47 protein-coding genes (2 of these 47 cut by a window edge) are annotated in these 57671 nt (G+C 49.7%); 17 read left to right on the plus strand and 30 right to left on the minus strand.

Features of this window, described 5'->3' with window-relative positions:
* The 17 genes from NEV57_RS04690 to NEV57_RS04770 form a co-directional block, all read right to left on the minus strand.
* Positions 1-294 carry the 5' portion of an amidohydrolase family protein gene (locus NEV57_RS04690; protein ID WP_257657143.1) on the minus strand. It extends 1458 nt beyond the left edge of the window, so the window shows 294 of its 1752 coding nt (coding positions 1-294); its start codon is at positions 292-294; its stop codon lies off the left edge, out of view.
* 98 nt (positions 295-392) lie between these two features.
* On the minus strand, positions 393-1982 hold the full coding sequence (locus NEV57_RS04695; protein ID WP_257657144.1) for a SusD/RagB family nutrient-binding outer membrane lipoprotein: 1590 nt from the start codon (positions 1980-1982) through the stop codon (positions 393-395).
* 53 nt (positions 1983-2035) lie between these two features.
* Positions 2036-5191 (minus strand): SusC/RagA family TonB-linked outer membrane protein, encoded by a 3156-nt coding sequence (locus NEV57_RS04700; protein WP_257657145.1) that lies wholly within the window; start codon positions 5189-5191, stop codon positions 2036-2038.
* A 332-nt stretch (positions 5192-5523) separates the two neighbouring features.
* Complete coding sequence (locus NEV57_RS04705) at positions 5524-6879, minus strand: AGE family epimerase/isomerase (RefSeq protein ID WP_257657146.1); 1356 nt, start codon at positions 6877-6879, stop codon at positions 5524-5526.
* Positions 6880-6885: 6 nt separating this feature from the next.
* Positions 6886-8127 (minus strand): AGE family epimerase/isomerase, encoded by a 1242-nt coding sequence (locus NEV57_RS04710; protein WP_257657147.1) that lies wholly within the window; start codon positions 8125-8127, stop codon positions 6886-6888.
* Positions 8128-8136: 9 nt separating this feature from the next.
* Entirely contained in the window at positions 8137-9363 is a 1227-nt protein-coding gene (locus tag NEV57_RS04715) for a M28 family metallopeptidase (RefSeq protein WP_257657148.1), read from the minus strand.
* Between the two features lie 36 nt (positions 9364-9399).
* Positions 9400-11022 carry a SusD/RagB family nutrient-binding outer membrane lipoprotein gene (locus tag NEV57_RS04720; RefSeq protein ID WP_257657149.1) on the minus strand — a complete coding sequence of 541 codons (1623 nt, stop codon included), beginning with the start codon at positions 11020-11022 and terminating at the stop codon, positions 9400-9402.
* 42 nt (positions 11023-11064) lie between these two features.
* The gene (locus NEV57_RS04725; protein ID WP_257657150.1) at positions 11065-14259 is read right to left on the minus strand and encodes a SusC/RagA family TonB-linked outer membrane protein; all 3195 of its coding nucleotides are present in this window, start codon (positions 14257-14259) and stop codon (positions 11065-11067) included.
* Between the two features lie 474 nt (positions 14260-14733).
* The gene (locus tag NEV57_RS04730) at positions 14734-16992 is read right to left on the minus strand and encodes a transglutaminase-like domain-containing protein (protein WP_257657151.1); all 2259 of its coding nucleotides are present in this window, start codon (positions 16990-16992) and stop codon (positions 14734-14736) included.
* Between the two features lie 10 nt (positions 16993-17002).
* Positions 17003-18580, minus strand: a complete 1578-nt coding sequence (locus NEV57_RS04735; RefSeq protein WP_257657152.1) for a pectate lyase — start codon at positions 18578-18580, stop codon at positions 17003-17005.
* Positions 18581-18614: 34 nt separating this feature from the next.
* Positions 18615-20177, minus strand: coding sequence for a SusD/RagB family nutrient-binding outer membrane lipoprotein (locus NEV57_RS04740; protein ID WP_257657153.1), 1563 nt, complete (start codon positions 20175-20177; stop codon positions 18615-18617).
* Positions 20178-20209: 32 nt separating this feature from the next.
* Positions 20210-23509 carry a SusC/RagA family TonB-linked outer membrane protein gene (locus tag NEV57_RS04745; RefSeq protein ID WP_257657154.1) on the minus strand — a complete coding sequence of 1100 codons (3300 nt, stop codon included), beginning with the start codon at positions 23507-23509 and terminating at the stop codon, positions 20210-20212.
* Between the two features lie 246 nt (positions 23510-23755).
* Positions 23756-24946: a FecR family protein gene (locus tag NEV57_RS04750; RefSeq protein ID WP_257657155.1), complete on the minus strand. Its 1191-nt coding sequence runs from the start codon at positions 24944-24946 to the stop codon at positions 23756-23758.
* A 94-nt stretch (positions 24947-25040) separates the two neighbouring features.
* Positions 25041-25625 carry an RNA polymerase sigma factor gene (locus tag NEV57_RS04755; RefSeq protein ID WP_257657156.1) on the minus strand — a complete coding sequence of 195 codons (585 nt, stop codon included), beginning with the start codon at positions 25623-25625 and terminating at the stop codon, positions 25041-25043.
* A 146-nt stretch (positions 25626-25771) separates the two neighbouring features.
* A complete protein-coding gene (locus tag NEV57_RS04760; protein WP_257657157.1) occupies positions 25772-27115 on the minus strand; it encodes an AGE family epimerase/isomerase in 1344 nt (447 codons plus the stop codon).
* A gap of 38 nt (positions 27116-27153) precedes the next feature.
* Positions 27154-27372 carry a hypothetical protein gene (locus NEV57_RS04765; RefSeq protein WP_257657158.1) on the minus strand — a complete coding sequence of 73 codons (219 nt, stop codon included), beginning with the start codon at positions 27370-27372 and terminating at the stop codon, positions 27154-27156.
* A gap of 165 nt (positions 27373-27537) precedes the next feature.
* A complete protein-coding gene (locus NEV57_RS04770) occupies positions 27538-28119 on the minus strand; it encodes an RNA polymerase sigma factor (RefSeq protein WP_257657159.1) in 582 nt (193 codons plus the stop codon).
* A 675-nt stretch (positions 28120-28794) separates the two neighbouring features.
* Between NEV57_RS04770 and NEV57_RS04775 the strand changes: the two genes are divergently transcribed.
* A complete protein-coding gene (locus NEV57_RS04775) occupies positions 28795-29361 on the plus strand; it encodes a DUF937 domain-containing protein (RefSeq protein ID WP_257657160.1) in 567 nt (188 codons plus the stop codon).
* Positions 29362-29390: 29 nt separating this feature from the next.
* Here the strand turns inward: NEV57_RS04775 and NEV57_RS04780 are convergent, their stop codons facing one another.
* The gene (locus NEV57_RS04780) at positions 29391-30458 is read right to left on the minus strand and encodes a LacI family DNA-binding transcriptional regulator (RefSeq protein WP_257657161.1); all 1068 of its coding nucleotides are present in this window, start codon (positions 30456-30458) and stop codon (positions 29391-29393) included.
* Between the two features lie 230 nt (positions 30459-30688).
* Between NEV57_RS04780 and msrC the strand changes: the two genes are divergently transcribed.
* Positions 30689-31156: a free L-methionine (R)-S-oxide reductase MsrC gene (gene msrC, locus NEV57_RS04785; RefSeq protein WP_257657162.1), complete on the plus strand. Its 468-nt coding sequence runs from the start codon at positions 30689-30691 to the stop codon at positions 31154-31156.
* Here the strand turns inward: msrC and NEV57_RS04790 are convergent.
* The 11 genes from NEV57_RS04790 to NEV57_RS04840 all read right to left on the minus strand — a co-directional run bounded on the left by NEV57_RS04790 (position 31153) and on the right by NEV57_RS04840 (position 40550).
* On the minus strand, positions 31153-32076 hold the full coding sequence (locus NEV57_RS04790) for a WD40 repeat domain-containing protein (RefSeq protein WP_257657163.1): 924 nt from the start codon (positions 32074-32076) through the stop codon (positions 31153-31155). The two genes, msrC and NEV57_RS04790, sit on opposite strands and share 4 nt — an antisense overlap.
* Complete coding sequence (hisIE, locus tag NEV57_RS04795) at positions 32073-32657, minus strand: bifunctional phosphoribosyl-AMP cyclohydrolase/phosphoribosyl-ATP diphosphatase HisIE (protein WP_257657164.1); 585 nt, start codon at positions 32655-32657, stop codon at positions 32073-32075. Before hisIE ends, NEV57_RS04790 begins: the two co-directional genes overlap by 4 nt.
* Before the next feature lie 22 nt (positions 32658-32679).
* Entirely contained in the window at positions 32680-33432 is a 753-nt protein-coding gene (hisF, locus tag NEV57_RS04800; RefSeq protein WP_257657165.1) for an imidazole glycerol phosphate synthase subunit HisF, read from the minus strand.
* Between the two features lie 4 nt (positions 33433-33436).
* On the minus strand, positions 33437-34186 hold the full coding sequence (locus NEV57_RS04805; protein ID WP_257657166.1) for a 1-(5-phosphoribosyl)-5-[(5-phosphoribosylamino)methylideneamino]imidazole-4-carboxamide isomerase: 750 nt from the start codon (positions 34184-34186) through the stop codon (positions 33437-33439).
* A gap of 12 nt (positions 34187-34198) precedes the next feature.
* Positions 34199-34792 carry an imidazole glycerol phosphate synthase subunit HisH gene (gene hisH, locus NEV57_RS04810; RefSeq protein WP_257657167.1) on the minus strand — a complete coding sequence of 198 codons (594 nt, stop codon included), beginning with the start codon at positions 34790-34792 and terminating at the stop codon, positions 34199-34201.
* A 102-nt stretch (positions 34793-34894) separates the two neighbouring features.
* Positions 34895-36034, minus strand: coding sequence for a bifunctional histidinol-phosphatase/imidazoleglycerol-phosphate dehydratase HisB (gene hisB, locus NEV57_RS04815; RefSeq protein WP_257657168.1), 1140 nt, complete (start codon positions 36032-36034; stop codon positions 34895-34897).
* 32 nt (positions 36035-36066) lie between these two features.
* Positions 36067-37134: a histidinol-phosphate transaminase gene (gene hisC, locus NEV57_RS04820; RefSeq protein WP_257657169.1), complete on the minus strand. Its 1068-nt coding sequence runs from the start codon at positions 37132-37134 to the stop codon at positions 36067-36069.
* Between the two features lie 74 nt (positions 37135-37208).
* The gene (locus NEV57_RS04825) at positions 37209-38135 is read right to left on the minus strand and encodes a ribonuclease Z (protein ID WP_257657170.1); all 927 of its coding nucleotides are present in this window, start codon (positions 38133-38135) and stop codon (positions 37209-37211) included.
* A complete protein-coding gene (locus tag NEV57_RS04830) occupies positions 38132-38515 on the minus strand; it encodes an STAS domain-containing protein (RefSeq protein ID WP_257657171.1) in 384 nt (127 codons plus the stop codon). Before NEV57_RS04830 ends, NEV57_RS04825 begins: the two co-directional genes overlap by 4 nt.
* Before the next feature lie 18 nt (positions 38516-38533).
* Positions 38534-39484, minus strand: coding sequence for a phosphoribosylaminoimidazolesuccinocarboxamide synthase (locus NEV57_RS04835; protein ID WP_257657172.1), 951 nt, complete (start codon positions 39482-39484; stop codon positions 38534-38536).
* Between the two features lie 100 nt (positions 39485-39584).
* On the minus strand, positions 39585-40550 hold the full coding sequence (locus tag NEV57_RS04840; protein WP_257657173.1) for a PhoH family protein: 966 nt from the start codon (positions 40548-40550) through the stop codon (positions 39585-39587).
* A gap of 250 nt (positions 40551-40800) precedes the next feature.
* On the opposite strand from NEV57_RS04840, the gene NEV57_RS04845 reads away from it, so the two are divergent.
* The 8 genes from NEV57_RS04845 (at position 40801) to NEV57_RS04880 (ending at position 47718) form a co-directional block, all read left to right on the plus strand.
* Positions 40801-41586: an SAM hydrolase/SAM-dependent halogenase family protein gene (locus tag NEV57_RS04845; protein ID WP_257657174.1), complete on the plus strand. Its 786-nt coding sequence runs from the start codon at positions 40801-40803 to the stop codon at positions 41584-41586.
* Between the two features lie 15 nt (positions 41587-41601).
* The gene (locus NEV57_RS04850) at positions 41602-42171 is read left to right on the plus strand and encodes a hypothetical protein (protein ID WP_257657175.1); all 570 of its coding nucleotides are present in this window, start codon (positions 41602-41604) and stop codon (positions 42169-42171) included.
* A gap of 67 nt (positions 42172-42238) precedes the next feature.
* Positions 42239-44065: an ABC transporter ATP-binding protein gene (locus NEV57_RS04855; RefSeq protein ID WP_257657176.1), complete on the plus strand. Its 1827-nt coding sequence runs from the start codon at positions 42239-42241 to the stop codon at positions 44063-44065.
* Between the two features lie 99 nt (positions 44066-44164).
* The gene (locus tag NEV57_RS04860; RefSeq protein WP_257657177.1) at positions 44165-44506 is read left to right on the plus strand and encodes a hypothetical protein; all 342 of its coding nucleotides are present in this window, start codon (positions 44165-44167) and stop codon (positions 44504-44506) included.
* A gap of 59 nt (positions 44507-44565) precedes the next feature.
* Entirely contained in the window at positions 44566-45225 is a 660-nt protein-coding gene (locus NEV57_RS04865; protein WP_257657178.1) for a heme exporter protein CcmB, read from the plus strand.
* Between the two features lie 21 nt (positions 45226-45246).
* Complete coding sequence (gene ccsA / locus NEV57_RS04870; protein WP_257657179.1) at positions 45247-45915, plus strand: cytochrome c biogenesis protein CcsA; 669 nt, start codon at positions 45247-45249, stop codon at positions 45913-45915.
* Positions 45916-45981: 66 nt separating this feature from the next.
* On the plus strand, positions 45982-46200 hold the full coding sequence (locus tag NEV57_RS04875; protein ID WP_257657180.1) for a CcmD family protein: 219 nt from the start codon (positions 45982-45984) through the stop codon (positions 46198-46200).
* An 81-nt stretch (positions 46201-46281) separates the two neighbouring features.
* Positions 46282-47718: a Glu/Leu/Phe/Val family dehydrogenase gene (locus tag NEV57_RS04880; protein WP_257657181.1), complete on the plus strand. Its 1437-nt coding sequence runs from the start codon at positions 46282-46284 to the stop codon at positions 47716-47718.
* A gap of 51 nt (positions 47719-47769) precedes the next feature.
* Here the strand turns inward: NEV57_RS04880 and NEV57_RS04885 are convergent, their stop codons facing one another.
* Complete coding sequence (locus NEV57_RS04885) at positions 47770-50715, minus strand: FAD-binding and (Fe-S)-binding domain-containing protein (protein WP_257657182.1); 2946 nt, start codon at positions 50713-50715, stop codon at positions 47770-47772.
* A 221-nt stretch (positions 50716-50936) separates the two neighbouring features.
* On the opposite strand from NEV57_RS04885, the gene NEV57_RS04890 reads away from it, so the two are divergent.
* The 7 genes from NEV57_RS04890 to NEV57_RS04920 all read left to right on the plus strand — a co-directional run.
* On the plus strand, positions 50937-51794 hold the full coding sequence (locus tag NEV57_RS04890) for a UDP-2,3-diacylglucosamine diphosphatase (RefSeq protein ID WP_257657183.1): 858 nt from the start codon (positions 50937-50939) through the stop codon (positions 51792-51794).
* Positions 51795-51904: 110 nt separating this feature from the next.
* Entirely contained in the window at positions 51905-52885 is a 981-nt protein-coding gene (locus NEV57_RS04895; protein ID WP_257657184.1) for a DUF6427 family protein, read from the plus strand.
* Between the two features lie 181 nt (positions 52886-53066).
* Complete coding sequence (gene purQ, locus NEV57_RS04900) at positions 53067-53759, plus strand: phosphoribosylformylglycinamidine synthase subunit PurQ (RefSeq protein WP_257657185.1); 693 nt, start codon at positions 53067-53069, stop codon at positions 53757-53759.
* A 40-nt stretch (positions 53760-53799) separates the two neighbouring features.
* The gene (bamG, locus tag NEV57_RS04905) at positions 53800-55098 is read left to right on the plus strand and encodes a BamG family beta-barrel-assembly machinery protein (RefSeq protein ID WP_257657186.1); all 1299 of its coding nucleotides are present in this window, start codon (positions 53800-53802) and stop codon (positions 55096-55098) included.
* Entirely contained in the window at positions 55091-55726 is a 636-nt protein-coding gene (gene lptC, locus NEV57_RS04910) for an LPS export ABC transporter periplasmic protein LptC (RefSeq protein WP_257657187.1), read from the plus strand. Before bamG ends, lptC begins: the two co-directional genes overlap by 8 nt.
* A 135-nt stretch (positions 55727-55861) precedes the next feature.
* Positions 55862-56749, plus strand: coding sequence for a CE1 family esterase (locus NEV57_RS04915; RefSeq protein ID WP_257657188.1), 888 nt, complete (start codon positions 55862-55864; stop codon positions 56747-56749).
* Between the two features lie 164 nt (positions 56750-56913).
* A protein-coding gene (locus tag NEV57_RS04920; RefSeq protein ID WP_257657189.1) for a peptidylprolyl isomerase crosses the window boundary here: on the plus strand, positions 56914-57671 show its 5' end (the start). The gene runs 1345 nt beyond the window's last position; 758 of the gene's 2103 nt are visible here — the first part of the coding sequence; it begins with the start codon at positions 56914-56916; the stop codon falls past the right edge of the window.

Raw genomic sequence — 57671 nt, forward strand, 5'->3', positions numbered from 1 at the left:
GAGTTCGAGATTGGAATACATGGCATCATAAGCCACCGATAAGGTGTAGGCAACCAATGCACCCGAAATTGAACAGTGGTCAAGCTCGCGTAGCAAATCATCCAACCGCCACTGCTCAGCGGGGTGTTTATACCGGCGCGGCCCGATACGGGTAAACGCGTCAAAGAACAGCATGTCAGCTGCCGTATCGGAGGAAGTAAGCTGGCCCAGAAAAGATTCTGCAGGTAACATGGAAGCGCCCAAAAGCGCAATGGAATTCTGTTTAATAAAGTGGCGTCTGGAGTAATGAATCATTTGAGCATGTATCGGATTACAAATTGGGCAATGTAAGTGCCGGCCTGATCACAGGCCGGCACTTTACAATTACAAGCAATATAACCAATTATTTATCATTAATTTGTCGGTGTTGGGAATAAATCGAGCGGCTTTGCATCCCACCATACGCGCGTATAATTGGCATCGGGACCGTTTAGTAATTCCCGTGCAGCCTCCACAGCAACCGCGTTCGTGGAGATTTCCCCGGTGGTAAACATCAACCTGCGCATCATTCCGGTGGTTGGAATATCCGGATTCAGTGAATTGATAATGGCGTACCCACGCGGATAACCTGTCCGCCGGCGCTCGGCCCACGCTTCCTTTCCATCCGGATAAAGCGCGATCCACTTTTGCGTAATAATCTGCTCAAGCTGGGTTTCAAAGCCGGCCCCCGACTGATAAACCACAGGAATGTCCGTCATAGCCGGGCTATTCCATTGATCGGCCAGCGGCATCGGGGTGTTGGTACTGCTAAGGTAAGCGTCAACTTCCGTCGGCGTGGCTTCCGTCCATTGTTCCAATGAAAGCCGGACCCCCTCGTTATACAGATCCTGGGAGGTTCCACCCATATTCCAGCCCCGCAATGCGCCCTCGGCGCGGAGAAAATATACCTCGGCCACAGACATCACCACATTAGGCAGGTTGGCTCCGCCGTCAATAATCGGCAACCATTTCGTATCCACAAAAGAATGGGTGTCGTTGATGGTACCATCCGCTTTTTCAACCGCCGGCAACCCGTTGCGTAACCCCTTGTAGCCATCGGTTCCGCCTAATCTTCCTCCTGCTTCGTTAAAATAGGCATCTAACCGTGGATCATTGTATCCGGCAAGCACGCTGTTCATGGCGGCGCTCATCCGGAATTCATTGATATAGGTCCACGTCGCAAGGCCGTTAATGGAATTAATCGTAGAAAGCACACCGGCATTGTCCTCGTTGGTCATCATAACGCCGGCGGCAATCGCTTTCTCCGCCTCGCTCTGCGCCAGCGCCGGATCTGCATAAACAATCCGCATAGCCAGCCGCAGCCGTAGGGAGTTGGCAAACGTAAGCCACTTACCTGCATTCCCGCCATACATCTGATCGTGGTTACCGAATGCCTGTGCTGTCTGGTTCTGCTCAAGTACGGCGACAGCTTCATCCAACGTAACAAAAAAGTCCTTGTACACCGCCTCCTGTGAATCGTAAGCCACGCTGGTTTCGCTGTTGCCAAACTGGCTATACATAATCGGTCCAAAATAATCAGTTACCCGGTGGTACATCTCTACCCGCCATATTTTCGCTATTGCGTTTTCTACCGGCATGGCTTGCTGTTCCGTAAACTGCTCCACCTGATACAGCTGGGGTGCAGTGGATGCGTAGAAATAATTAAATGCGATGTTCGTCCATGCGGCGGTTTCGGAAAACTGGTCGGAATTAAAGTTCCGGTGCGTCGTCGCAAAATATTGCGCATAAATGTCAGCATACAAATTCTGCCCTACCTGATACTGCCCGCACATGGCCGTATACTGTGCCTGTGCGAAAGCCTGTCCCAATAACGATTCATCCATGATGAGTACATCTTTGGGCGTATTGATATCTTCAAAATTCTTGGTACAGGCACTTAACCCAATCCCGACGGATAGCATCAGGTATATCGGTTTCAGCCATTGAATTTTAGTTGTTTTCATAATCATGTTCACTTTAGTGATGAGGATTCCCATTTTTTACTACGGTTAGCACATTAAAAGTCAATACGAAGATTCAGCCCGTATGACCGTGTTGTGGGCGGCGGAAATGCCTGAAAGCCTTCCGAATCGGGCGATACGCCCTGCATCAGATCCGGCTCTATGCTATCGGATGCCCGATACAGGAAAAACAGGTTCCGGCCAACAAGGGAAACGTGGATGTTGGATATATGCGGACTTTTAAGGGGAATCGAATAGCCCAGTGTCAGTTCCCTCAGCCGGGTGTTGGTCGCCGATTCGACGAATGCTTCCCCAACCGGTGTATTTCTGCCCCCAATTCCTGTCCAGAATGTTTCGGCATCGATCGCGATGCTGTTTGGCGTACCATCTTCCAGCACAGCCGTTTCATTTGCAAACACATCCCGGCCAAACACCAAGCCGCCATTCCGGCCGACCAGCGTCTGTTCCGTAAGGCCCTGCGCAAACAGCATTGCATTGGTCATTGACACCAGTTCACCTCCCTGCCGGTGCTCAATCAACGCACTTAAACTAAAGTTCTTATAAGTAAACGACGTGGAGAGACCTCCCATCCAATCGGGATTGAAATTGGCAATCCGAACGGTCCTTCCCGCAGTAATGCGTGGCATACCGTTGGCATCCACAATAACGCGGTTCTGGTCGTCCCTGAGCCATCCCCTGGAGTAAATTTCGCCGAATGGCTTACCCTGCTCAATAACGAATTCCCGTACATAAGGGTCGTTACCAATAATAACCCGGGGGCGCTCGTCTGAAATTTCCGTCACCAGGTTCCGGTTCAGCGCCCAGTTCAGGCTCAGGTCCCAGCTAAAGTCGGCCGTTTTCACCGGCGTGCCTGTCAATAAAGCCTCGATCCCTTTGTTCTCCACATTTCCACCATTGGTGAAATACTGGCTTGCTCCAGAGCCGACCGGCAATGCAACAGTAAACAGCTGATTGGAAGTATTGGTTTTATACGCAGTCAGGTCCAATCCGAGGCGATCGGCAAAAAACCGCATGTCTAAGCCGATTTCCGTAGATGTTGTCTTTTCAGGCACCAGCCGCTTATTGGGCAGGGTATTGCTGGTTTCAACAAATCCGCCATTCCCTCCCGGCCGGAAAGTAGCCGTACGGGCGAGCATATAAGGTGGCGCACTATTACCCACCTGGGCCCATGACGACCGTAACCGGGTAAATGAAATCGCATCCGGCATATCGATCAGGTCGGATAAAATGACGCTGAGACCGAGTGACGGGTAAAAATACGAACGATTGTCAGCCGGCAATGTAGAGCTCCAGTCGTTACGGCCGGTCACATCAAAATAAATCGCATTTTTCCAGCTCACCTGCCCGAAAGCATACAGTGAATTGATGTTCATATTGTCACCCTGGTTGTAGCTGGAAACCACCTGAAGGGTATTTGACATCGCAAAAAAGTTGGGTACCAGCAGTGCCAGTCCGGTATTGGAGCTGGTGGAGGTATTGCGCAGCGACTTCATGTTTCCGCCGACGTTTGCATTGATGTTCCAGTCGCTGTTCAATTGCTTATTGTAGCTCAGGAGGAAATCGCCGTTCCATTCCATAGCTTGTCCTTTACTGACACTAAAACGGCCATTTGGAGCCCTCACGAAGGTATCGTTATACAGCCGCTCTTCCGACGCCGTGTTTGACCCATCGTAAGCACCGCGGATCATCAACGACAGGTCGTCGGTAAACTGATACGACAATGAAGTCATCAATAAGGCACGCTCCCGGTCGTTCGTATCCTGATTGCGGTACAGCGTCCAGTACGGATTGGCTCCCAGGGTTGATGACGGATTCCAGAAATCCTGGAGGTTAAGACCGCTTTCGCTGATAAATTCAAAATTCCTGGCATCGGACGTACGGATATTAGGCGGCATCATATATGCCTGCATAACTGGATTGAAATTGGCTGCTCCTTCCTGAAGCATGTTATCGATCGTTTGGTTGATGTACTCAACCTTGCTGTCAATTTTCAATTTTGGGGTGAGCTGGTTTCCGATCCGCAGCGATACATTGTGTCTTCCAAGGTCATTGCCCGGCAGAATACCTTTGGAGTTGGTATACGTGTAAGAAAATACGGTTTGGGTTTTTTCCCCGCCCGTACTGATCAACACATTGGTTGCCCAGTTATGACCGTTCTGGAATACATCCAGTTTATTATCAGGTTGGGGCAACAACGGGTATTGGGTTCCGGCCAGGTCGGTTCTTCTCGACCAATGCTCACCCTGCTGGCCTTCGAGCCTTGCTCCCCATGCGGATTCTGCGTGGGCCTGAAACACACCCCCGGCACCCTGTCCAAATTCATTCTGGAACTTAATGGGAATATACGGGTTTGTCATCATATAGGTACTGCTCAGGCTGATGTCCGTTACCCCTGCCTGTCCCCGCTTGGTTTCAACGACAATGACGCCGTTCTGTGCAGCGCTGCCATACAACGCCGCCGCGTTCGGGCCTTTCAGAATATTAATGGATGCAATATTGTCGGAGCTCAGGTCCTGCGGGTTACCCCTAACCGGCACACCGTCCACCACATACAGCGGCTGACTGTCTCCGGAAATGGAGCGATTTCCCCGTAATACCACACGGGCAGCGGCACCGACGCCTCCACCGGATGAATTAATGGACATACCGGCCACTTTACCCTGCAGTGAATTCATAATGTTCGGTTCGCGGGCCTTCGTCAATTGTTCCGTATCGACGCTTTGCGTGCTATAGGTCAACGACCTGGCCTGCCGCTCGATACCCAGCGCCGTTACCACCACCTCTTCAAGCGCGGTGGAAGTAGCTTCCAGCACTACATTGATCGTTTGCTGCCCGTTAACGGGCACCTTCCGTGAAACAAACCCAACATAGGAAAACACCAGTGTCCCGTTGTTGGGTGCGTTGATCGAATAATTGCCTGCTGCATCGGTGGTGGCACCTGTACTTGTGCCTTCAAGCGACACACTTACACCGGTAAGCGCGTTTCCGTCGGCACCCGTAACCCGTCCCCTGACAGCGCCGTTATCCTGCGCAGCGGCGGTTACGTATAGCCCGGTAGTCATCATAACCGACAGGAACAGGTAGAGACCTGCCTTGCGGAATGCACCGGAGTACAACCCCAGTCTGGTAAAAAACACGGACTCCCGATGTTTCTTACAGCAGTACATCAAGGGAATAGTAAAAAAATTCATAATCTTCGGTCGTTTTAAGTTAATTAATAAAAAAACAGCTTTTAGTGAGGGCCTACCCCTGCAACCGCAGTCCGGGCTGGCAACCGGTTTCCCTGATTAGGCCGGGCATCTGATTTTCTTTCTTTTCATCAAGTGTATATTTATTGGTTAAATCCTATTACTTACGCGGACGGCGAGATGACCGCAAATCAAGTTACCTGGCTTTTCTAATGTTAAGACCAGCCAACTTGAAAAAATCCCATCAGCCTCTCATTTTTTACATAAAGTAATTGCAGGACGCTGTGGGACTTCCGAAGAAAGATTAAAGCAACTTGATGAAAGGAGTGGTACTGTCAGTCGAAAATACCGGATATTTTACCGCCCCTTTCAACCATCCGGTTTAGTGCCAGCAGATTAAGCATGAGGTGACGGGGATGATGATAATGCTCGGCCCTGACCTGTTGAAACTCAGTCAGTTTTCTGTTACCTGCCGAAATCCAGAAGGCATATTCCGGTTTTGCAAATTTATCCTGGACATATTGATACGTATCGTCAAAACACTGCTGTGCCCAGGTATCGCCCGTATGCTCCAGCAGGAAGAGTGTGCCGATCAGCACTTCTTCCTGCAGCCATAGCACCTTATCCACTTTCCAGGTATATTGGTCCACATGGTCAAGTGAGCGGAAAAATCCGCCATAAATACGATCAGCGGCAACCTTCACGTGCCGGCAAAATGCTGCGGAGGCGGTACGGAACAATGCCTGGTCTTTTTTCCGTCCGGCTTCAAACATCACCATCCACAGGGTTTCAATGGCATGCCCCAGGTAGGAAAAATTGGCAAACGCATTATCCGGCCTGCTGAAGTCGTGATTCAGCAACTCATTCATCAACCCATACTCGGGGTTTAGGTGGTGGTTCATGATGGCATCGACGCAGCGGCTCGCCAGCTGTTCAATTTCGGGGTCCTGGCGCTGCTCCAGGATCTGGGTAGCGGCACGCAAAAACACCATCCAGTGGCCGAGTACGCGCGGCCCCGGAACACGTGGTGCATCCGCCGACAAATAGTTGACATGATACGCGTAATCGGCTTGGTCATACCGCCGCAGGCAGTCCAGGACAATCTCCTTTGCCTGCTGATAATAGGCTTCGTCGCCCGAGGCACGTGCGAATTCAGCCAATCCCTCCGCAATGAACAGGTGGCCGTAGATATTGCCCTCACCCGACGCCTCCGTACCGGTACGGTTATAGGATGCCGGCCAAAACTCGCCGTCGGCAGGCGTATCCCGGATAATGTGTTTAATGATAAAATCCTTTGACCCCGTTGCTGCCTTCAGGATAGCGGGATCCTGACCGAAGTTGTTATATAAAAAGGAATACGTCCAAAGTCCGCGCCCTTCATACCAAGCCGATTTGGCGTCTGATTTCCGTTCCCTGGTGATGATGTCCACATTACACATGAATCCGCCGTATTCGTGATCAATGACAAGTGCATCCATATTGGGGATAAACTGATCAAAAAGCGCTGTATGATACCGGTCACGGAGCTGTTTCAGTGTCATGGCGCCGAGGGTACCGATAACCGGATCGGTTGCGGGGGTAGCACCTGCGGCTTTCACAAAACCGCCCGGGAGACCGAACGCAAGCATACCCAGTCCCAACAGGGACTGCTGTTTAATGAAGCTGCGTCTTGAATATTCGATGTTGTTCATATGCTGTTATATTTGGTTTATATCCGCTGTATTGGCCAGAAAATCTGACACCCGGCCTTTTCTTTTCATGATTCGTCTTAATGACAATAAACCGAGCATCAGGTGCCTCGAATGATGATAAAATTCGACACGCTGCCGGTTTTCTGCCGCCAATGTCCGGTCGCCCGACGACACCCAGAACGCATAACCGGGTTTTACAAAGCCATGCTGTACATAACTGAATGTCTCTTCAACGCATTCCTTCGCCCAGGTGTCGTCCAGGTGTTCGACAAGGAAAAGCGAACCGATCAGTATTTCCTCATGCAGTCCGAGGATCTTGTCTGTCCGCCAGCGTTGGTCCTCAATGCCACTGAGGTATCCTAAATATCCACCGTAAACCTCATCTTTGGCAACCGTCACATGATATTTAAATAATCGGGCAGCACGCAGAAACAGCGTGGCATCCTGTCGCCGCTCGGCTTCATACATCATCATCCACAGCAGCTGGATGCCAATACCAAAATTGCAGCTATCCAGCCCTGAATCGGTAGTCGCTAACCGGTCAGGCACCCACACATCGTTGAGCAACCGCGATTCCGGATGTAAATGACGGTGCAGCACGTAGTCTATACATTGGTCTGTAATGCGCGTCATCTCCGCATCAGCCTCATGAGCCAGTGCCTGGCTGGCAGTCCATAGTATCACCATCCAATGGTTAAGGAACTGCCCGCCCGCAACATCCTTAAACGGCGCATACCGGTAATCCGCTGCCAGGCACACTTGCAGGCTTTTCCGTATCAGGTCCTTCCCCATCGTCCGATACACCGGCGCCGATATTGCCCTGCCGTATTCCAGTAATCCTTCCGCAATATACAGATTACCAAAAATATCCCCCTCACCGGAAATCACGCTCCCGTCACGTGTAAATGACGCGGGGAAAAAACCGGTGCCTTCCGGTATGTGCGGCAGGATGAAATCTTTTGATCGGGTGGCAATCGTCAGGTAACGATCGTCCGCATCCAGCCGGTTATATAAGAAAGAATAGGTCCACATGCCCCTTCCCTCATACCAAGCCCGTTTATTGGTCGATAGCCTTGTTTTTGCAGCGATATCAAATTCACACATAAATCCGCCATATTGGCGATCCACCACAAACTCGTCCAGGTTCGGGATAAGGTGGTACATTAATTCCGCTTGATACCGTTCTGCCAGTTTTTCCGGACTGAATTGCCCGGTTAATCCGAAGGAAACCTGTCGTTGTCCGTTCATACCACACATTTATAACCTGTCAACGCGTTGGATAAACTCATCAAATACCCGGAAAGCCTGCTCGGTGCAGTCCAGCGGCACATGCTGCGGAAGGTCATCTGCACGATGATAACGCGGCAGTGTCTGCGCGTCGTAACCCCGACTATTGATGTGTGCGGCGCGCGCTTCCGACGGGCGGAACGGTGCGGAATCCATTGAAAATCCATCGTTGCTTTCAAACCGGGGGTATGACTTCAGGCCCAGGTCGCTGTGGATGGACCGGATGATCATTTTTATTTCGTCGTTTAACGAATTCACCCATAAATTGGGTCCCCAGGCCAGCGAGTCAAAGTTGATTACGTAACGGATATTTTTCATCGTATCAGTAGCCGACCGCACTTTCGCGTAATGTTTCGCACCCAATAATCCATATTCCTCGCCGTCGGTTGCCGCAAACGTAAGGGTATGCTTATGGTTCCCTCTTTTAGCCGCTTCATGGGCCAGCATCATCATGACGATCACGGAAGCCGTATTATCAATGGCACCCGGTGTCGTATACATGGTGTCGGCATGGGCAAGAAAGAGAATCTCATCCGGCTGCTTTCCGGGCAGCCGCCCAATCACGTTAATCCCTTTTCCATCAGAGGAAAAGCGGACCTGGGCATGTAAGCGGACCGGGCTGCCTGACTGCACCGCCTCCTCAAGCAGTGGAACATCCCGGTACCCCACGCCGAAAAGCGGTGGCAGGGTCGGGTCCGTACTCCTGTCCACCGGGATTGACCGGCCGTATTTATTGACACTTATGTTGGCCAGCAATTCTTTATTTTCCGGATGAACAACGATAAAACCGCTATCCTGCCGGCTGAGTATACCGGAGAGTCCATTTTCCGGTGTTCCACGGCTGCCGAAAGCCAGGTCCGTCTCGATTTCCTGTTTCCCCACCTCCATACCTGCCCGGCCAATTAATTCCCACCTGTCAAACGCATAGTCATCATAGTCGACCACAGGCAATGATTTTTTAAATTCCCCGTGAATGATGGCTGCTCCGGCAGCGTAATGTTCGCTACCGGTGGCGCGGGGGCCGATCGCCGTACATAGCTGGTCCAGCAGCATACGGGTATACGCATTTCGCTCAGCCGCGTTACGCGGTATGCCTGCTACCGGTGCCGCGTTTATCCACCCACCCGCGCCAATCGCTATCGGTGCAAGCAGGGCCCCGGCAGACCGCGTGATAAATTCCTTCCTTGAGTACTTCATCTGTTTTTATGATCGTCTGCAATAACATTCCCTGAATTAATCTGCAGGTGTGGGAAACAGCTCGATGGGTTTCGCATCCCACCACAACCGGGTATCCATCCGGTCCGGTCCGCCGAGTAATTCCAGCGCCGTCTTAAACCCTTCGGCATTGGACGTAGTTTCAATCGGTGGGTATTCCCGTCTTCTAGCCAGTTCGAACTTGGTCAGATTCGGATTGGAAGAAGCAATCAGTGCATAACCAACCGGATACCCCGTCCTTCTCCGTTCCGACCACGCTTCCCATCCGTCAGGAAACAGGGCCAGCCATTTTTGGGTAATGATCTGTTCGAGCTGGGTCTCAAAACCTGCAGCTGCCTGGTAGGCAACAGGAATATGGGTAACCGCCGGGCTGTTCCAAGGGTCGTCAATTGGCACGGGTAAACTGGTACCCTGGATGTATGCTTCAATTTCTGCCGGCGAAGCCGTCGTTGTGGAAGAAAGTGCCATCCGGATTCCCTCTTCGTATAAATCCTTTGCGGGACTGCCCATGTTCCACCCCCGCAATGCCCCTTCGGCGCGTAAGAAATACACCTCAGCTGCCGAAATAACCCCCATCGGTGCATTAACCCCGGCCTCGCCCCACAATCCGGTGTACAGCGGGCGCCACCGGTTTCCAATAGCGGAATAACTCAGGGTCATCCCGTTGCGGTCCCGCTGTTCCACAGGCAGTCCGTTCCGTAGGCCGCGGTACCCCCCGCCATCCCAGCGCGGCGACATGTATACGGCTGTCCGGGGGTCATCAAAACCAATGAGCAAGCTGTAAATGGTGGCGCTCATCCGCCACTCCTCGTGGTAAGTTATCTTCGATAATCCATTCAGCGAATTGATCGTCGTGGCAATTTCGCCACTTTCGGCATTGGCCGTGATGACGCCGTCATTGATGGCTTTTTCCGCTTCGGCTCTGGCGAGTTCGGGGTCAACGTATACAACCCGCATGGCCAGCCGTAGCCGTAGCGAACCGGCAAACTTCAGCCATAGGCCAACGTCGCCGTTATACATCTGATCGTTAACACCAAACGCACTCGAGCTGCCCACATGTTCTTTGAGGACAGCCACAGCCTCATCCAGCGTACTAAAGAAATCGTGATATATCGCTTCCTGAGAATCGTAATTCACCACCGTTTCCGCATTACCGAACTGGGAGTAGATGATCGGCCCGAAATGGTCGGTCATCCGGTGATAGGCCACCACCCGCTGTACTTTTGCAATCGCGTTTTCAACGGGCATATTGGCATCTACTGTAAATTTTTCCACGAAAGCCAGCTGTGTCGCCACCATGGCGTAGAAGTTAGACCATAACCGGTCTTTATGTGCGCCGGCATCCACGTACTGGTCGGATTCGAATGCCGGGTGGATATTGGAATGGTACTGCGCATAGCGGTCCGAATACAGTGCGGAATTCCAGATGTAGGTACTCATTCCGCTGACTGAATTGTACTGGGCCTGCGCAAACGCCTGTCCCAGCAGATTTGCATCAATCTTATCCACTACAATCTGGTCCTGGGGGGTGTTCAGTTCATCAAATTCTGAAGTACAGGACAGCATACTGATTAGCGTAAATGCGGCAAGGGCCATATAAAAATGTCCGAAGCGCTGCTTACTATTTCGTTGACGTCTCATGATTCATGATTTTACGTAAGGATTCATAATTACCCGGTATACTTAAAAATCGATTTTCAGGTTCAGGCCGTAGGACCGGGTGGTCGGCGGACTGAACGACGATTGTCCCTCAGATATCACGCCGGTGCCTGCCGTAATATCCGGATCGATGGTCTTTGATGCACGATACAAAAACAGGAGATTCCTGCCCACAATGGCCAACCGTGCACCGGCGATCGGCAATTTTTCGATTAACGACGCGGGTAAAGCAAAGCCGAGGGTGACTTCCCGTAAGCGGGTATTGGTCATGCTCTCCACGAATGCTTCACCGACGGGGTTAACCACGCCACCGGTAGCCCGCCAGAATGTCTGTGCATTTACCGGGATATCGTTGGGGCTTCCGTCCTGTTTCACCGCGCTGTACTCCGCAAACAAGTTTTCGCCAAATACAAGTCCACCTTCCCGGCCGGCCAGTGTTTCTTCCGTCAGGCCCTCAAACTTTAACATGGCATCGGTAACCGATAATATCGTGCCCCCCTGCCGATGGTCGATCAGGAAACTGAGACTGAAGTTTTTGTAGGTCAGTGTATTGTTTATGGCCCCCATCCAGTCGGGGATCGCATTAGCCACAGCCCGGTTCCGGGAACCTGAATTCAGCGGCTGCCCGTTATCGCCCACGACAATATTTCCCTGGTCATCGCGCAGCCAGCCGACTGAAAAAATCTGACCGAACGGCTGTCCCTGGATCACAACAAAATCACGGAAACTCTGGTCAGACCCGACAATTAACTTGGGCCGTTGGTCATTAAGCGCTTTAACCAGGTTGCGGTTCCGTGAAAAAGTCACATTGGTTTCCCATACCAGGTTCGCATTTCGGACCGGTGCGCCATTTAGACTAATCTCAATGCCTTTATTTTCCACGTTGCCCCCGTTGGTAAAATACTCCGAAGCACCCGACCCGGGAGGCAGTGCGACCGTAAATAATTGGTTCAGCGTATTCGTTTTATACCCGGTAATGCTGAAACCCAGCCGGTCATTGAATAACCCGACATCCAGGCCGACTTCATACGCATTGGTTTCTTCGGGCCGCAGGTCGCTATTGGGCAATGTGCTGCTCAGCTGCAGAAATCCATTGGCGCCACCGGCACTGAAGGCCGCTGTCCGGCTTAGCCGGTAAGCGGGGCCACTGCTGCCCACTTTTGCCCAGGATCCCCGCAGCTTGGCGAGATTAATCCATTCGGGAACGGCAATCAGATCCGACAGGATCGCACTTAATCCCACCGAAGGGTAAAAATAAGAGCGATTGGATGCCGGCAACGTAGAACTCCAGTCGTTTCTTCCGGTTACATCGAGGAATAATACATTCCGCCAACCGAGGTGAGCAAATGCATATAATGAATGAATGTCCATATTGGGACCCGGGGAATTACTGGTCAGTCCATCCAGCGTATTTGACAACGTCCAGAAATCGGGCACAATCATCGCCACCCCGGTATTTGAGCTCAGCGACGAATTACGCTCCTGCCGGATGTTGCCACCCACATTAACGTCAAACTGCCAGTCCTGATTAAACGTCTTGTTATAGGTAAGGAGAAAATCGCTGTTAAACAACGACGTATTCCTTTTCGACACCGTATACCTGCCATTTAATGCCCGGGCATAGAAATCCCGCGATAAGCGTTCCTCACTGCCATTGAATACATTATCAAATGAGGCCCGCACCATTAATCGGATTTCATCGGTAAACTGATATGACAATGATGCCATCCCGATCGTCCGTTCACGCGGACTGATGTTACTGGCACGATGGATTAAAAAATAAGGGTTCAGCCCCAGCGTGGAGCCCGGCGTCCAGTAATTTTGCAGGATAATACCATTGGCATTCGTATAGGAATAGTTCCTGGCATCTTCGGTCCGGATATTCCGGGGCATCATATATATCTGCTTCGTCGGATTAAAGTTGTTGATGTCTTCGATCAGCGGATCATGGGTCGTCTGTTTCATGTAGTCGATCTTGGCATCCACGGACAGCCTGTCGGTCAGCTGGCTATTCAACCGCACAGCCAGGTTATTCCTGCCCAGCTTATTCCCCGGGATAATACCCGCGGCATCCGTGCGCGTATAGGTTAACATGCCCTGCATTTTCTCACCCCCCATGGTGGCCACCAGGTTAGTCGCTGTATTATATCCCCGCTGGAAGGCGTCGCGGATATTATCAGGCTGCGGCGTTAAACTGTACTGTGCTCCCGCATCTTCCGGCCGGATGGACCACGAAGCGACCTGCTGGCCCTCCATCCTCGGCCCCCATGACGATTCGGCATTGGCCTGATAAACCCCGCCTATGCCCTGACCGTATGCGTTCTGGAAAGGAATATTATGGATGGGCTCCAGTAGTTGGGTCGTTTGGTTGAGACTGACACTTACCGTACCTGCCCGGCCTCGTTTCGTTTCGATAATAATTACCCCATTCTGTGCTGCGGAGCCATACAATGCTGCGGCATTCGGTCCCTGTAATATATTAAGCGATGCAATGTTATCTGGACTGATGTCCGAGGGATCGCCGACAATGGGAACCCCGTCAATCACATAGAGCGGCTGGCTGTCACCGGAAATAGAGCGGTTACCCCGGAGAACCACCCGGTTCGACGCCCCGACACCGGCTCCCGATGTGGATAGCGTTAGTCCCGGCACCTTACCCTGGAGCGAAGTCACCACGTTCAGCTCGCGTGCCTCCGTCAGTTGCTCCGTGTCAATGCTTTGCGTGCTATAGGTAAGTGAACGCTTTTCGCGTTCGATACCCAGCGCGGTTACTACGACTTCTTCCAGGGCGGTTGATTCATCCTTCAGTACCACCTCAATGGTCTGCCGGCCGTTTACAGGAATCTCCTGTGCAACAAAACCAACATAGGTAAACACCAGGACACCGTTTTCGGGTGCGTTAATGGAAAAATTACCCGAAGCGTCGGTAGTGGTGCCCGAACCCGTTCCCTTCAGGGAAACACTGACACCCGTTACCCCGTTGCCGTTGACATCGGTTACCCGGCCTCTTACCGCAGCCTGGGTTTGACCGACCGCCACGGCGGCCGGACTTCGGTTTACGGGCATTGCATCCGCACCCAGGGTGGAAACTAACAGTAACAATGGGTAGAGGCCGGCGCGACCAATAAATTTAGGAATGGACAGACACGGCCTGGTCAGGAAACCGGAGTTGGATCGTCCCTTGGCACAATGGGCCAGCGGGACTGTGAAAAGTTCCATAATTAGGATCGTTTAAGTTAAACAAAAACAGCTTGCTCTCGCTAAGAATAAGTAAGGAACGGCTATGACAACTGATTCGGGTCGGTTGCCACGAGCCGCGGATTTTACTGAACTATTCAATAAAACCGGTGCCTTATGGAAAATTGAATTTTACATTTCATTGGTTAGTAAATCAAAACTATTTATTAACTAGACCTTTAATGATTAAAAACTCCCGCTTTCTTTTTCTTTTTGTTCAAAACGGGCGGTTACGAAGTGATCTATCGGAGTGTCGTTCTGTGGGGTCGGTAGGCAAAATCAAAAAAATTCATACATTTGTTCTGTTTTAAGTTAAACAAAAACAGCTTGTCATTCCTTATGGAATGGATTTAAAACACCATACCAGCACGATTCGGGTCGCGCTGGTAAACATGAAGCCCCCTGATTTTATTGGCAACTCTAAAACCAGGGGGCTTCTTACATTCCATCAATTTACTACGGTTTGTTTTCCTCCTTAACCAATGGCTTAAATGGTTCCCGGTAATGCCAAAGTATATTCAGCGAAGAAGGTTTGCCAACGACTCCGACGGTATTTATTGTACGCATCTCCAATGTATTAAGTGCTGCGGGTCTTAATTTCCATGTAAACCCAGCCGCTGAGCGCTGCCATCCCTGGCCATTGATATTGATTTCAAAGGACTCGAAGTTGGGCGTGGATGTAATCATCTGAATATCGATCTCGCCCTCCTGTGCCCCATGGGTAGCCGAATACTGCACTTGGTTAAGCGTAGGGTAGAAGTCAGCTTCCCGGTCCGAGTACAGGGCGTACTGCAATTTTCTGGGGGTGGCACTATCATACCAGTTCACATAACCATTCCATGGCCATTCGATCTGCAGACCATTGCTGACCGGCCTGGGCATGGGATTCGATAGAAAATCACTACGCGGAATAAACCGAATAAAACCAGCCAGTATATGTTGGGGCGGTGGATTTTTAGGATCATTTAGGTGTGCTGTGAAAGTTGAAAAATTCAGTGGCTGCTTCACGCGCTCTATCCCTTCTACTCTCCACGCCCACGGAACCGGACTGGTCCAATCAATTGGCCTTCTTGCTGAAAACCCAAGTTCCTGCAGGAAAAACTGATGCTGCTCAAGTACATTCAATGGTATTCCTGTCAACGTGTTATATTCATAAGAGTCAAAAACACTTTCGGGGTCAACAAGTACCCACTTGCCAAGTTCATCAACATATACCTCAACTGTTTCGTGAGCGAAAATATTGGTATGCCTCACATTGTATCCGAGTGCCTGCAAGGCTTGCATAAAAACAACCGAAAATTGCATACACATGCCCCCTGCTCCAAACTTTTCCCTCCGCTCCAAAATGTGGTTTGCATTCCATTCGGGGTATTCTACCGAGGGGAGTTCGTGTTTCCAAAGTGAAGAAACCAGATGCCTGATACGGTTTATCTTCTCAAAATCGCCTTGCGTATCCTCCACGAGTTTCAGCAGTTTTAATTTTTCCTTGAGTAACTGAAGCTCCGGGTGGTTGGCATCTTCGTATTTTATCTTGAATGAGGGATAGCGATGGACGGGGTTGCGCGCCGACACGATAGCGTAATCGCCCTTGGTCAAGGTATCCGCATTTATGCTGCGATGTATGGCTACCCGGTGAACCACCGGCGTGCGAAGGGGATTTTCAGTAGATAACACAGCCCGCCATTGCAGGTAACGGTGACCGCTTGCAGGAATTGCGAATGTGAAATCACCTCCCTCGCCAACCCTGCGCCACGCTCCCCAGTCTGTACTGTGCATATCCTGTGTATTCGCCGTCCGTATTTCCCAAATAACACTCGTCTCTTTCGGAAGAAAGGCGTTTGCCTCCATTTGCAGGCTTTGTATACTGCATTGAGGTACCACAACCTGATTTTCTGAAGTCGACCAAAGGTCGATGGGGGGGGATGCAAGTATGCCTGTCGACTCAAACCGTTCTAAATGCAGCCTGACTGTATATTCCCCCACAATGGAATCCCCCGGCCCCAATTTCCCTACGGACCAAGTCCGCCCCCCGTCAACGGATTTTGCTGAAGTGGCACCCACGGCTATCTTTTTTAACAACGGTGAACCGGCTTCTTGCTCCGGATCGATCTGACCTGCGGAAGTCAACGCCGTATTTCCTCCGTATGTGAATTTGCCCCCGCCCCCCTCATACTCATCTTCGCGCGCAAACAACAGCTCATATCCGGCGTTCTTCGGTGCATCGCATCCAATAATGATTTCGTTCAAGCCTTTTTTTAATGTGGCAGCAGGTATTTCCACCCACCGCCATGAAGGCTCATGCCATGAAGCCGTTACGCCCGCGACATCCGTTCCATTAACTTTTAAATAATATGGCGGATCGCCCTCGGCGTCCTTTGACTTGATCATAAAAAACACAACATGTGTTTTCGACGAAACCGGCACTTCATCCAACACAAACTGTTTTCGGATAAGCACCCCTTCATGGATCGGTTCCAAAAATGTTCCTTTTTGGCTCCAGCCCGCCCCAGGGCCATCGTTTTCGAGGAGTTTGTAGTTGTATAATGAAACACCGTTAGCCAAAGGTGCAATCATAACGTCGTTTACAAACCCGTTTTTGTAGGCTTCTATGGCACTCAAATCAGTAGTTACCTGTGTTGATTGGGCATTGGCACGTGTCGTGAAAAGCGCTATGAGTATACCCGCTATTCCAACTGTTACGGTATGTTTTCTCATCTTGAAAAAATTAGTGTTGTGCTGATAAATAATCCATCAACAACCTCATATTTTTAACATAAACGGCAACCGAAATATACTGCTGGTCAGAAGGGTCCAGCTTCCAATCAGCGGATAGCCGATCGGCGTGCATAGCGGTGTTGGTTTCTTGCCCTGTTCTTGGGTCAATCGAATAGGGACTGCTGATCCACTCATGTTTGGAAAGCCAGCGATATTGCGTATCCAGCGCATCGATTATTTTACTGGCATCACTTCCACTTTGTCCCGTTCCCACATTCGTATAAGGCGTTTGGAAATAATACTTTCCGGTATGCCGATTGCGGCCCTCGACCTCGATTAACGGGGAGTTTCTTGTCGCTTCTTCCTTAGCCAATGCATTCGCCTGCTCATATTCCTTTTTAAGCATTTCAATATTCAGCACCATATTATGGCCGTAGGAATACAGGTTATCCATACGATAATCTACCCAGTACTTGCTATCATTAACACCGGTCCCTTCCCGATGTGCCCATAAAGGTTTATTGGTATCGATCTCTACGAAAAAAGAATGCGTTCTCTTTCCCTCGTCCGTCTGCTGCTGTGGGAGGCGGGCACTTTCCAGCCAGGCGATGGCATCCGGTATCCGTGCCAAAAATTTCCGATCCCCGGTATATCTGTAAAACTTCAGCAGCATCAATATATTGTCGTATGTTTGACCGGTTACAATGGAGGCAGGCTCAAAACTCCTCGCGTGTGCGGGCTGCAATTGCATATCATACTGTTGGGCCCATCCTCCCTGCGGGTTCCCCTGTTGGGTAATCAGGTAAAAATTCATGGCACGGTATATTGGTTCCAGCAAACGTTCTTCTCCCAAGGTTGCATAACAATCGATTAAAAACTGGGTGGTGTTACGCATTACGTCATCGTTGAAGGTATAAAAGGACGAATAGTCTTCTTTTCCGTCTTTTGGATGGTTATTCATCAGTGGGTAACGCTGGGGCCAGCCGCCAATCGGGTATTGCGCATCCAAAACAAACTGGATGGCTTTGTCCAGGGAGGGTTTGATCTGTGGATCCAGCTTCTCCAAATAGACGCGCAGTAGAAAACCGGCAGCACCTGGCGTGACATTATCATCAAACGTTGCGTTGCCATAGTAATAATAGTGTTCCTCAAATCCCCATGCGTTCTTACCAATCGTCCTATACCATTCTTTCAATGACCGATCGCCAGCAAAGTCGATGAAGTAATTCCACCCGCCGCAATCGAGCTGGCCGCGAATCAACGCATTAGCCAGTTTTAATGCCGCTTCATAGTAATACTCATCGGCAGTGACATGGTAGGCATCAAGAAACAGGTGTCCCATACCTAGGGAGCCTGGCTCTTCTATCCTGATTTGTGTATCATAGGCTTCTAATTCATGCCACCTGCGCGTTAGATCCTCGGTATAAAGCCGCGCATAACCACCGTTTGTGCTGACATGTTCTACCATGAACCTGGTGGCCTGCAGCATCGCTTTTTTTACGTTCGATTCCAGACTCGATTGCCCCCTGGCAACAAGCGAAAAGGTCAATAAGCAACAAAAAATAACTATTGAATGACTGTTTTTCATCTTAACTATTTTTGACAGTAACGTGTTTACTACATTAAGGCTTGGCATCCCACCACAGTTTCACCAGCCTGCCATCCTTTCCTTCCCCCAGCAAACTGATGGCTACCTGAACGGCCGCTGCATTATTTTGATATTCCATCGGCACAAACGGAATCCTTCTGATGATAGCCGTTACAGGTACTTCCGGATCCAGCGACCGGATAATGGGGTATCGTGCCGGATATCCTGTTCTCCGCAATTCGCTCCAGGCCTCCCATCCGTCAGGAAAGATGGCAATCCATTTTTGCGTGATAATCTGCTCCAACTGCTTTTCAAAATCCGCAGCGGGATCGTATTTGACAGGGATGTCAGCCGCAGCAGGTGTATTCCACTTATCCTGGATAGCAGCCGGTACGTTATTGCTGTTGATATAATTCAGTATTTCATTTTCGGAGACCGCTGTTTCGGCCAGCAGCGATTGCCTGATACCCTCGTTGTAGAGTGCCTCTGCTGCCCCTCCCATGTTCCAGCCTCTTAACGCGCCTTCAGCCCGGAGAAAATAAACTTCGGCCGCACCCATTACTTTGATATCGGGATTGCTTCCTCCCTGGCTTACCGAGAGAAACTTAGGGCCGATGGTTGAATAATCGTCGTTGATTCCCGTTCTATCGTCGATCTCAACGCCATTTCTTAGGCCTTTGTATTCCAGACTAGCTACAGCCTGACTGAAATATACGGGAAGACGGGGGTCTTCATATCCCGTCAGAAAGCTTTCCATCGTTGCGCTCATCCGGTATTCTCCCCAGGCCGATATCTTTTCATGGGGATGGCGGGAAAGATCTGTGGTAAGCACATTGGCATTATCGGAAACCGTTTGCATCACACCCGCTGCCACCGCTTTTTCCGCTTCCTGTTTTGCCCGGGCGGGGTCGGCATAAGCGATACGGAGGGCCAGCCGCAGCCGTAATGAATTGGCGAAAATCAGCCATTTGTCCACGCTTCCTGCATACAGCAGGTCGTTCGAACCGAAGCCATTGGCTCCGGTGTTATCGGAAAGGACAGCTGTTGCTTCGTCCAGTAGCTTAAAAAAATCGGCGTAGATACTTTCCTGGCTATCGTAAGCGACACTCGTTTGCGCATTACCAAACTCCGCGTAGATAATAGGTCCCCATTGATCCGTCATGCGGTGGTATATCATCACTTTCCAGATTTTGGTCAGCGCATTTTCCACGGGCATACCGTTTTCCGCAGTGTACTTTTCCACAAAATGGAGTTGTGGAGCAGCATTCGCATAAAACGCCCGCCAGGCATAGCCGGCCCAATCACCCATATGAAGGTACTGGTCGCTGTTAAACCAAGGTACTGAAGTGGCGAAATATTGAACATACAAATCGGAAAACAGGTTTTGGGCCTGCTGCATATCGCTGCCATCTCCCATAATTCCCCGGTACTGAGCCGCCGCAAATGCCTGGCCCAGCAGGCCCGCATCCAGGTTTTCGACCGAAAGGACGCCTGGAGGAATATTCATTTTATCGAAATCCTTGGTACAGCCAATACTAAATAGGAATATGATGGCATACACCGTTAACATATGAAGTTTAATCTTGTACTTTTTCATTGCTATACGTTTAAAAAAGAGGCTATTCATGATTAAAATCCTACGGAAAGGTTTATCCCCACCGTTCTTTGCGAAGGCCTGACATACTGGTCAATCCCTTCGGTACCCGGTCCGGTGCCAACCCGCAAATCTGCATCCACTGTCTTGGAAGCGCGGTAGAGGTAAAAAAGGTTTCTGCCGACTAACGAGATATCGAGCCTTTTAATCGGTCCTTTTTCCAGCAGCTTACGCGGAATTTCATATCCGATGCTCAATTCCCGCAAACGCGTATTGGTAGCGCTTTCCACAAAAGCCTCTCCCACGAACAGGGAAATTCCGCCTACGTGATTCCAGAACTGCTCGGCATTGATTGCAACATTATTTGGACTTCCATCCTGCAACACCGCCTGTTCGCCGGGGAAAAGATTCTCTCCGAAAACGAGTCCGCCCTCCCGGCCCATCAGTGTAGCTTCGGCAACACCATAGCCATGCAGCAGCGAATTGGTAAAGGAAAGCATGGTGCCGCCCTGCCGGTGATCAATCAGTACCCGGAGATTAATACCTTTAAAACTAAAACGCTGTGAAACGCTTGCCAGCCAGTCTGGATTGAAGTTAGCCACTTTTTCCGACTGGTTCGGTGTCAGCATCGGCAATCCGTTTTCGGTCACCAATACCCTGCCCTGTCCATCCCGTTCAAACCCCCTGGCATAGATATTACCCCAGGGTTCACCCTCTTCTATTACAATCTGGCCGACTTCTACCCGCGGCCTATCGTCGGATATGGTAATCACCTCGCTTATATTCCGTCCATAATTCAGGTCTATCGACCAGTTGAAATTTGCTTTGCGCACCGGATTTGCGGTCATCACCACTTCATAGCCGTGGTTTCTGATCTCCCCGCCATTTGAATAGTATTGACTGGCGCCGGAACCGATGGGCAGGTTAACGGTGAACAGCTGATTTCTTGTATTGGTGTTGTACACCGTGAAATCAAAACCCAACCTGCCTTCCCAAAATTGCACATTAAGTCCGCCCTCCATGGATTCGGTCATCTCCGGCTTTAAATCAGGATTTGGCAATATATTGTTCAGTTGCAGAAATCCATTCGTTCCACCCGGAACCAAGCTGGCCTGGCGGGATAGCATGTAGGGCATTGCAGCATTCCCAACCTGTGCCCAGGCTCCTCTTAACCGTAAAAAAGAAATGGGATCAGGAAGTGTGATCAGGTCAGAAACCACGGCACTTAACCCCACAGAAGGATAGAAATAAGAGCGGTTGTCCGCAGGCAATGTCGAACTCCAGTCGTTCCTGCCGGTAATATCGATAAAGACTGCGTTTTTCCAGCTTAAGTTAATAAAGGAAAACAGGGACGAGTTGGCGGATTCGGCAATGCTTTCGTTGGATAATATGGTTGTGCTATTTGATAGGGTGAAAAAATTGGGTACCGTCAGCGCCGGACCTGTATTGGAGGAAAGCGATTCGCTTTGCGCTTTTGCAACGGAGCCTCCAAAATTAATGCTCGACGTCCAGTTAGTCAAAAACTCCTTATTATATGAAAATATAAACTCTCCCCGGTACGATGTGGAACCGGAGCGGGTGGTGGTAAATCGTCCATTCGGCGCCTGGTTATAGGTGTCGTTATAAAGCTTTTGGTCCCAGTTGGACTGGCCTTTAATATAATTTCCCCGTGCCAGCAGGTTGATGCCATCGGCTATCTGGTAATTCGCTGCCAGTAAGGCTTCGATTAAATCACCGGATCTTTCACTCAGAACCCGTTGCCTCAACCAGTGGGGGTTCTTGGATATACCTGCGTTGGGCAGCCAGTAATTTTGAAACAGCTCGCCTTCTCCATTCCGGAATTCAAAATTCTTCATGTGATCCGTACGGATATTTCTTGGGATAAGATAGACGCTGTAATTGGGACTGAAACCGCTTCCGGTCTGCACTTCGTTGGGGTACGATTCAAACATATAGTCAATCTTGCTGTCCAACGAAACCTTATCTGTTAATTTGGTATTCCACCGGAGTGTAAGGTTGTTCCGTTTTAACTCATCGTCATAGATGATCCCGCTTGCATCGGTCCGGGTATAGTTAAAAAAGGTCTGATTTTTCTCAGTTCCGTGAGAGATGGAAATGTTGTTGCTGAAATTCAGCCCTGTCTGATAAAAATCCCGCACGTTGTTGGGCTGCGGTGATAGCGCATATTCGGCCCCGGCGTCTTCCGGTGCGAGCGACCAGTGTTCCACCAGCTGCCCCTCCATTTTCGGTCCCCAGGAGAATTCCGACCGCTTATTGTAATTACCTCCATTTCCCTGGCCGTATTGATTTTGAAACCGCTGTAGGATGACCGGATCGGTTAAGATCAGGTTGCTATTAAAATTGACACTTGACTCACCTGCCTTTCCCCGTTTTGTTTCGATAATAATGGCACCGTTCTGCGCAGCACTGCCATACAGCGCAGCAGCATTTGCGCCTTTAAGCACGTTCATGGATGCAATATTATCTGGGTTCAGAATATCCGGGTTACCCGGCATGCCATCTATGATATAGATAGGTTGACTGTCGCCCGATATGGAGCGGTTACCCCTAAGCACAATCCTAACGGGCGCGCCTACTCCTGTCCCTGATTCGGTAATTGATAAGCCGGCTACCTTGCCCTGTACCGCAAGAAGCGGGTTTGGTTCCCGCGTTTCTGAAAGTTCCTCGGAGCTTACCACTTGTGTACTATACGTTAAGGACCTGCCCTGTCTTTCCAGGCCAAGTGCGGTTACTACTACCTCTTCCAGGCTTTGGTTGTCGGGCTCAAGCGTTATCGTAAGGGAATTAGCGGATTGGACCTGTATTTCCTGGGTTAAATAGCCGATCATAGAAATGGAAATAGTACTTCCCGCCGGAGCCGATAAAACAAAATTACCCGCCGCGTCGGTCGTGGTACCACCAGCGGAACCTTTGATGCTTACCGTTACTCCTTCCAGCGGTTCGCCCTTGGTATTTATAATCCTACCATGAACGGACTGCTGGCTGGCGGAAACAGGTAAGCCAATCGGAGCTACCGGCTTCGCCTTCTGTTTAACGACAATGTTCTTCCCTTTAACAATGGTGAATTCCAATGGTAAATGTTTAAAAGAAGATTGTAGGATTTCACGGATAGATAAATTCTCCGCTTTAAGGGAGAGCCGTTTACCCTGCACCAGTTGATTGTCATAAAAAAAGACGTATCCACTTTGCTGTTCAATCAATGCAAACACCTTCTCGAGTGGCATGTCCTGCACATTGAGATCAATGTTCTGGCTGTATCCCTTGGCAAAAATCTGGGTAACGGCCAACACGACCAATATGATTGTTAATTTCATAATACGCAGAAAATTAAGGGAGAATAAGGCCACACCGGGGGCCTTAACTTTTTTAAAATAATTCATTAACTTTGAAAAGTTTGGGTTAGTTAATTGGTTATTTGTTCCAGTATAAATAATTAGCATTTACTAATCTGGCGTTCTTGGCAGGAGTGGGTCAGACTCCTGCTTTTTTATGCCATTTCGATTTTTTTGTCTGTTTATTTTTCCATGGCTTTCGTAGTTTAAGTTTTGTAAAAGGTTAGTTTATAACACCGTAATCTTTCCATTTTTATCCGGCCATTCCGATTTTTCCAGCACGGTGTTAATGCCGGAGTAATTTAGGATGGTTAACACTTCCTGTAAGCTGACGTTACGGTATATCCGACCGGAAAATTTCCGGGAATCTGCCTGGCGGTAGGCTACTTCTACATTGTACCACCTGGAGATGTTGCGCATGATCGCTCCGATATCGGCATCACGGAAGTCGAATAGTCCACTTTTCCAGGCAATCGTCTGCTGACCATCGGATTCACGGAGGATGATCTCATTTGCTGTTGCCGGATTTCTCGGAACGATACTCTCCTGTCCGGGCTTCATAAGTACACTGTTATTCCCGGCAATTAACCGCACCTGTCCTTCGAGCAAAACTGTTTTTACATCCGTTTCATCGGCGTATGCGTTCACATTGAAATGCGTACCCAAAACCTGTATTGTCTGTCCATCTGCAACGACTTCAAATGGCTTTGACCGGTTTTCCACCACTTCAAAATAACCTTCTCCGGTAAGTGTTACTTGCCGCCTATCTCCAAACTGGCTCGGAAATTTCAGGCTGGATTCGGCATTTAGCCAAACATGACTTCCGTCCGGCAGTATTACCTGGAATTGTCCACTGCTTGGTGTGACTATAGTGTTGTATGCAATTGTTCCGGATGGAATGTTTTCCTGACTTTTTATATCAAAAATCAGTTTCTGTCCGTCCGATGAAACCTGATTCCCATTCGCGTGGGAAAGGAGTACACTGTCGCCATGTCCTAACACCACCCGTCTTCCATCTTCCAGTAACAGCACAGCTTTATTGCCTCCCGGCAATACATCATATTGATTTGCGTCATTAATAAAAGAAGCCATAGGTGCTGGCCTGCTGAGGCCCTGGTAATACAGATAACCGCCTATGACACTCAGCACGGCAATCAGGCTCGCCGCAGCAGCCATCCATTTTTTTGACCGGCGCTTTGCAGTGCTATTTTCCGTCAGTTCATCGGAAGCGATCCGGGTTTTAATTGCCGCATATATTTTGTGCTTCAATTCGTCCTTAGAAGTACAGGAATCGATCTCTTTTTTCGAATCGTTAAAGGAATTGTACCATTGCTCGAATTCGCGCATTTCTTCGCCGGTAATTTCTCCCCGCTTCCATTTTTGCGCGAGGAAATCAATTCTTGATCCTTGCTTAGCCATTTTTTTGGTCAGTTTAATAAGATAGCCGTTAATGGGGCGCATAACCCTACCTTATTTTTTAATTATTTTTTTAAACGGATGTGGGAGCAGCTGCTTAACTGACAAGTAGCAGCAACGCAACAGAAAAGTAATGCCTAAAGTGCTGCTTTAGGAATTTGAGCGCATGTGTGATGTGTTTTTCAACCGCTTTCTCTGAAATCACAAGCTTTTTGGCAATCTGCTTGTTGGTTAGGTTGGATTGCCGGCTAAGGCTGAATACCAGCCGGCATTTTTTTGGAAGTTGGTTGATTCGATACTCCAGCTGCATCGCCAACTGATCCAGATCAAATTGATAAAAGTGCACCTCCGTTCTCTCATCCTGAAGCGCCTGGCTCAGCATGTCCCGGAATTCCCTGTCTTTTAACCGCCGTGCCCTGCGATCAATAACCTCATATTTAACAGCAACGGCAAAATAATTTTCAAAGCCACGCTGCAATTTGAAGCTTTCCCGCTTTCTCCATAAATTAAAGAAAATGTCCTGAACCACTTCCTCGCCTTCGACAAGGTCATTCAGGCGGTTGCTGGCAATAACAAATAATTTGTCCCAATACTTGTCGTACAAATAGTTGAAAGCAGATTTATCGCTGTTAGCTAACAAATCTGCTATTTCAAAGTCCGTATACAAGTCATATGAATACATGCGGGCACTTTGATGGTTTATCGATCAGGTCTTTCACATTTCGCGCAAAAGAGTGGAGTCCCTGGTTTATTGACGGCAGCAAAATCCGGGAAGCGCTTTCCAGCCGTCTCCCGTCCGATTATACTGGGTCAGCGATGCTGCACAAATCAGGCATCAAATAATCCCGAGGGCTTATACCCGTTTGCCTTAATCCGGTCGAAAGCCAGCATGGACACCATGAGCTGGCGCGGCCGGTGGTAATTCTCCGCCCGGACCTGCGAATGCTTCTCCAGTTTGCGGTCACCGCTATCAATTACAAAAGCATACTCCGGCCGTACAAATTTCTCCTGGATATAGGCATCCGTTTCCAGGAACCGCCGGATGGCCCATGGATCGGCCCGGTGCTCAATCAGGTGCAGCGCACCGATCAGGATTTCCTCCTGTACCCAACGCGCCTTGGTGAGGGTCCACTGGTACTCGTCCGTATTCGGCAGTGCGGTAAAATGTCCGCCGTAAACCGGGTCAGTAGCTACCTCCACGTGGTGCTTGAACAGGGTAGCCGCCCGATCGAACAGTGCTGCATCCTTACGGAAAACCGCGTATGCCATCACAAAGGCAAACGACTCACATCCGTGCCCCAGGTCAGCATACTGCAGCGCAACCGGGTCAGCCAATGGTTTCAGGTCGTGGCCAATCGCCTCATTCACCAATCCATGCTCCCCATTGATGTGGTGGGTGAGGATGGCCGTCGCACAGCGGTCGGCCAATGCCTGGATCTGCGGGTCGGCCTCCTGTTTCAGCAACTGGGTGGACACGCTGATCAGGATCATCCAGTGCCCGAGGATCCGGGGACCGGGCAACGGGTTGTCCGATTTATAAGCATAGGTATAATCGTCCCGGTCATAGCGGTCTGCCGCCTTCAGCACAATCTCCTTTGCCTGCTCAAAATATTCCCTTTCCCCGCTTGCCTTGGCGTATTCGGCCAAGCCCTCGGCGACGAACAGGTTGCCATAAATATCGCCTTCCCCGGTTGAGCGGGGTTCGCCCTCCTTCGAAAACGAAGTTGGATAGAACCGGCCATCTGCCGGAAGTCGGGGAAGAATGAAATCCCGCGACTTGCGCACGACCTCCAGGTAGGCCGGGTTTTGTTCGAAATGATTATACAGAAAAGCGTAAGTCCACATTCCGCGCCCCTCAAACCAGGCACGTTTATCGGTTGTTTCCAATTTGCGGGTGGCAATGTTGACATTACACATGAAGCCTCCCAGTTCATGGTCGATTACATACTGGTCCATATTGGGGAGGAATCCATCGAACAGTGCCGTGTGATAGCGTTCCCGTCGTGCCGGCAGCTCCATATCCGCAATAGTGGGGGCCGCTGCGTGGCCTACGCCTGTATCCCGTCGGTTGTCACCGCCGGATGTACACCCCAGGGCACCCAATCCCATTACACCAAGACCGGCGAACGCCTGTTGCCGGATAAATGCTCGTCTTGAATAATCTTTGCTCATTCTGTTTAATAATTGGAGTTAACACCACAATAGCCGGGTCAGGATGATCCCGGTGTTTCCGAACCGTCGATCCTTTTCCAGATGGCATCCAGCATCCCGTCTTTTAACGCTTTCCGTCCGGCCTCATCCAGCGCAGCAAGTGCATCCGGACCGTCTTCAAACGCTTCATAATAGTCAATCAACAGGGCGTTTTCCGCCTCCGTCATCGTTCCCTCCCGATATTTTTCGAGTAGCTTGAGAAGCGCTGCTTTATTCACAATGATATAGGACTCAACTGGTTCAAATTCTGGTTCATTACTTATGTGACTCAAAATTTCCAAAAAGTCCCACTAATATATTGCAATATCGGGATTTTATCGTTTTCCATTCGGAAAACAGGTTTTGTCAAGGTGTTGACAGCGGCAAATCCGGTTAACCGGCAGTTAAAGCAGGCCGGCAAAGGCCGTAAAAAGAACTAAAAAACGCGGCAATGAACCCTTCAGTTGCTCCGCAGCCTTGCCCAATTGATTCTGTACGGTTTTGATGGACAATCCCAGACGGCTGGCAATCACTTTGGTGGTGAGGTCGTCGTGGTGGCGTAATTTAAAAATCAGGCGCCTTTTCGGCGGCAATGCATCGATAACCCGCTCGTAAGACGTATAAAACTCATTCCGCTGGACGTTGGTGTCGGCGGTCAGGTAAGACGGGATCGTTTCCTGCAGGCAGTCAAAAAAACCATCGACATACCGTTCACGGGCAATAAGTTTCAGCACTTGATTTCGAATGGACACATTTAAATAGGCAGGAAAATTAGCGATGGGGGTTTTTTCGCGCGACCAGATATTAACGAAAATTTCCTGTACTACATCCTTCGCATAGTCTTCATTCCTCAACCGCTTAAAGGCCTTCAGATACGCAACGCTCCAGTATTTTTCATACAACTGTCCGAAAGCAGTCCGGTTGCCGGAAGCAATTTGCTGTAATAACAGACTGTCCTGGTTTTTTTCAATGTTTAGTGAAGCCATTTGTCAGTTGATTAGATTGCCCCTTACAAAATGATCCGTTAGATCCCCAAAACCCGCAATGAAAAATAAATTTATAATTGGTCGTGTACGGACACATTATTTTTGTGTACGTACACAAATATACTAACATAAATTAAAAAACAAAATTTAAGTCATTTTTTTTGATAAAAACGCTGCCACGCAGCTGCGCTGATCTACGGAGGACTCGGCTGCTTTTCCCATCGTTCAGCTACCCGTAATCCCCCGGTATTTACCAGGCATTCCATAAATCAGCAGCGGCCCTTAAGACAGGATTCCTTTTGTGGGCCACCCTTCCCACGCCGCAACACAACCGGTCTTTTTACGGACTTTACCTTGCACACTGCCGACAATTTCAGGGGATGAGTCCAGTGTGAGTCCAGAGTGAGTCCGGGGTGAGTCCAGTATGAGTCCAGTGATTGTTCGTAAAACATTGGAGTCATACCGCTAGCACAGCAGACATACCCCCGATCCGGGCAAAACAGGTATTGGACGAAAAATAGTATTGAGCCATTGGCGGCACGACAGTGACTATTGCCGTTATCCCATTTAATTCGCGTAAAAAGGCATTCCGTTGACTGGAATTTATTTTCGCTGCGTAAAGAAAATCGTATATTAGCTATACAAATCAATCATTCAGCAACCATGGACAACATCATGAATCTTTTGAACGGCAGTCTCGGAAAAGAGGTGATTGCCGGCATTACCAAGCAAACCGGTGCATCCGAAGATGAAGCACAGTCCGTTGCCAGCACGGCGCTTCCGGCGATGCTGGGGGCATTGCAGCATAATGCGAATAACCAAGATGGGGCACAAGGCATCCTGAACGCCCTCCAGTCAAAGCATGACGGGAGCATCCTGGATAACCTTCCCGACTTTTTCGGGAACGGCGACACCCGTGATGGCAATGGCATCCTTGGTCATGTGCTTGGCGGAAAGAAAGAGGTGGTAGCGCAATCGATCAGCAATAAAACAGGTGTTTCCTCCGGTACGGTTTCCAGTATTATGGCTTCGTTGGCCCCGATTCTGATGGGATACCTTGGTAAGCAGAGCCGTAGCCAGCAGGTTGGCGATGGCAACAGCCTGAGTGACCTGTTAGGCGGGCTACTGGGCGGACAGTCGGGCGGCGATGCGCTGGGCGGCCTGCTGGATCAGAACGGCGACGGGAAACTGGGCATAGACGACGCGGCAGGATTCCTCGGCGGTCTGTTTGGGAAAAAATAACCGACGACGCATTGGGTGTCGACTGTTGCTTAATTGCGATAAAAGGCGTAGTTCTCCCGGGTGATAATATCAATCGGCATAAAGTTCACCTTGTCAACCTCCGTCGCAAACGCGAGGTGCTGGTACAGGGCCATGACGCCCCGGTAGGCCTGCTCATGCGGTTTCTGACCGATCAGAAAATCAATGGTTCCTTTTTTGAGGTATTCAATATTCTCCGGGAGGAAGTCGTATCCGATCAACAACAGGCCTCGTTTTCCCGATTTTTCCAGGTAACGGGCAACGGTTGAGACCCGGGAATTGGTTGCGAAAATAATCCGGATATCCTGATGTTCATCCAATAGCTGGGCGATATTCTGTTCGACGGATTCATAATCCGTTTGGCGGATATCCACCTTTACGATGGCGATCGGGGAAGGGTTGTCCGAGAAATAGGCGCGGAACCCCTCTTCCTTCCGCAGGGTATAGTGATGGCTTTCCAGTTCCTTGGAAATATTGGCTACCAATACCTTGTTCTCGCCATGCGAAAGGTACCGGATGAGGTGGGCAACCAGGTAACCGCTGTCAAAAAGATTGGGACCGATGTAACTGAGGCTTTCCACCTGCGGAAGATCCGAATTGATAAACACATAGGGGATATTCCGCGCTTTACAGGCATTGGCAAAACGGGTTGATTCTTCAATGAAGATCGGGGTCAGCATAACGCCGTCCACATCGGTCTGCAGCAGCAATTCCGCCTGGCGGTCAAATGAGCCTTTGTCGTTCTGATCAAAAAAGTACTTATCCACCCGGACACCGTATGATTCGATTTCGGATTCCGCCTGGATGATGCCGTTAAGCAAGACTTCCCAGTATACCGTTTCGCCCGGGACCCTCGGGGTGAGCGTGGCAATCCGGATCAGCTTTTTTGAGGCCAGTCGCCGTGCAATCAGATTGGGCTGGTAACCCAGCTCATTAATGATGGCATTGATCTTCTCCTTGGTTTTTTTGGATACACCGGGCCGGTTATGGATAACGCGGTCTACTGTTCCTATTGAAACGTTCGCCCTTTTTGCAATTTCTTTTATCCCCAATGGAGTGCTATGATTTCTTTTTTCCATTTAATTACGGTATATCCGTTTGCGCCGGCACACAGCATGGGTGATCTATTTAACAAGCACGATGATTTTACCAGAACTGCTGTCTGTGTTTGCGCAAACGCCAAGAATGGCGGGCAAATCTAAATTAAATCTCGTTAATTATCAATAATTAATCGACACAACTTCAGCTGAATCGCATCCCGCCTGTTTTTGATTATCTTTGCATGCACATTCACGTTCATCTTAGCCCCATGGCCGAAACATTACAGTTAACCAGCGGTGACAAAGCCACGCAATACGAGGCACTGCTACCGCAATTGAGTGCCCTGGTTGCCGGAGAACCTGACTTGATTGCCAATATGGCCAACCTCGCGGCGGCGCTCCGTATGCAATTCAACTTCTTCTGGGTGGGTTTTTACCTGGTGCAGGGCAATGAATTGGTATTGGGACCGTTCCAGGGGCCGGTTGCCTGTACGCGCATCGCCCGGGGAAAAGGCGTCTGTGGGACGGCCTGGATGCGTGGCAAAACACTCGTTGTACCCGATGTGGACGCCTTCCCCGGCCACATTGCCTGCAGCTCGCTGTCGCGGTCCGAGATCGTGGTCCCCATCTATAAACAAGGTGAAATCATTGCGGTGCTGGATGTCGACAGCGATCAGCCGGACCATTTTGACGAAACAGATGTAACCTACCTGACGCAGCTGAGCCGGCTGCTTTAATGCGTGGCACGAACATCCCACACCATCGCCTTTTTGTCGTCACTGACCGAAACCAACTGTTCCTTATGGCTATTCCAGATCAGGTCATTTACGGATAGCAGGTGACCTTCCAGGCCCTTTTCAAAACTGATGGTACGGAGGAGCCTGAAATCATCGGCTGCCCACAGCTTCACGCTCTTGTCCCTGCTCGCCGTTGCAAATACGGGTAGTGTGGGGTGATATTTAATGGCATATACCGTAAACATGTGAGGTATAAACGAGCGAACCGCTGAAAAATCCGCGGCGTTCAGCACATTTAGTTTAGCATCGCGACCACCGGTAAGCAGGAATCTTCCATCAGGAGAAAATATAAGTGAAGTAACGGGCATGTTATGCGCGGGGATTTCCATCAGGAGGCCATAATCCAGCGCGCTATAGATTTTCAGTTTCCCGTCCTTCGTACCGAAAACGATGGTCTTCTCGTCGTTGCTTATTGCAATGGCACGTACGGTCTGCTCCGCCACCTTAAAATGGTAAAGCAGCCGGAAGCCTGCGGTATCCCATACGGATACAGTTCCATCTTCGGAAGACAGTATTAATTCCGGTTTATCACGAAACGACTTAATGTCGAATACCGGTCGCTGGTGATGCTCAAGCTTCGCCACGGACTGGCCTGTGGTGATATCGACGACCTGTACCAATCCGCTCCGTGTGCCGATGGCCATCAGGTTGGTACCGGGAAGCAGGTGGAGGGCATAAACAGATGATTGCACCGGACACAGGACGCGTTCAAACGCCAGGGTATCCATGTTCCATTGCACCACGCCCTTGTCATTGCCTCCCGTAAACAGCATGGAAGGCTCGGGGCCGTTTTCCACAGTAAAAATTGGATTCTGGTGTCCGCTGAGTGTTCCTTTTTTATGAACCTCAAGTGCTATCATTGGTGCCTTTTTTCCAGGTTTTTGGCGATGGTCGCCAATGGAATATTCTTTTCCCGCAGCAGCACCAACAAATGGAAAACCAGATCGGACGCCTCGTTAACGAAATCGTTGTCGGTTTCGGCCAGCGCGGCGATCACCGTTTCCACCGCTTCCTCTCCCACTTTCTGCGCCACCTTATTCAGTCCGCTCTGATGCAGCCGGTTCACGTAGGATGCGGCTGTCGGAAATTCATAACGATCGTTAATGATCTGTTCAAGCTCGAAAATAAAATTCCGGTCGTATTCGGTGCTGAAGCAACTCCGGCTTCCGGTGTGGCAGGTCGGCCCTTTCGGGTGTGCTTTGATTAACAGGGTATCCTGATCACAGTCGATATGCGTGCTTACGACTTCAAGGAAATGGCCGCTCTCTTCCCCTTTCGTCCACAGCCTGTTCTTACTCCGGGAAAAAAAAGTTACCCGCTTTTCTTCCTGCGTCTTTTGCCAGGCTTCCTGATTCATGTAGCCCAGCATCAGCACTTCCAGGGTCTGCGCATCCTGCACAATGACCGGAACGAGCCCGCCGCTCTTTTCAAAATCCAACATAATCTTTTAATCTATAGCAAATTTACCGCACTTCAATTCCGTTTTTCCGCAGTTCGGCTTTCAGATCGGGGATGAGGATTTCCCCGTAATGGAACACCGAAGCGGCCAGTGCCGCATCGGCATGCCCCTGCTGGAACACGTCGACGAAATGCGATATGTTTCCCGCACCGCCGGAAGCGATCAGCGGGATGGACAACCCGCGGTTGACCTTATCAAGCAATACGCAGTCAAATCCGTTTTTGGTTCCATCGTGATCCATGGAGGTCAACAGAATCTCTCCCGCACCGCGGCTTTCCGCCTCTTTTATCCAGTCTTCCGTTTCCACATCCGTCTTCAGTCGGCCGCCGTTGAGGTGAACGTAATTTTTACCGTTTACCCGCCGGGTGTCAACTGCCACCACCACGAACTGGATGCCAAACGCATTGGCCATTTGATCGATCAGCTGCGGGTTCCTCACTGCAGCGGAGTTAATTGAGATCTTATCGGCCCCCGAGTGCAGCAGTACATCGGCATCCGCCAGCTCATTGATCCCCCCACCGATGGTAAAAGGGATATTGACCTGCCGCGCTACCGACTTAACCAGGTCTACCGTGGTTTTCCGCCGCTCATGCGTAGCCGTGATATCCAGAAAAACAAGTTCATCGGCCCCCTCGCGGGAATATTGCCAGGCGAGTTCAACCGGGTCACCCGCATCGCGCAGATTGACAAAGTTGACGCCTTTTACTGTCCGTCCATCCTTGACATCTAAGCAGGGGATGATTCGTTTGGCAAGCATTGTCTTAAAACCGAATGAGCGATTTCAGATTCCATTCCTTGATTTCCCCAATGCTGATACGGTTTTCATAAATCGCCTTGCCGATCACGCATGCTTCTACATTGATGCCCGCCAGTGTCTGCACATCCTCCATGGAACTGATTCCGCCGGAGGCAATGAGCTTAATGATAGGGGAATGGTCCAGCAGCTTTTTGTACAGTTCTACGCCTGCACCGCCCAGCTTGCCGTCTTTGTTGATATCCGTACATAAAAACCGGTAGAAACCCAATGAAAGGCACCGGTCGATATAATCCATTAATTTCACCGGCGAACTTTCCATCCAACCGGAGTATTTAATCACTTCATCCAGCACGTCGATGGCGATAACCACCTGGTCGGCGTATTTTTTACGGCCTGTATTCAGCTTGCTCAGCTCATCCAGGAATTCCGGGTTGGTAATGGCCTGTGTGCCAACGACCACCCGGTGTATGCCGGCGTCTACCAGCTCCCTGACTTTCTCGATGCTGCGCACACCGCCGCCGTACTGCACTTTCATGTCGGTGTGCTGGATGATGTCAAACAGGTATTTTTGATTACTGAAATCCCCTTTTGCACCATTAAGGTCGACGATATGGACAAACTCCGTACCGTTGGACTGGTATTTCTCAATCATCTCCTCGAGGCTTACCTCGTACGTGGTGACCTCACTGTAGTTGCCTTCCCGTAAACGGACCACTTTTTTGTCCAACACATCAATCGCAGGAATGATATACATGTTTTTGGCTGATTAACGTAAATTTGAAAAATTCAATAATAACTGCTCGCCAGCTGCTCCGGATTTTTCTGGGTGAAACTGTACGCCAAAGAAGTTTTTATCTTGAATGGCGGCCGAAAATTTCAGTCCATATTGAGCAAAAGCGGCCGTAAAAGTAGCATTATATTCAATAAAATAAGAGTGAACAAAGTAAAAGTAGGTATCTTTTTTCAGATTTTCGAATAACGGATTGTTGTTTTCCGGATATACCTTGTTCCAGCCGGTGTGGGGTACCTTTTCGGCTATACGTCCCTCAAAATGATATGTTTTCAGCGGAACAATATCCAGTAATGAGGCATTTCCTTCTTCTGAATAAGCGGTAAGCAGCTGCATACCCACACAGATTCCCAGTATCGGTTTCTTAATTTCCCCCACCGCGCCGGCCAGTCCCGAGTCCCTTAATTTTTGCATGGCAGCCCCGGCATGGCCCACACCGGGGATGATGATCCGGTCATATCGTTCCACTTCACTGGTTTTATTGATCATGCCGTATGGGATATCCAGCCGGTCCAATGCCGCCGTAAGTGAAAAAATATTTCCCGCTTCGTAGTTAATAATCCCTGTCATTGTTCAGCTGTCAGCCAGCTGCTAACTGCAGCTGGCCTATTATATTAAGTAACTTTCTTTATGTTTCTTTAGCACTGCCGGAGCCCTTTTGCTCCTGCGTAATTACAAAACTCCTTTGGTGCTGGGCAATGCCATGTTTTCAGCATCGCGCTTTACCGCACGTTTGATTGCCTTGGCAAATGCCTTGAAAATTGCCTCGATCTTATGGTGCTCGTTGTCTCCCTCGGCTTTGATGTTGAGGTTACATTTAGCCGCATCGGAAAATGATTTGAAAAAATGGAAAAACATTTCCGTGGGCATGTCACCGATTTTCTCCCGCTTAAACGCAGCGTCCCAGACGATCCAGCTCCGGCCGCCGAAATCGATGGCTACCTGGGCAAGGCAATCGTCCATCGGCAGCGTAAACGCATAACGTTCAATCCCCCGTTTATCACCCAATGTCTTCAGGAACAGCTCGCCAAGCGCAATGCCGGTATCCTCGATCGTATGGTGCTCATCGATATGCAGGTCGCCCCGGGCGTGTACCGTCAGATCGATACCCCCATGACGGGCAATCTGGTCGAGCATGTGATCGAAAAACGGCAAGCCCGTCTGGATGTCAGCTTTCCCCTTTCCATCCAGGTTTATGCGGACATATATGTCCGTTTCGCTCGTTTTACGGTGATACTCACCCGAGCGGGTTCCCAGTTTCAAAAATTCATAGATAGTACGCCAGTCTGACGTCTCCAGCGCCACCGTGGTTTCATCGATTTCAAGCGCTTCGGTCGCTCCGAGCGCATCGTTATTCCGTAACCATATTGCCTTAGCCCCCAGGTTCTGGGCCAGTTTTACATCGTTTATCCGGTCGCCGATGACAAATGAATTAGCCAGGTCATATTTCTCCGGATCAAAATAAGAAGTAAGCAGTGCCGTCCCCGGTTTACGCGTCGACGCATTTTCATGGGGAAACGTGCGGTCGATATGCGTAGCGGCAAACACAGCGCCCTCACCTGCAAACGTGTTGATCACGAAATCATGCACCGGCCAGAAATTGACCTCGGGGTGCGATGCCGTGCCCAAACCGTCCTGGTTGGTTACCATGACCAGTTCAAAATCCAACTCATGTGCAATACGGGGCAGGTACTGCAATGCACCGGGGTAGAATTGAAGTTTGGCAAACGAATCGATCTGCTCGTCCTCCGGTTCCAGAATCAGTGTACCGTCCCGATCTATAAATAATAGTCTTTTGATGCTATCAGCCATGTTTCCCTATATTCTTCCTAATCATATTACAACTACTGTTTATCCGATTTATATTGCTGCAATGCCGCAATCAGGCGTTCATTTTCAGCGGGGGTGCCAATGGTAATGCGCAGGCAACCCTCGCACAATTCCACCTTGGAGCGATCGCGGACAATAACACTCGCGTCAACCAGATGGGTGTAAATTTCGCGGGGTTCCGATGTCTTGACTAAAATAAAGTTCGCATCGGATGGATAAACATGCAATACATAGTCAAAGGTACGCAATAGTTCCGACACCTGCTCCCGCTGGGAAACGGTTTCCTTGATCCAGTTATTCACCTGCTCAACCTGATCCAGCGCTTTCAGCGCCAACTCCTGCGTGGCCTGGTTAATGTTATATGGAGGTTTTATTTTATTGAATACCTCGATGATTTCCTCGCTTGCGAAAGCCATCCCTAACCGCAGTCCGGCAAGGCCCCATGCTTTCGACAGGGTCTGCAGCACCACGAGATTGCCGTACTCGGTCAGCTCCTGTATAAACGTTTTTTGCCGGGAATAATTGATGTAAGCTTCATCGATCACCACGAGGCCATTAAAATTAGCCAGCACCGTTTCCACATCTTCACGGTGAAGCGAGTTGCCTGTTGGATTATTGGGCGAGCAGAGGAAGATGATCCGGGTATTGGTGTCAATGGCTTCGGCTATCCCTTCCAGGTTTAGCTGGAAATCATTGGTGAGGTTTACCTTTTTGACAGCCACATCGTTGATGTTGGCCGACACCTCGTACATACCGTATGTTGGCGGCACGAGAATTACATTGTCAATCCCCGGGCGGCAGAATGCCCGGAATAAAATATCAATCGCTTCATCGCTGCCGTTCCCCAGGAAAATATTCCGCGCCGGCACCCCCTTTATATGGCTTAATTTGTGTTTTATTTCATGTTGCAATGGATCGGGATAGCGGTTGTAAAACACATCCAATGGCGAGCCGAACGCATTCTCGTTGGCATCAAGCAGTGTGGATGCCTGCCCCTTGAACTCATCGCGCGCAGAGGAATAGGGAACCAGGTTTCTGATGTTTTCCCGTAGGAGGTTGTTTAAATCAAATGATGAGGCCATTTCTATATACCGTGTGTCGTTGTTTTTTTGTATTGTACTATCATGCCGTATATCCCCGGGGCCCGGCAAAACCGCTATGCACTTGCCGCCTGAACGGGGTACCAGCTTCCTTCCAGTGCCAGTTGCGTATCGGGGAATACGGTTCTGCTCTCTTTCAGTAATTGTCCCAGCTCCTTATACCGGGCTGAGTAATGTCCGATAAGCAGCTGCCTGACCCGGGCGGACCGGGCTACTTCGCCTGCCTGTAACGCCGTGGTATGGTATGTTTCCCTGGCACGGTCGTGCATCTCATGCATAAAAGTAGCTTCGTGATACAGCAAATCCACCTCCTGAATATAGGGCAGGTAGCCGCCGGATGCCTGGGTATCCGAACAGTAGGCATAACTGAGCGTGGCCTGGGGTGGTTCGGTTAAATCCTGCCAGGCATGGACCGTACCGTCTGCCGCCACATAATCATGCCCCCGCTTAATCAGTGAAAGATAAGGTTTGGGGATACCCAACCGGTCCGTTTCCGCTTTTTTAATCGTGGGTAGCCGCTCTTTTTCGTCAAATCGGAATCCCGTACAGGGAATCCGGTGATTCAGCGGAAAGGAACGAACCTGCAGAAGCTCCGTATCAGCGATCACTTCCTGCGACTGATCCTGGGTAGGGTGAAAATGCAGCGGATAACGCAACACGGTCTGTGAATGTGTAAAATGCAATTCAACCAGCTCCTTCAATGGCTGGGGACCGTATAGGTGTAATGCCTCTTTTCGTCCTACGAGGTGCATGGAGGAAAGGAGACCGATAAGGCCCAGGTAATGATCGCCATGAAGGTGGCTGATAAAAATATGCTTGATCCGGCTGCTCTTAACACCATATCTCATCAGCTGCAGCTGGGTTCCTTCCCCGCAGTCGACAAGATACAGCTGCTCCTCCACATTGATCACCTGCGCCGTTGGATGGCGTCCGTATATGGGTGTGGCTGAGCTGCTCCCCAATATCAACACTTCAAATTTCATCCCTCTTCTACAGCACCCCGCAGCTCTTTTTCAATTTCCGTCATAAAGATGACATCCTCCGCGCCAACATTGTCGGGCACCATGGACAGCACAGCATCCAGGTTGCACACGGTGATCAGTTTTTTAATCGGATCGTTGGCATGGGTTACGATAAACACCCCTCCTGCAGCTTTGCAGAGCCGGTGCGCCAGCAATACGGTACGCAATCCCGTGGAATCAGCGTCCAGCACATGTGATAAATCAAGCACGATGTTGCGTTGCCCTCCGGTATTTTGCAGCAGGAATTCGGATTTGATCTTCGGTGCCGTATCTCCGTCGAGCAGTTCAACATGCGGCTGGATGATCACGTATTTCTCATGCTTATCAATGGTGAATTTCATGCCGGGTCTGTTTAATGATTAACTAATTATCCGCCGCAGCGCGGCGGCAGTCTGGCTTGCTACCCGATCCATTACATCCGACTGTTCCGGATATTTAAAGGGTTCGCCAGTAATGTGTTCATATAATTCAATGTACCTTTCGGATATCGAAGATACGATTTTATCGGTCATTTCCGGAATTTGCTGGCCTTCCTGGCCCTGAAATCCGTTTTCGATCAGCCATTGGCGGACGAACTCCTTGGACAGCTGCCGCTGGGGATTGCCCTCCCGCTGCAGGTTTTCATAGCTGTCTGCATAAAAATACCGCGACGAATCCGGTGTGTGGATTTCATCGATCAGGTATATCCGGTCGCCCAGCTTACCAAATTCATATTTGGTGTCAACCAGGATCAGTCCACGTTCCGCCGCCAGTACCGTACCCCGTTGGAACAGCGCTTTGGTATAGGCTTCCAGCTGCCTGTAATCTGTTTCCGAAACCAGTCCCTGCCGGAGAATCTCCGCACGGGAGATATCTTCGTCATGTCCTTCACTAGCCTTTGTTGTAGGTGTGATAATCGGTTCCGGAAACCGGTCATTTTCGTTCAATCCTTCGGGAAGTTGCTCGCCGCAGACTTCGCGCTTTCCGGCGCGGTATTCCCGCCAGGCATGGCCCGAAAGATAACCACGGATCACCATCTCGACCTTGAACGGCTGACATAGGCGGCCGATGGTGACGTTCGGGTCCGGTACATCAAGTACCCAGTTTGGCACAATGTCTTCGGTTGCTTTGAGGAATTTCGCTGCGATCTGGTTGAGCACCTGCCCTTTGTAGGGGATTGCCCGGGGCAGGACCACGTCAAAAGCCGAAATGCGGTCGGTTGCGATCATGGCCAGGTACTGATCGGCAATGGTATACACATCGCGGACCTTCCCCCGGTAAAATGCCGTCTGGCTTTCAAAATTAAAATCGGTTTCTTTTATCGTATTCATATGCGGTTAGGCGGTCGGTCGCCTATCATGATGCTGTTTATTTCACTTATTTCCCCTGCGGACGGGGCTGCCTTTACTCCTGAAGTCTCCTGTTGCTGCGTTAAATATCCCCGTAGGCTTCGAGGATCCGCCGGACCAGTTTATGCCGTACGACATCGCCCCCACTCAAATAAATAATATCGATACCTTCAATATCATCCAATAGTTTAATGGCGTTCTGAAGGCCCGACTGCTGCTTTTTGGGCAAATCAATCTGCGTGACATCTCCCGTCACGATGAATTTTGCCGTGGGTCCCATACGGGTCAGGAACATCTTCAGCTGCATATCCGTGGCATTCTGGGCTTCATCCAGAATAACAAAACAATTATCAAGTGTCCGTCCCCGCATAAATGCCAGTGGAGCCACCTCAATCGTCCTGTTCTCCAAAAACACCTTTAGCTTTTCCACCGGAATCATGTCATCCAGCGCGTCATAAAGCGGTCTCAGGTAAGGATCAACTTTTTCCTTGAGGTCACCCGGCAGAAACCCCAGGTTCTCGCCTGCTTCAACAGCCGGCCGGGTAAGAATGATCCGCTTCACCTCTTTGTTGCGCAACGCCCGTACAGCCAATGCCACAGCCGTATAGGTTTTCCCCGTTCCGGCCGGACCGATCGCGAACAAGATGTCGTTCTTCACGATGCTGTCCACCATCCGCCGCTGATTGGCCGTCCGCGCTTTAATCACCATCCCGTTCGGCCCGAAAACGATGGGCTCCCCGGAACTCTTTGTCTCCGCCTTGACGGCCGCTTTGCCCTTTGTTGCCGTTACTTCCGTTGCGGTTTCCAGGATCGACTCAATATCATTCGGTGTTAAGCTGTTGTATTGCTCCACATGGGCAATAATCCGATCGAAATAGCCCTTAAACGCACTGATTTCCTGCTCATCACCCAACACCTTCACCTCGTTCCCCCGGGCGACGACCTTCAGCTTCGGGAATTGCTTTTTTACTATTTCAAAATGCTCGTTCTGTGCTCCCCACAATACTGCGGGATTGACATACTCCAGGGTAATACTTAATTCGTTCAAATTTGCTATTCATTAACATATGCGCACTGCTCCGTCACGCGACGGCCAATGCGGCCAAAAAGTCCATAAATATAGGTATTAATTCACATCTGTTTATGCCGAAATAAAAAATCGCACCCACGATCGCATGTATGCGGAGTTATCCCGTCCGCCGCTTTGCGAATCCGGAAATTTCACAGTATACTTGCCCTCTACGATGGAGCAGCGGATCCAGTGTACGGATTTTTGATTTTATCAATAACATGGCGGAATGGGTACCATCACCTTAACGACGGATTTAGGACATAAAGATTTTTACCAGGCGGCACTTAAAGGCAGTATTATCAGCCAGTATCCTGCCGTGCGATTGCTGGATATCTCGCACGATATCCCTCCCTTCGATATTCAATACGCAGCATTTGTATTAAAAAATGCCTATCCATACTTTCCCGAGAAAACAGTGCACCTGATCGGCATTGATTCGTTGTATAACAATGAGGAGACCCGTTACCTGGCCCTGCGGTATAACAACCACTTTTTTGTGGGTGCGGATAACGGTATCTTTTCCCTGATTCTCGATGGCAAGCCGCAGGAAATTGTAGAGCTGAACATCATTCAGGACCTGAAGTACCTGCACTTCCCGCTTACTGACATCTTCAGTAAGGCCGCCTGCCACCTGGCCAAGGGTGGAAAGCTCGCTGAAATCGGCGATCCGGTTGATTCGCTGACTGACCGGACATTGATCCAACCGATCGTGGAGAAAGATGGCTTACGGGGAAGCGTTATTTTCATTGATTCTTTCGGCAATGTCATCAGCAACATCAGCAAGGAGCTTTTCAATAAAGTACAGCGCGGGAGAAGTTTTACCTTGTACTTCAGGCGCAATGAAACCATTGACCAGATGAGCTGGCACTACAACGAGGTTCCGGAAGGCGAAAAACTCTGTCTATTTGGCATTAGCAATTACCTTGAAATCGCGATTAATAAAGGAAATGCCAGCGGGTTACTGGGACTGAATAAAGGCGATATCATCCGGGTGGAATTCGGAAATAAATAGTTAAAAATGAAATTCATGCATTATACAACCCGCACATGCGGCCGACCACTGCGATGGGCTGCACTATTTGGTTGCCTCCTGTGGCTGCCTTTCGGGGCGCTGGCACGGCAGGCACCTGATACGACACAGCGGACAAATGCCGCCTACGAAGCGCAGCGCAACAAAGTAAACGAATTGCTCGACCAGCGCAGTGCCCGGTTTGGCCAGTTCAACCAAAGCCTGGAACAGCGCACCGGCATTTTTGGACTGAAGACCAAAAAGGATATGCAGGCATCCATTGACATTCTCAAGCAGATTGTACTGACGGATAATGATATCTTCAGGGAAACCAAACAGCTGCTCGATTTCAAGGATTTTGAAAAAACCCAGATTGCGGAACAGGCTTCCGAATTCGACGGACGGATCAATGGGTATATTAAAACCATCAGCAAGCTTCAGCAGGAACAGGAGCGCCTTCAGCAGGAATTGCGGTCGCTTCAGCAAAATAACCGCCGTTACCTGGGACTGCTGCTGCTTACCCTGGCGGTGCTCGTCGTGTGGGCAGCTTTCATTTTCCGGCGAAGGAAAAAATTGACGAAGGCGTGATACGGTCTTATGTTATTGTATATACTTTTGTCCCTATAAATTTTATTTATAAGGATAGTAACCGAACATGGCAAGAGCACGATTAAATAGCGGGGACGCGCCAACAGAGGATCTGCCCAAACCCAAACTCACCAAAACCACGCTGAAGAAGGCAGCCAGGTTACTGGCATATCTTCGGCCCTATCGGGTGAAGTTTGTTATTGGCATGGGTTTTTTATTCCTGTCCAGCCTTACGGCATTGGCGTTTCCGGCTTTACTGGGGTCCATGATCGATGCCGCACAGGGAAAACAAAGTTATGCCTGGCTCCCCGCCGACATCCGTACCATTGGCATCGTCGCCTTTGTAATTCTGTTTATCCAGTCGGCCGTATCATTTTTCCGGATACGCCTGTTTGTGGAGGTAGCTGAAAAATCCCTGGCCGATATTCGCCGTGATTCCTATTATAAACTCATCACACTGCCGCTTGATTTTTTCTCCAACCGGCGTGTGGGCGAGCTTAACAGTCGCCTGTCGGCCGACCTGGCACAGATCCAGGATACGATGACTACTACACTTGCCGAGATCATCCGGCAGGTCATTCTGCTTACCGGCGGCGTTTGTTTGCTATTTGTCGTTTCGGGCAAGCTGACCCTCCTCAACCTCAGCATACTGCCCATCCTGGTGGTTATTGCCGTGGTCTTTGGCCGCTTTATCCGCAAACTGTCCCGCCAGGCACAGGACCGGCTGGCCGAGTCCAATACCGTTGTTCAGGAGACCCTACAGGGTATCAGCAACGTCAAGGCATTTGTAAATGAAGCTTATGAAGCTTCCCGTTACTCGAAAACGCTGCAAGCCGTGGTAAAAATTGCCGTTAAAGGAGCCACCTACCGGGGCATGTTTGCATCGTTTATTATATTTTGCCTGTTCGGGGCGGTGGTTGCGGTCATCTGGTACGGTTCATCACTGGTCGCCGCGGGCGATATTTCTGTCGGTGAACTCACGACCTACATCCTATACTCCATTTTTGTTGCGGGGTCCATGGGTAGCTTCCCCGAATTATACGCCAACGTACAAAAGGCAATAGGCGCCAGCGAGCGGGTTATTGAAATCCTGGAAGAGCAGGAGGAAGATTCAGGGTTATTGCAGGAAGAAAAATCCATTGAACGCCATCTGCATGGCAGCATCGCATTTGATGGGGTTACCTTCGCCTACCCTTCGCGGCGTGAGATCACAGTACTTAAAAATGTAAACTTTGAAGCCAGAGCAGGTGAAAAAGTGGCCATTGTCGGTCCAAGCGGTACCGGAAAATCGACCATCGCCTCGCTTGTGCTCCAGTTTTATAAACCCGACAGCGGCCGTATTCTTTTCGACGGCATGGAAGCAGCCCGCTACGCATTGACAGATATCCGCAGCCAGGTAGCCATTGTACCGCAGGATGTGCTGCTGTTTGGCGGCACGATCCGTGAAAATATTGCCTATGGCCGGTTAACGGCCGACGCGGAGGAAATTATTACAGCCGCAAAACGGGCCAATGCACACCATTTTATCATGGACTTTCCCGAGGGGTATGACACCATGGTTGGCGAGCGCGGCGTAAAGCTGTCCGGCGGCCAGCGCCAGCGCATTGCCATTGCACGGGCCCTGCTGAAGGACCCGGCTATTCTTATTCTCGATGAAGCAACATCCTCGCTGGATTCCGAATCGGAGCGCCTGGTACAGGAGGCTTTGGAAGAACTCATGAAGAACCGGACATCCATCATCATTGCGCACCGCCTCTCCACCATCCGTGAGGCGGACCAGATTATCGTGGTGGAAGGCGGACAGGTAGTAGCCGCCGGTTCGCACGATGAGCTCATGGGAATGGAGAAAGGCCTCTACCGCCACCTGTATAAACTCCAGCTGGCTGATAAATAGCCCCTGTCTGTTTGTTTTTATTTCTCCTGGCCGGCAAACATTTTACCGGCAGGGTTGTTCAGTAATTGAAGGTAAAAATAAAACCAAAAGGACATCAAGATGAATACGAAAAACAATATCATTACTTTTGCGTTGGTAGGACTCGCTGCAGGAACGATAACCTGGTTGTTATTAGGCACCAAGGAAGGCCGTAAACAGTTAAGCTGCGCAAGCGACGGAATCCGTCAGTTTACGGACTCCATGAAAAACAACGCGAAGAAGGGATTGGACAAAGCGGCAGAAATGGCCAACAAGGCAAGCAAGGAAGCCCAGGATATGCGTGCCAAAGCGACCAGCAGCGGAAAATCAATGTTGAATAAGGCCGATCAGGCTGCCAAAAAATCGATCAACAAAGCAGCCGACGCCATGAAAACGGCCCGGCGTAAAACCGACATCTCTTAATAGCCTGCATGCAGGGAAACATTCGCCTGAATTAACGGACGAATTGTATCTTTGCGAAAATGAGCTTACTGAAAGAGGTCGGTTCCCTGATCCAAAAAGACATCATTCTCGAGTGGCGTTCCAAATACGCACTTAACGGCATTCTGCTGTATGTGGTATCTACGGTATTTGTCTGTTACCAAGCATTCAAATCGGTAGATCCCACGACGTGGAATGTGCTTTTCTGGATTATTATGCTTTTTGCCTCGGTCAATGCCATCAATAAGAGTTTTGTCCAGGAAAGCCAGCACAGGCAACTGTATTATTACACCATTGCCGGACCTAAAGCCATAATCCTCTCAAAAATAGGCTATAACGTACTGATCATGCTGCTGCTATCGGCTATCGCTTTTACGGCGTATGCGGTAATATTCGGTACGCCGGTGGGCGACCTTACCCTTTACCTGCTTGCCGTGGTTTTGGGCGCCGTCAGTTTTGCAGCCGTCTTTACCATGGTCTCCGGTATTGCTGCCAAAGCCGGCAACAACAGTACCCTGATGGCGGTACTGAGCTTTCCGATTATCATCCCGTTGCTGATTATCCTGATCAGGTTATCCAAAAATGCGATGCTTGGACTGGACTGGAGTGTCAGCTACCCTGAACTCCTGGTGCTGGCGGCGATTAATGTCATTACTGTTACGATTTCTTTATCGTTATTTCCTTACCTTTGGCGGGATTGACCCCGCGAACAACGAATGACAATGAAACATTATTGGTGGAAAATACTAGCCCTGCTATTGCTGCTTTATGGCATTATCGCTGGATTATTGGGCCCCGTTCCGGCGCTCCCTATCGTACATGAAACCATTCGCAATGTATATTTCCATGTACCCATGTGGTTTACCATGTTTACGCTGTACCTGATTTCTGTAATTTACAGCATCAAGTACCTTTCTTCCAACAATCCGCATCACGACCTGGTGGCTGTTGAAAGTGTAAACGTCGGCGTTATTTTTTGTACTTTCGGATTGCTTACGGGCATGGCCTGGGCTAACTTTACCTGGGGTGCACCCTGGCCGAACGACCCGAAATTAAACGGCTCGGCCATTGCCACGTTAATGTACCTGGCTTACCTGGTATTGCGGAATGCATTGGAGGAAGAACAGAAACGGGCTAAAATCTCCGCGATTTACAATGTATTTGCCTTCCCCATCATGATCGTACTGATGTACATCCTTCCGAAAACCACGGACTCGCTTCACCCCGGCGCCGGCGGAAATTCGGGCTTCGGCCAGTTTGACCTCGACGGATCGATGAAAGCCGTGCTCTACCCGACGGCCATCGGCTGGATACTGACGGGTATTTGGCTCATGACATTGCGGTTCCGCATCCGGAAACTCGAATACCAAAACCACACTGTATCCGAGTAAATATTCGCATTATATAAATAATAAAACGTGAATACTAAATTTTGGCAATATTTAACGCGAAACAATATGAAAAAGATAATTCTTTCTTTTCTATTAGTTATCAATGGGTTAATATGTAGTTTTGCCCAAACAAATGCTGAGGTCGAAATGGCCACAGATTTTCGCAGTTCGGGCAAGATTTACGTGGTGATACTGGTGTTGGCTATCATTCTGATTGGACTGGCCATTTATTTATTCACCATTGATAGAAAAATCACCAGGTTGGAAAAATCGCGCAAAGCATAGCGCACACATCGACAGCCAAGGCTTACCCGCTGCTGAACAGCAAACAACTAAAATTTAATAATCTTTACATTAAGTATGGTTATGGTTAAGTCAACAGCGAATTCCATCCAACAGCCTCACTTTTTTGATGACGTATCTGAATTTTTTGACCATGCAGCCCGGTTTACCAAACACCCGCAGGGCCTGCTCAATCAGATCAAGGTATGCAACAGTGTCTATCGTTTCAGTTTCCCGTTCCGAAGGGGTGACCGGCTGGAAGTAATCAACGCCTGGCGCGTAGAACATTCACAGCACATGTCGCCCACCAAAGGCGGTATACGGTACAGCGATATGGTCAATGAGGATGAAGTGATGGCCCTCGCCGCGCTTATGACCTTTAAATGTGCCATTGTCAATGTGCCGTTCGGAGGTGCTAAAGGGGGCATCGCCATTAATCCCAAAAACTATTCAGTGGATGAACTGGAAACGATCACGCGCCGTTACACGGTAGAACTCATCAAGAAAAACTTTATCGGGCCTGCCATTGACGTACCTGCCCCCGATTACGGCACGGGCGAACGGGAGATGAGCTGGATTGCGGACACTTATACAACCATGAACCCGGGACAACTCGATTCGTTTGGCTGTGTTACCGGAAAACCGCTTTCCCTACATGGCATTGCAGGCAGAAAAGCCGCTACCGGCCGCGGGGTGGCCATCGCTATACGGGAATGCCTGAGCACGCCTGAAGACATGAAAGCGCTTGGCCTTACACCCGGTATCGAAGGTAAAAAAATAATTATTCAGGGACTGGGTAATGTCGGTTACAATACCGCGAAAGTACTCATGGAGTTCGGCGCCATCATTGTCGGTATCTGCGAATACGACGGCGCATTGTATAACCCCGATGGACTGGATCCGGATGCCATTCTTCAGCACCGTAAAAACACCGGTTCCATACTGGGTTTTAAACACGCCAAAAAAGAGTTTAAGAACCCTGCCGCAGGCATGGAACAGCCCTGTGACGTGCTGGTGCCCGCTGCGCTCGAAAACCAGATTACCATGGAGAACATCGGTCGTATCCGTGCGAAAGTGATTGCGGAGGGGGCCAATGGGCCGACCACACCTGCCGCAGCCAATGCCTTCGTGAAAAATGGCGGAATTATCATTCCGGACATGTATTGCAACGCCGGCGGGGTCACCGTATCGTATTTTGAATGGCTGAAAAACCTGTCGCACGTTGCGTTCGGCCGCATGGATCAGCGGTATGAGGAAAAGGCGAACCTGAACCTGGTAAACATGGTGGAAGCAATGACCGGCGTATCCCTGACCAATGAACAGCGAAATACGATTGTAAAAGGCGCTTCCGAACTGGAATTGGTCAATTCCGGATTGGAAGACACCATGATCCGTGCGTACCACGAGATCCGGGAAGTCAAAAATTCCACTAAAGGAGTTGACACTTTACGCACAGCAGCCTTTATTGGTTCCATCAATAAAATTGCGATATCTTACCAGAACCTCGGAATCTGGCCATAAATTACCAGAAAGCCGTCATTTCAAATGAAATGACGGCTTTCTCTTCCGGCACTATTTTACGAGTGCATTCCAAAGAATTTCGACAGGGTGATAAGCCCGCCTTCCCGCTCCATCTTTAATCTGGTGCCGGCAACTGGTGCCCGGCGCGGCAATGATCACGTTCTCGGCAGCTGCCCTGACCGCAGGGAGCAACACCAGTTCACCGACATTCATGGAAACCTCAAAATGCTCTTTTTCATAGCCAAATGAGCCCGCCATGCCGCAGCACCCCGAAGGGATAACCGTTACTTCATGCCCCTCCGGAAAGGCGAGTATCTTTTCGGTGGCCCCAACCAGGTGGAAAGCCTTCTGATAGCAGTGGCCATGCAGCTTTATCTGCTGTTTAGCCGTACCAAACCGTGAGCGGTCAATGTGACCCGCATCCATTTCCCCCGCGAGAAATTCGTCGATCAGCAGGGCACTGCCGGCCAGCCGCTCCGCTTCGGACAATAATTCCCGATCGACCAGATCGGGGTATTCATCCCGAAAGGTCAGCACAGCAGACGGTTCAATACCGATCAAGGGTGTTTCCGCCGTGATGAAGTCCTTCAGCATACGGACGTTGGCGTTTGCGATGTCTTTTGCTTTCCGGACCAGCCCTTTCGACAGGTACGTCCGGCCGCTTTCCAGGTGATTAACCAACTGCACATCGTATCCCAGCGCAGTCAGCAGCTCGTACGCCGCCTTCCCGATGTCCGTATCGTTGTAGTTGGTAAATTCATCGCAGAAAAGGTAGACCCGGCGGCCGGTCGCTCCATGCCCCTTTTGGCGGGCCTGCCTCCGTGCCACCCATTTTCTAAGGGTGGTACTGCCCACTTCGGGCAGCGATCGGTTCTGGGCGAAGCCAAGTATGCGTTTTACGATGGAGGAGGTGAAATTATTCCGGATCACGAAATTGTAAAGCCCCGGAACGTAACTGGCCAGGTGCTGGGACTTTGTGAAGTTGGCGATGACATTTGCCCGGAACGGGGTACCATTGGCATCGTAGTAATGTTGCAGAAACTCTGCCTTCATCTTGGCAATATCAACACCCGACGGGCATTCCGTCTTACATCCCTTACAGCTCAGGCACAGGTCCATTACCTCCTTGATTTCATCGTGGTCAAACCGGTTAACCTTCCGCGAATCGGTGAGAAACTGCCGAAGCATGTTGGCCCTCGCCCGTGTCGTATCCCGTTCTTCACGGGTAGCCATGTAAGACGGGCACATCGTCCCTCCGGTAATGTGCGTCTTTCGGCAGTCGCCCGAGCCCGAACATTTTTCCGAGAGCCTCAGGATACTTTCCTGTTTACTGAAATCAAATATGGTGGGAATCTGGATATCCGAGGTGTCTTTTTCGTACCGCAGAAACTTATCCATGGGTGGTGTATCGACAATTTTGTTGGCGTTGAAGATACCGGCCGGGTCAAATATCTGTTTCACTTTTTCCAAAAGCGCATATACCTCATTACCCAAAACCGCACCGATGAATTCCCCGCGCAGCCGGCCGTCGCCGTGTTCCCCGCTCAACGAGCCATTGTATTTCTTTACCAGCTGTGCCGTCTGTGCAAGCACAGAGCGGAATGCCTGCTTCCCCTCCGGTGTTTTCAGATTGATCAGCGGCTCGACATGGAGCTCACCGGCACCGGCATGCGCATAATAAGAGGCCTTAAGGCCATGATTATCCAGTATTCCCTGCAATTCCTCAATATAGGCGGGTAAATCTGCAGGCAACACCGCGCAGTCTTCGATCAGGTTTACCGGCTGTGTGTCCCCCGGCAGGTTCCGGATCAGTCCCAGTCCGGCCTTGCGGACGTCCCAGACCAGTGTTGTTTTCGCCCCCCCGGTAACCAGCGGGTGCGCATAACCCAGTCCCTGCGCCTGCAGGTCGGCCCGCAGGGCAGCCGCCTTGCTGGCTACCTCCTCGGGAGTTGCCCCCCGGAATTCCACCATCAGCAGCGCTTCGGGATCCCCTTCAATAAAGAACCGGTTATACTGGTAAGTAGGGTGCCCTTTGGTGAAATCAAGAATGTACTTATCGACCAATTCAGAGGCCTCCGGATGATGCGCCAACGCAATGACATTGGCGTGCAGTGACTCGATCAATGAATGGCAATGGATGCATAGCAGACCGATTTCCTGTGGCGGAAGCGGCAGCAAATTCAGCTTAAGTTCTGTATGGATACCGAGGGTTCCCTCCGAACCGGCCAGCAACCGGCATAGATTAAAGGGCTGTTCACTGTCCGCCAGCAGATCCAGCGCATACCCGGTATTACGCCGCGTAATTGAACGTTTAGGATAATTATCCGCAATGACGCGCCGGTTGGATTCGTCAGTCAGCAGGGCATTCATCTCCCGGTAGATCGCGCCCTCCCGGTTGGGTTGTTTCAATTTCTGGAAAAGTACAGCATCGTCCAACGGTTCAAAGACCACCTGCGTCCCGTCATCAAGCAATACCGTAGCCGATAACAGGTGGCTACGCGTATCGCCCCATACAATGGAGTGCAGTCCACTGGAGTTATTGCCTACCATTCCACCGATCATGGCCCGGCTGGCTGTGGACGTTTCCGGACCGAACATCAGCCCATAAGGCTTCAGGTATGCGTTCAGGTCGTCGCGGATGACACCCGGCTGCACGCGTACCCAGCGTTCCTCGGTATTCACTTCCAGCACCTGGTCAAAATGCCGGGATACATCAACAATAATGCCCCGACCGACCACCTGTCCGGCCAATGAAGTGCCTGCCGTACGCGGAATGAGTGTAACACCATTCCCCGATGCAAAGGCAATCAGCTGTTTCAGGTCATTTTCATCTTTTGGGATTGCCACGGCAAGGGGACGCTCCTGATACACCGACGCATCGGTTGAATAAGCGCGTATGATGGTGGCATGCTCGGCACTGTCACTATAATAGAGCCTGCCGGTTAACGAGCGGCTCAGGTCGGCTAACGCCGGTGCTATGTTTTCAGTCTTGGTCATACAACTGCGAATATAAACATAATGTAGTTTTCAGGAAGCCGTGAGTGGTTATTTACATCCATACCAAATACGCATTTGGAAGGAAGGCAGTACCGGCGGCGGCTGATGTTAATCGCAGAAATTTAATACAGGCATTACATTAAGGTCATTTCCTTTCCTTCTATTTGCATTGCAATGGTTATGAACTGCAAACAATTATCACCACACACAACCTGCTGCTTATGCAAAAACGGGATGTAGACCTGATTATTATCTCAGATGTACACCTTGGCACATATGGCTGCCATGCAAAAGAACTTTTACGTTATCTTAAAAGCGTAAAACCCAAGCAGCTTATCCTGAATGGCGACATTATCGATATCTGGCAGTTCAGCAAACGGTATTGGCCGGAATCCCACATGAAGGTTGTCCGGAAGATCCTCAAATTTGTGGCAGAGGGCGTACCCGTTACCTATTTAACAGGAAATCACGATGAGCTGTTGCGCAAATTCGCTGATTTCCGCCTTGGGTCACTTACCTTAACAAATAAACTCACCCTACGCATCGGGAAAAAAAGAGCCTGGGTATTCCATGGCGATATTTTCGATGTGACAATGCAACATTCCAAATGGCTTGCGCGGCTGGGAGCTGTCGGTTATGATAGCCTGATCCTGCTGAACAGCCTGGTTAACTGGATGCTGGAAAAATTGGGCCGGGATAAAATGAGCCTCTCAAAAAAGATCAAGAACAGCATTAAAAATGCGATAAAGTTCATCAATGATTTTGAAGTGACGGCCGCTTCCCTTGCCATTGAAAAGGGGTATCAATATGTAGTATGCGGGCATATTCATCACCCCGAGATCAAGCAGATAGAAACGGCGCTTGGAACGGTAACCTACCTTAATTCGGGCGACTGGGTGGAAAACCTGACCGCCCTGGAATGCCATCGCGGGAAGTGGCAGATCTACCGTTACCAGGCGGAAGATTATGCGACGGCAGACCCGGAGCCTGACGGGGCAGAGCACGATGATCTCAGTGAAAAACTGGATATCAAACGCTTGCTGGAAGTGTTGAAATCAGAGCCTATGGTGGCGCTATAGCCTCGTCGGTGAGGCCGGATACCCCGCCAGCCGATACGGCATGCTTGAAATTAGCAATGGCCGATTGGCTAAATTATCTTAATATTGTAGCACAAAGACGTGCATACAAAATGATCGATCAATTCCGGAAATACACACCGCTCAATATCCTGTTGTTATCCGTTGTGGGGGTATTGCTGTGCCTGGGTGTCTTTACCCACCTTCCGGAAGGCCTGACCCCCGTATTTTTTGAACCCGCAATCAGCAATTTCACCGGCAAGTTATATCAGGGAGCAGTTTCTCCCGAACTCAATGCCGTGATCACACTGGCGCTGACCATTGTCCAGGCATTGCTGATCAACCAGGTTGTCAATACCGCAAACCTGGTTGGCCGGCCAAGTTTTCTGGCCGCGTTGATGTACCTTGCCCTGGCCAGTCTGATTTTGCCATTTCTAGTATTGTCACCTATCTTGATTTGCAATTTTCTGTCTATTTGGATGCTGAGTAAATTACTTAGCCTGTACAGACGGACAGAAATCAAGCCCCTGATGTTTGATCTGGGCATGATTGTAGCCTTGGGAAGCCTGGTGTATTTCCCATTTATTGTGATGCTGCTGCTGCTTTGGGGTGCGCTGATCATCTTCCGTCCATTCGACTGGCGGGAATGGCTGGCTGCTTTTATCGGCTTTATCACCATTTACTTTCTGTTGGGTGTACTGTATTTCTGGCTTGACCAGCTGGACACATTCTACCGGATCTGGCTGCCGTTAACACATCCCTTTCCAACATCTGTCCATATTGAAATGTATGATTACCTGGTATTGGTCCCCGTAATACTCATCCTGGTGCTCTTCCTTTTTACGTTAAGGCAGAACTTTTTCAAAAGCGTCGTACACATCCGGAAATCTTTTCAGCTGCTGTTCTGTATGCTGCTGCTGACGGTGCCCTCCTTCTACCTGAATGCGGAATTAGCGGTCAACCATTTTCTCCTGTGTGTACCCCCGATTGCCATTTACATGGCTTATTACTTTAACTACGCAACCAAACGGTGGTTCTACGAAAGTGTCTTTGCCCTTTTACTGCTGACCAGCATCTACTTCCAGTTCTTCTAATTATTTATTATACAGCTTTTTAACCTTTTTTAACAAAAAGAATGTGTGGCGGGAGCTAAAAATTAGATAGCTTTGCATACATTTTACGGGTGGGAGGCCACCTTTATTACAGGCCATGCTGCAACAGGATACCCCCGTGGTTTATTTAGTTAATCGATTATCATCAATTTAGCATATTTACATGAAGTTCGGTGTCGTTATATTTCCGGGTTCCAATTGTGATGAAGACATTATCCACGTCTTGGGCAACGTTATGGAACAGGAGGTGGTTCGTTTATGGCATAAAGACCATGACCTGCAAGGGGCGGAATTTATCGTATTGCCCGGTGGTTTTTCTTATGGCGATTACCTGCGCTCGGGCGCCATTGCCCGTTTTTCTCCGATTATGCAGGAAATCATTGCGTATGCCAAAAAAGGAGGATACCTTATGGGAATCTGCAACGGTTTTCAGATTCTGACGGAAGCCGGATTGGTGCCGGGTGCATTGCTGCACAACCAGCAGCGGAAATTCATCTGTGACAATATCTACCTGAAAGCCCAAACCAGCGATTCAATAATCACTTCCCAACTGGAATTGGACAGGGCCTATAAAATTCCGATCGCACACGGCGAGGGCAATTATTTTGCGGATGAAGCGACATTAAACGCGCTAAACGACAACGATCAGGTATTATTCCGGTATTGTGATGCCGCCGGTAACATCGTGGCTGACGCAAACCCCAATGGCTCACTGGAAAATATCGCCGGTGTGTGCAATAAATCAAGAAACGTATTCGGTTTGATGCCGCATCCCGAGCGCGCCTCGGAAAACATCCTGGGCAATCAGGATGGCATAGGCATTTTTGAATCCATACTCCATACCGCATTATCGTAATCAGTTCACTCATTACATGCACAAAGCTCCCTCAAATTACATGCGTATCGTTTCAAAAGTTACTTTTTTTGTTGCATTTTTTATGCTGGCGGCTACGCTGGGTTATGCACAGCGGTCGACCACCAGCTCTCCATACTCACGCTTTGGCATCGGCGAATTGCGTGGCGATAACCTGCCGCAAAGCCGGGCAATGGGTGGTATCTCTACCGGCGTGCGTTACCTGCAGGGCTATGGCAATATCAACGTCATCAATCCGGCATCCTACTCTGCGCTGCTGCTTACCACCATTGACGTGGGCGTATTTGGCAACATCAACCAGTTAAGCAAAAATCAGCATTCCGAAAACGCGTATAATTTTGCATTAAGCCACATTAATTTCGGCATCCCGCTTGGGCGGCCGGGTGGAATCAGTTTCGGTATCCTGCCTTTTTCAGACGTAGGCTCCAGTTACTCTATTCCCGGTACAGTTGACACAACGAATATCAATACGGTATACGCGGGTACGGGTGGCACAACCAAGGCGTACCTCGGATATGGCATCCAGCTTAATAAAAATTTCAGTATTGGCGTGAATGCAGGCTATATTTTCGGTACGCTCAACAACATTAATTCCATCGAGTTCCCAAATGATGTGGGTGCACTCAATATCCGGACAGATAACAGCCGTTATGTCAAAGGATTCAGCTATGACTACGGCATACAATACTTTCAGCCGCTGAAGAACGAATTAAGCCTGACCATTGGTTATTCGGGAACAGCGGGCACATCCCTCCGGGCGAAAGCCTCGCAAGTAGTGACAGGTACCGCGACCAGCGTGGCCGAAGACGAGGAAAACCTGCCGTTAGATACGATTTCTACCTTTGAAGGCCAACGATATTCGATTAAAATGCCGATGAAACACAGCATCGGGTTTACGCTGACCAAAACCAACAAATGGATGGTGGGAGGAGATTTTAATTACGCCAAGTGGAGTGATTACCGGGAAGGGGCAACCGATCCCGGGTTTACGGACAGTTATGGATTTGCTGTCGGTGGACAATTCACACCCGACGCGTCTTCAATCAATTACCTCAACCTGATTGACTACCGCCTCGGCTTCAAGGCCAACAAATTATACCTCAATTTGCAGGATCAGGACATCAAGCAGATGGCCATTACCGTGGGATTTGGCTTTCCATTGGCTTCGCTTTTCGGCGGAACGTTCTACAAGATCAACTTCTCCAGCGAATTTGGCCAGATGGGTACGCTTTCAAACAATTTGGTCCGTGAACGCTATATTAATTTTAACTTAGGGTTTACACTCAATGACCGCTGGTTCGTCCGGAGATCGTATGATTAATCATGCCGACCATGCCATGTTTACCAAGACGACATTAACTGACTATACATTCCCCGCCCCAAAGCGGGGTTTTGTCCTTTTGTTTCTGGCAGCAATCAGCTTATTGGCTTCCTGTGAAACGGATTTAAAGGAAGTCGACCGCATTGCAGCCATACAGGCAGAAGAACCGGTGGATATTTCCAGGGGCGTCACTGTAGTTTTCAGTGACTCAGCCGTTGTACAGGCAAAAATGAGCGCACCTGAAATGCGGCACTACAATGTGGAAGATCCGTATTATGAATTTCAAAAGGGGGTTACCATCATCTTTTATGATGAACACAGCAAAGAAACCCAGCGCATTACCGCCGATTATGCGATTCAGAAAGAGGCCGAGGAGTTAATCGAATTCCGGGGAAATGTGGTCATTACCCGCGCGGACGGTTCCGTCATCAAAACCGAAGAACTCATTCACAGCCAAAAAGACAATACGTTTTATAATCATGTGCCGATCACCGCGCATTTTAAGGATGGCAAGGGTGATTTTATGGGATCTTCCTTTCGCTCGGATGGAAATTTTGAAAATATTGTGGTTCAAAATTCAACCGGATTGTATATTTTCGACGGCAACCAGGGACCGTCTTTTCGCTAACGGCGTTCACCGGCTATTTTTTCAAAATGGATGGGCTCTGCCCTGAACAAGACCAAAAAAACAGCTAATATGATCAACGGTTTAACTAAAAACATTGCAATATTTCAACGATCATTTTTCCTATTACTGTGTGCAATGGCCCCGGGCTTGCTCGCTGTTGCCCAGCACGCAAAAGATCAGGGGGTACACACCGCGACGGTCAGGTTTGACGGGATCGACCGTAAATACATGTATTACATTCCTTCAGCATATGATGCAAAAGCCAGATTACCGATTGTATTCTTCATTCACGGGTATGGCGCCAGTGCCCAGATCGGCGTAGATGTACTGGGGCCGCAATTCCATCAGCGTGCCGATCGGGATGGTGCGATCGTGGTTTATCCGGAAGCGACATCCAAGCACTGGAATGACAGACTGGGCGGTAGCTTCCCGGCAACAGATACCATCGATGATGTGGCTTATATCAATCATTTAATCGACCTATTCATCAGCGATTTTAAGGGTGACCCCCGCCGGGTCTATGTGTCCGGAAGTTCAAATGGCGGGATGATGACTTACCGGTTAAGCGTGGACATCCCCGGGAAAATAGCCGCCATCGCACCCTTCATATCTGCCATCAGTCCGCAGGTAGCTGCTACATCGGTCGATGCCGAGCCGATTCCTATCATTATCACAAGCGGAACTGCTGACAGTGTTATCCGATGGGATGGTGGACCTGTCGACGTGATCAATACCCCCCGATTGCTATCCGGTGATCAGAACGTAGCGTACTGGGTGGCAAGAAACGCGACCAAAACCAATGCTAAGGTGCGTGTCTTACCTGATATAACCCCCGATGATGAATCGACCGTTGAAATACAGCATTACCCAGGCAGGTACGATGTCGTGCTTTACAAAATCATAGGGGGAGCGCACCGGCATCCCACCCTTCGCGAACCGGGAAAGCCCCTTGTACCCGGACAGAACATGGATTACAATTCCTTTGAAACCGTATGGGATTTTATGATGCGCTATAAAAAATAATTACATAATACCGGTTTTTGAACGTTTTGCTCAATTTTGCTTTTTGATCCTATTTTTTTCATAAAAATCGTATCTTGCGCCTCATTTTCAGTAACTGGCTAAACCCGGTCTTACAACGGAATAATTAGAAAAAACAAAACAGTTTATATACAACTATGGGATTAATGAACTATTTGCGTAACCGGGCGGGGGTGGTTATCGTTGCTTTTATCGGTTTCGCGATTTTTGCGTTTTTACTGGGAGACGTAATTAATTACGGTACGCCTTTTTGGGCCAGGCATCAAAATCAGGTGGGGAGCATTAACGGGAATTCAATTGATATCAATGAATTTAACGCACAGGTAGACCAGACGTCCGAAATGTTCCGCCAGCAAATGGGTGGCGGTACACTGAATCCGCAGATGCGGTCGTGGGCGGTCCAGCAAGTCTGGAGCCAATACCTCAACCGGGCGTTGCTTGAAAAAGAAATTGAACAGGTCGGCCTAACCGTCGGCCAGCCCGAATTGAACGACCTGGTCCAGGGAGAAAACCCTTCCATGCAGATACAGCAGGCATTTATGAACCCGCAAACGGGACAGTTCGACCGCAACCAGCTCAACGGATTCATTGCCCAGGTTGGCAGCCTTCCTGCAGCCCATGAAGCGCACGGACAGTGGGAAGCCCTCCTGCAGAATGTAATTGATACCCGACTGGCTGCCAAATACACCGATTTGGTTAACAACAGTATTTATGTCACTTCACTTGAAGCAACGGAGGATTATAACCAGCGCAACAAACTAGCGAACTTCGACTATATTTTACTCGACTACAGTGCTATACCAGACAGTTCAGTAACTGTTACGGAGCAAGATTACAAGGCATACTACGACGAGAATAAAGGGGTGTTTAAGAATGCGGAAGAAACCCGCAGTTTGGAATATGT

This window comes from Parapedobacter lycopersici, assembly GCF_024643285.1.
Lineage (GTDB): Bacteria > Bacteroidota > Bacteroidia > Sphingobacteriales > Sphingobacteriaceae > Parapedobacter > Parapedobacter lycopersici.

What these genes read in the sequence shown, in the direction of transcription:
- purQ (WP_257657185.1), top strand. Translation starts at nt 53,067, where the DNA reads ATGAAGTTCGGTGTCGTTATATTTCCGGGTTCCAATTGTGATGAAGAC.
- ccsA (WP_257657179.1), top strand. Translation starts at nt 45,247, where the DNA reads ATGAAACATTATTGGTGGAAAATACTAGCCCTGCTATTGCTGCTTTAT.
- NEV57_RS04755 (WP_257657156.1), bottom strand. Translation starts at nt 25,625, where the DNA reads ATGTATTCATATGACTTGTATACGGACTTTGAAATAGCAGATTTGTTA.
- NEV57_RS04710 (WP_257657147.1), bottom strand. Translation starts at nt 8,127, where the DNA reads ATGAACGGACAACGACAGGTTTCCTTCGGATTAACCGGGCAATTCAGT.
- NEV57_RS04915 (WP_257657188.1), top strand. Translation starts at nt 55,862, where the DNA reads ATGGCCCCGGGCTTGCTCGCTGTTGCCCAGCACGCAAAAGATCAGGGG.
- NEV57_RS04845 (WP_257657174.1), top strand. Translation starts at nt 40,801, where the DNA reads ATGGGTACCATCACCTTAACGACGGATTTAGGACATAAAGATTTTTAC.
- NEV57_RS04695 (WP_257657144.1), bottom strand. Translation starts at nt 1,982, where the DNA reads ATGAAAACAACTAAAATTCAATGGCTGAAACCGATATACCTGATGCTA.
- NEV57_RS04740 (WP_257657153.1), bottom strand. Translation starts at nt 20,177, where the DNA reads ATGAAAAAGTACAAGATTAAACTTCATATGTTAACGGTGTATGCCATC.
- NEV57_RS04830 (WP_257657171.1), bottom strand. Translation starts at nt 38,515, where the DNA reads ATGAAATTCACCATTGATAAGCATGAGAAATACGTGATCATCCAGCCG.
- NEV57_RS04750 (WP_257657155.1), bottom strand. Translation starts at nt 24,946, where the DNA reads ATGGCTAAGCAAGGATCAAGAATTGATTTCCTCGCGCAAAAATGGAAG.
- NEV57_RS04735 (WP_257657152.1), bottom strand. Translation starts at nt 18,580, where the DNA reads ATGAAAAACAGTCATTCAATAGTTATTTTTTGTTGCTTATTGACCTTT.
- NEV57_RS04860 (WP_257657177.1), top strand. Translation starts at nt 44,165, where the DNA reads ATGAATACGAAAAACAATATCATTACTTTTGCGTTGGTAGGACTCGCT.
- NEV57_RS04705 (WP_257657146.1), bottom strand. Translation starts at nt 6,879, where the DNA reads ATGAACAACATCGAATATTCAAGACGCAGCTTCATTAAACAGCAGTCC.
- NEV57_RS04790 (WP_257657163.1), bottom strand. Translation starts at nt 32,076, where the DNA reads ATGATAGCACTTGAGGTTCATAAAAAAGGAACACTCAGCGGACACCAG.
- NEV57_RS04885 (WP_257657182.1), bottom strand. Translation starts at nt 50,715, where the DNA reads ATGACCAAGACTGAAAACATAGCACCGGCGTTAGCCGACCTGAGCCGC.
- NEV57_RS04855 (WP_257657176.1), top strand. Translation starts at nt 42,239, where the DNA reads ATGGCAAGAGCACGATTAAATAGCGGGGACGCGCCAACAGAGGATCTG.
- NEV57_RS04835 (WP_257657172.1), bottom strand. Translation starts at nt 39,484, where the DNA reads ATGAATACGATAAAAGAAACCGATTTTAATTTTGAAAGCCAGACGGCA.
- NEV57_RS04745 (WP_257657154.1), bottom strand. Translation starts at nt 23,509, where the DNA reads ATGAAATTAACAATCATATTGGTCGTGTTGGCCGTTACCCAGATTTTT.
- hisH (WP_257657167.1), bottom strand. Translation starts at nt 34,792, where the DNA reads ATGACAGGGATTATTAACTACGAAGCGGGAAATATTTTTTCACTTACG.
- NEV57_RS04760 (WP_257657157.1), bottom strand. Translation starts at nt 27,115, where the DNA reads ATGAGCAAAGATTATTCAAGACGAGCATTTATCCGGCAACAGGCGTTC.
- NEV57_RS04780 (WP_257657161.1), bottom strand. Translation starts at nt 30,458, where the DNA reads ATGGAAAAAAGAAATCATAGCACTCCATTGGGGATAAAAGAAATTGCA.
- NEV57_RS04865 (WP_257657178.1), top strand. Translation starts at nt 44,566, where the DNA reads ATGAGCTTACTGAAAGAGGTCGGTTCCCTGATCCAAAAAGACATCATT.
- NEV57_RS04825 (WP_257657170.1), bottom strand. Translation starts at nt 38,135, where the DNA reads ATGAAATTTGAAGTGTTGATATTGGGGAGCAGCTCAGCCACACCCATA.
- hisC (WP_257657169.1), bottom strand. Translation starts at nt 37,134, where the DNA reads ATGGCCTCATCATTTGATTTAAACAACCTCCTACGGGAAAACATCAGA.
- bamG (WP_257657186.1), top strand. Translation starts at nt 53,800, where the DNA reads ATGCGTATCGTTTCAAAAGTTACTTTTTTTGTTGCATTTTTTATGCTG.
- hisIE (WP_257657164.1), bottom strand. Translation starts at nt 32,657, where the DNA reads ATGTTGGATTTTGAAAAGAGCGGCGGGCTCGTTCCGGTCATTGTGCAG.
- hisF (WP_257657165.1), bottom strand. Translation starts at nt 33,432, where the DNA reads ATGCTTGCCAAACGAATCATCCCCTGCTTAGATGTCAAGGATGGACGG.
- NEV57_RS04875 (WP_257657180.1), top strand. Translation starts at nt 45,982, where the DNA reads ATGAAAAAGATAATTCTTTCTTTTCTATTAGTTATCAATGGGTTAATA.
- NEV57_RS04890 (WP_257657183.1), top strand. Translation starts at nt 50,937, where the DNA reads ATGCAAAAACGGGATGTAGACCTGATTATTATCTCAGATGTACACCTT.
- NEV57_RS04850 (WP_257657175.1), top strand. Translation starts at nt 41,602, where the DNA reads ATGCATTATACAACCCGCACATGCGGCCGACCACTGCGATGGGCTGCA.
- NEV57_RS04700 (WP_257657145.1), bottom strand. Translation starts at nt 5,191, where the DNA reads ATGAATTTTTTTACTATTCCCTTGATGTACTGCTGTAAGAAACATCGG.
- msrC (WP_257657162.1), top strand. Translation starts at nt 30,689, where the DNA reads ATGGCCGAAACATTACAGTTAACCAGCGGTGACAAAGCCACGCAATAC.
- NEV57_RS04775 (WP_257657160.1), top strand. Translation starts at nt 28,795, where the DNA reads ATGAATCTTTTGAACGGCAGTCTCGGAAAAGAGGTGATTGCCGGCATT.
- NEV57_RS04805 (WP_257657166.1), bottom strand. Translation starts at nt 34,186, where the DNA reads ATGTATATCATTCCTGCGATTGATGTGTTGGACAAAAAAGTGGTCCGT.
- NEV57_RS04715 (WP_257657148.1), bottom strand. Translation starts at nt 9,363, where the DNA reads ATGAAGTACTCAAGGAAGGAATTTATCACGCGGTCTGCCGGGGCCCTG.
- NEV57_RS04770 (WP_257657159.1), bottom strand. Translation starts at nt 28,119, where the DNA reads ATGGCTTCACTAAACATTGAAAAAAACCAGGACAGTCTGTTATTACAG.
- NEV57_RS04730 (WP_257657151.1), bottom strand. Translation starts at nt 16,992, where the DNA reads ATGAGAAAACATACCGTAACAGTTGGAATAGCGGGTATACTCATAGCG.
- hisB (WP_257657168.1), bottom strand. Translation starts at nt 36,034, where the DNA reads ATGGCTGATAGCATCAAAAGACTATTATTTATAGATCGGGACGGTACA.
- NEV57_RS04880 (WP_257657181.1), top strand. Translation starts at nt 46,282, where the DNA reads ATGGTTAAGTCAACAGCGAATTCCATCCAACAGCCTCACTTTTTTGAT.
- NEV57_RS04895 (WP_257657184.1), top strand. Translation starts at nt 51,905, where the DNA reads ATGATCGATCAATTCCGGAAATACACACCGCTCAATATCCTGTTGTTA.
- NEV57_RS04725 (WP_257657150.1), bottom strand. Translation starts at nt 14,259, where the DNA reads ATGGAACTTTTCACAGTCCCGCTGGCCCATTGTGCCAAGGGACGATCC.
- NEV57_RS04720 (WP_257657149.1), bottom strand. Translation starts at nt 11,022, where the DNA reads ATGAGACGTCAACGAAATAGTAAGCAGCGCTTCGGACATTTTTATATG.
- lptC (WP_257657187.1), top strand. Translation starts at nt 55,091, where the DNA reads ATGATTAATCATGCCGACCATGCCATGTTTACCAAGACGACATTAACT.